Genomic DNA, 57,671 nt, shown 5'->3' on the forward strand with positions numbered 1-57,671 from the left:
GGCACCCGGTCAGGTGGACGTTGATGGGTTGGTCGAGCACGACTTCTCGATCCAAAGCCTCCATCAGCTCCAACGCATCCCGTTTGGTGTTCGAACTCGCAAATTTGCAGTGACTGTTCCCCGTGCAGGCGATGAACCCGGTCCGCAGGTTGGACTGCTGCCACCCCAGCCCCATCTTGACCAAGGCCTTCTTCACCGTTTCTAAATAGGCCGCCGGGACATTCGGCAAAATGATGTTTTGCCAGACCGTCAACCGTACCTCCCCGGAACCGTAATGATCGGCCAAGTCCGCCAGTCGAAGTAGTTGCTTGGGGCTGATTTGGCCTACCGGCACCGAAATTCCGACCCAGCTCAACCCGTCCTGCTTCTGCGGATAAACCCCCACGTGAGGATGCGAGCGCGCGGGCGCTGTGCTCGCGATGGCCGGCTTCAATGGCTCCTTCAGCAGCGGGAATCCAAGCAACTCTTCCGTCGCCGTCAGAAATTGATCCAAGCTCCACGTCTCCAGCAGATGCTTCAAACGGGCCCGCTTCCGGTCGGTCCGGTTTCCATGGGCGACATAAACCTTCAGCATGGCCGAGGTGACTCGGATCAGATCGGCCGCCTGGACCACGATGCCAAGATCCCGGGCGATGGCCTTGTGCCCGGTGGCGCCGCCGACCGCGCAGCGGAAGTAGATGCCCGCCGGACGGCCCTCACGCGCTTCGTCCAGCCGCACCGCACTCCAGCCGATGTCGTTGGTCTCTTCCACCGTGGGAATGGAACCTCCTCCGTAGAACGCGATGTTGAACTTGCGCGGCAGATCGTAGAACTCGCGAGTGTTGAGGATGACCTGGGCCATCTCGTGAACCAAGGGCAAGGTTTCGATCAGCTCTTGGGGATCGAGGCCGCTCGTGGCGTCACAGGTCAGGTTTCGAACATTGTCCGCTCCGGCTCCACGGGTATGTAGCCCGATCAATTGGATCCGACGGAGAAGCTCGGGAGCGTCCTTGGGCTGGATATGGCGAACTTGAAGATTCGCCCGGGTCGTAATCTGCACATATCCGGTGGTCAGATCCTGCGCGATACGGGCCAGCTCACGCAGCTGGAATGTCTTCAGCTCGCCCCCGGGAATCCGCAGACGAGCCATGAAGGCGTCCTTCGCCGGAGAAAGGTAGAACAGTCCGTGCCATTTGAATCGATAGGTGTTTTCCTTGTCCGGAGCCTGGTTGGCAGCGGCGTGTTGCAGCAGCAAAGGATACGCGTCCAGTGGGTGCAGCTCGCGCTTGATCCGTTCTTCGGCTGTCAGGTCTTCCAAGGAAGCCTGGCTGACTTTGCCCTGAGCAGCCGTTGCCTCTGTCGGGCCGTCCACCCCTGCAAAGGCAAAGCCCCGATTCTTGAGCCCGGCAAAAAAGCCATCCAAATACGCTGTCTGCTGCGCGTTCAGCTTCTCACCGGCCACCTGAGTCAGACCTAAGGATTCGGTTTTCATGCTCAATACACATCCCGTTGATAGCGTTTCGCGCTCTTCATTCCCGCGACGTATTCCCGGGCGCCGTCCTCGGTCTTGCCCCCCATCTGCTGAACGACCCGATGGAGGGCTTCATCGACATCCTTAGCCATGCGTTTGGCATCGCCGCAGACATAAAAATGCGCCCCCTCCTCCAGCCATCGCCAAAGCTCTGCGGCTCCCTCGATCATGCGATGCTGCACATAGACCTTCTCCGCCTGGTCGCGGCTAAAGGCTAGATCGAGCCGGGACAGCACGCCGCTGTTCTGCCAGTTCAGAATCTGGTCTTCATAGAGAAAGTCATGGGATCGACGTTGGTCGCCGAAAAACAGCCAATTCCGTCCGCTGGCACCCGTCGCGACACGCTCCTCCAAAAAGCTTCGAAAAGGTGCGATGCCAGTGCCGGGCCCCACCATGATCACCGGCGTTGCCCCTTGGGAGGGCAGCCTGAACCCATGGCTGGTCTGGATGAACACGGGAACTTCGGTCTGGCCGGGCACGACTCGGTCGGCCAGCCAACACGAAGCCACGCCTTTCTTGGTCCTTCCATGCGCGTCATAACGCACAGCTCCAACGGTCACATGCACTTCGCCAGGATGAGCCTTCGGCGAGGAGGAAATGGAATAGAGCCGAGCCTGCATGCGACGCAGCCATCCCACCAGTTCCTGGGCCTGCCAGCTAGCCTTCGGCCCTGAACGGAGCACATCCACGATGTCACGCCCATAAAGCCAGGAGTCCAACTCGCGCTTGCGCTCGGGTTGAAGAAGGCCCTCCAACACCGGGTGATTGGTCCGTTTCGCGACGTGCTCCAGCAGTTCCCGCGTAGGCTGGGTGATGTTCAACCAGCGCAGAAGGGCATCGTGCAGACTTACCGAGCCGATCCCCGAAATCTCGACCGTTTCGTCTCCGAGCAATCCGGCGGCAGCCAGGAACTCCTCCACGAGCACCGGACAGTTCGAAGGCGTGACTCCGAGCGCGTCGCCCGCTTCATAGGTGAGATCGGGATGGTTCAGCAGAATCTCTAAATGACGCGTGTCTTTGGTGGAATCAGGGTGGTTCAGTCGGCGGTTCGTCTTCAGTCGCGTGGGGAACGGATTCTGACGGTGGTATGACGCCGTCGGCTTTTCTAGGGACACCACCTCCGCCGGCTGTGGCGCCCCAGGACCTCGGACTGCGGCCTTAGCTGAGCCGGTCGACTCCAGGTTGGGAAGCGATTCCCAGAACCGAGCGATCCACTCTTGAGCGGTGTATTCGTAGTCCACATCGCATTCCCCGGTGGGGACAAGGCGTTTGGCGCCGCGAGCTGATAGCTGGACATCGAACTTCTTGGCCGCTCCGCAGAACTCGGAATAGTTTCGATCCCCTAGCCCTAAAACCGCGTATTGAAGGCGAGACAGGTCGGCAGCCTGTTCGGAGCTGAGCCAAGCGAGACCCGCCGCGGCGTTGTCCGGCGCGTCACCATCACCCCAAGTGCTGGTGATGACCACCAAGATCGACTGCTGCGCCAGCTCGGCCTTGGCGTAATCGTTCCACGGCATGACCCGAGGTGCATACCCCCGCCGCTCCGCTTCCTTGGCCAGCTTTTTGGCCAACCCTTCCGCAGTGCCCGTTTGTGATCCGAACAATACCAGGAGCGGAGCCTTAGGCCCCTCGCTAGCTCGGGCTGCCGCCGAGGCACCCGCCTCGGCCAAGCGATCGTTGAAGATGCCGGCGAGAAACCCGTTGAGCCAGGCTCGCTGCTCGGGGCTGAAGGGGGCGTTCTCGGGCAAGATGGGCAGCATAGGCGAACGACAAAGTCCGTGACGCTCAGAAGTTCACGTTGAGCTGAGTGTAGAGATAATTCGCGTCGGCGGATCCCCCGATGCCCTGGAACGTCTTGTCGATGTAAGAGCCCGCGAAGAAATGTCCGAAGCCAACCTCGAGTTGAGCGAACCGGGTCAGGGCGTATCCCGCGATCAAATCCACCTCCGAGCCCACGAAGGATCCGTAGTTGGAATTCACGCCATACCCCGTCCCGTTGGCTGCGCCTCCTCCCCGGGGAGCGCCCCCGACGTTGTAAAAATTGTCCGAAGTGTTGGCCAACCAGAAGAGATGTCCCTCCAGAGCTATGCTGAGCCGCGCGTGGGGTTTGAGTTGGTAGATGACTCGCACATCATGGATGTTCTGCAAGGATACAAAATCCATGTAGCCATAGAACTTGTGGTTCGTGGGGAACAAGTTCTCAAACGTGCCGTGCTTGTCGTCCCGGGGATTGGAGTCGCCTGAGCCGTGGGAATACTCCAGGCCGATGCGGGGAGTTCCGAAGGAATCCGGGAAGGTGTAACCGCCCTGGAGCACATAGGCATAGGCCAGATGCTCCTGGCTGCGCAAAGGCACTCCGGCCCGGGTATCGTTGAAATGGCCGAACTGCCCCATCAGATCCAGGGTATAGTCCCAGTTTCCAAACTGGCCGGCCGACGACTTGAGCCGTGCCCCCAAGGTATAGATGTCACGTGCGCTGGGCTGCGGAGCCTGCGGTGTCAACTCCGCGCGGGCTGCTTTGGTGCTGGCGTTCCGCGCCAGAAAATAGAAGTCCAGGGAGTGCTTTTGGATCAGCGGCGACGTGGCGTAAAATCCTGAAAAGTAGTCGTAGTCGTTGCTGACGTTGAATCGAGAGTCTTCCGGAATGACCACGCGGCTCGTGAAGAAATCAGCCCCAAACCACGCGTTCTGCCAGCGCATCTTGGCTGCGTCGAACACGCGCCCGATGTTGTTCCAGGCAAAGGCGCCAATGAGACGCTCCTCGCCGTAGGAGAGCTCCTGCCTCCCGACCTTGAGCGAGAGGGGAAACTCCTTGTGGTTGCCCAGAGTCATGTAGGCCTGATGCAGATCGATGCTGTCCGCCTCCGGCCCCCGGCCTTTGTAGACCACCGGCGCGGTGGACGCGAAGCGATCGTCCTCCTGCACGAGGCTGCTGCGGCCCTCCACCAAGGCGCTCCACCAGGGAGCCGTATAGCCCACCCGCAGCCGGATGCGCTCCATGAGGTAGGCGTTGTCGACATCCGCATTCGTGTTCCGAAAATCCAAGGACCTCGGGGCACCGGCGATGCCGAAGTTGTCCTTCAACTCATAGCGCATCCGAACCGAGCCTCCGATATCCCACGCGGCCATGTAAGGATCGTCCTTGCGCAGCCACTCGTTCAAAAAGCCTTGGAACGGTCTGGGCGGCGGAGGCGGCGCGTACTGCGCGTGGACCGCACTGGTTTGAGCGAGGGCAAAGGCTCCCAGAGCGAAGGGCGCTAGGTGGAGGCGTCGATGTTGGTTCATGAATCGGTGGTTGGTGGGGTTGACTGGTGATGGTTTAGACGGTTTGAAGGGTCTTGGACGGCACCGGGGATGCCGTCAATGGCAGCGTAGGTGAAGGTATCGGTTCGGGACTCGTCGCGATGGACGGCCCCTGGGATCGGTTTCCGTGGCTCGGCGGACGCTTGTGCGCGCGGTCGTTCAGAAAGCCCATGAGGTGCTCGCGCAGCTTATAGTAGTCGGGATGATCGAGCACCTCCTGGCGAACCCTTGGACGCGGGAACGAAACCTCGAGGATCTCTCCCACCTCCGCCTCGGGCCCATCGGTCATGCACACCACCCGGTCGGACAGAAAGAGCGCTTCATCGACATCGTGGGTAACCATGAGCGCCGTCTTTTGGTCGCGCTTCCACAGATCGACCAGCACCTGCTGAAGCTCGAAGCGAGTCAGGGAGTCAAGCATCCCAAATGGTTCATCGAGCAGCAGCATCTTGGGCGAGAGCGCGAAGGCGCGAGCAATGCCGGCGCGCTGCCTCATTCCCTGGCTGAGCTGGGCCGGACGCTTGTGCATCGAATCACTGAGCCCGACTACCGTGAGGAAGTATTCAATAATCTGCGTCCGCTCCTCCTGGCTGGCGGTATAAAACGCCTGATCCACGCCCAACTTCACGTTCTCGAAAGCGGTCATCCAAGGCAGCAAACACGGGGACTGAAACACCACACCGCGGTCGGGACCTGGACCCACCAGCTCCTTGCCCGCCAAAATGATTCCGCCTTCCGTCACCGAACTTAAACCGGCCACCATCGACAGCACCGTGGATTTGCCACAGCCGCTGTGACCGATGAGGCAGATGAACTCACCCTTCTTGACCCGAAGGTTAAAATTCTTCACCACGACCGCCGGGCCTCGGGGGGTGGGGAAGGCTTTGGACAAACTGTGAATTTCTAGGTAGTCACTCATTCTCGATCTCTCGTTCGATTCGCATCGTTCAACCGTCCTGCACTCAGTTTTGAAGGCAACGGTCGCCTCACTCGATCTCGACCACTTCGCGCTTGAGCTCGCGGCGCCGGATCGGTCGCTTTCGTGATCCGAGCAATGGGGGTGGCACCGACAGATCCTCCGGCTCCAGATCGGGCAGTATCAGCGTCTTGGCCACCGAGGTCTTCTGTTTAGTGCCGTGGCTCAGCAAGTAGTCCAGAACCTCGCGCCGAATCTCCTTAAACCGTGGCGAATGGTTGAGCTCTTTCCGATCACGCGGCCGAGGAAGATCCACGGTGATGGACGGTCCCAGGGTCGCCTTCGGTCCGGCGGTCAATGGGATGATGCGATCGGCCAAATAGATTCCTTCGTCAGGATCGTTCGTGACGAGCACGACCGTCTTCCGCCCCTCTTCCCAGATGCGGGCGATCTCATCCTGCAGCGTGGCTCGGGTAAGAGCGTCGAGTGCGCTGAGGGGTTCATCCATGAGGAGCATTTGGGGGTCCATGGCCAAAGCGCGGGCCACGCTGACGCGCTGGCGCATCCCCCCGCTCAACTCGCTGGGGAGTTTGTGGCGGGCTGGAGTCAGGTTGACCATGGCGATATAGCGGTCGACCTGCTTTCGCTTTTGATCGGCGGTCCAATCGGAGAACACCTGATCGACCGCGAGATAGATGTTCTCATAAACACTCAGCCAGGGCAGTAGCGAGTAGTTCTGAAAGACGATGCCCCGATCAGGCCCGGGTTGCGTGATCTCCTTGCCGTTGAGGGTCAAGCTCCCTACATCGGGACGGAGCAAGCCGGCGATGAGAGAAACCAAAGTGGTTTTTCCGGCGCCCGAGTAACCCACGATCGCCACAAACTCTCCGCTCCGGATTGACAGATTCAAGTCGTGCAGGACTTCGGTGCGGTGTCCCGGCACGCCGAATCCCTTGCTAACCCCCTTCATTTCCAAGAATGACATAGGTCAGAGTGCGAGGGTGCAGGTCAGATGGTTTTGAACCGAACCTCGACAACACTCATGAGGCGGTCCAAGGCAAAACCCACCAACCCGATGACGATGATGCAGAGAATCATTTGAGAGTAGTTCGGTGCGTTATAGGCCTGCCACAGGAACCCGCCGACTCCCGGCCTCCCGGTCAACATCTCCGCCGCAACGATCACCAGCCAAGCGATTCCGAGGCTGAGACGAAAACCGGTGAACATGTAGGGGAGCGTGGCAGGGATGAGCACCTTGGTGAGCATCTTGGTTCGCGAGAGCTTTAGCACCTTCCCCACATTGATGTAGTCCTGGGGAATCGAGCGGACCCCAACCGCGGTGTTGAGCACCGTCGGCCACATGGCGCAGATCGCAATGGTGAACAACGCACCCAGTTCCGATGCATTTTTGCCAGCGCTCAGGAACAAGACCATCCCCAGCGGCAGCCACGCGAGTGGCGACACCGGGCGAAGGATTTGGATCAGCGGATCGAAAGCTTTGGCGAAGCTCTTCGACAGACCCAACACGAAGCCAAGCGGGGTTCCGACCAGCAACGCGATCACGTAGCCCTTGGCGACCAGGATGAGTGAATACCAAGTGAACCGCAGGATTCCCTGGTCCATCTCCCCGCGTTTTTCGAATGGTTTCAGCACGTACTCCTTGCTGTCCAGCCAGGTTTGATAAGGCGAAGGAAGCTCCTTAGACACCGTCTTGCTCGTCGCATACCAGAGGATCAAAGTCAGCAAGAAACCCAGCAGCGGGAGCACCAGCCAATCACCGGTAAAGCTTTTCATAGTTAGCGAGGGATCGCGGAGCGAGTTAGCCTTTGAGCGAGTGAACCGGGAAAGATTTGGCGTAGGACTCAGGATCGGCAGGATCAAACTTCACTCCGTCAAAAAGCGTCTCAGGGGCGTTGTTCATTCCCCCGTGCGTGTAGCCGATCTCCTTCATCGCCTCTTCGTAGATGTCCGGTCGGACCACCTGTTTGGTAATGCCCTCGTAGTCGGGGCTGCCGCTCACCAAGCCCCAGCGGCGGAACTGGGAAAGCCACCACTTGGCGTACTTGGGCTGAGGAAAATTGGTATTGCGGTCGCTAAAAATCATGTAGTTCGGATCCTTGGTGACACGGCCGTCTCCATAGTCGTGGTCGCCCAACAGCCGCCCGAGGATCATGTCCTTCGGACAATTGATGTAAGTGGGTCGGCTGACGATTTCGGACTGCTCCGGCCGGTTCTCCAGTTTGTCCAACCAGACGCTGGCTTCGTGCAGGCCCTTGAGGACGGCCTTGACGGTCTTGGGATTCTTCTCTGCGAAGTCAGCCGTGAAGGCGCAGACTTTTTCGGGATGATCCTTCCACAACTCTTGGGTTGTGATCGACGTGAATCCAACCTTGTCTGCAACCGATCGGGCGTTCCAAGGCTCGCCTACGCAAAACCCGTCCATCTTGCCAACTTTCATGTTCGCCACCATTTGCGGAGGCGGAATCGTGATCAGCGCCACATCCTTATCGGGGTTGATCCCGCCGGCGCCCAGGTAGTAGCGCATCCACATCGCGTGGGTTCCCGGTGGGAACGTCATGGCGAAGGTCAGCGGCTCGCCCAGCTTCTTCGCCTTGTCGACGAAGGGCTTCAGCTCCTTGGGATCTGCTTTCACTTTACCCTTCCAGTCGAGCTTGAGAGTGATGGCCTGCCCATTGCGGTTGATGATCCAGGGTATAACCATGGGCCGCTTCGGAGATCCAGCCAACCCCATGGTCGAGGCAATCGGCATTCCGAAGAGCATATGGGTGGCTTGATTATCCCCGTTCGAGAGCGAGTCTCGAATCGCAGCCCAGTTCGCGCCTTTCGCGATCACCGAGTTAATGCCGTACTTCTTGAAGAGCCCCTTTTCGTGAGCAATCACGATCGAGGAGCAGTCCGTGAGCGCGATAATTCCGAAACGCACGTTCGGCGACTCGGGGCTGTCGTCGGCGAAGGCCCGTCCGGCCCAACCCAGCGGAACGCCGCTCAACAGGGCACCCGCCAGTGTGCCGCCGGCGGAAGTCCGGAGAAACTGGCGGCGTGAGGATTTCCGCGATGCAATAGGTCGAGATTGGATCATGATAGAATTGGCATTGAGGGATGTAGATTCATGAATCATTGGAAGCCCATGAACAGAAAGCATGCCAAGATATGGTTAGGCGACTGGCGGATGGCATGGAAGTTTCTACATGCCCGCAATGAAATCAGTTCATAGCCGACAGCAGCCCCTCGACAGCAGGCAGCTACGTGCCTTTGTTACCCTCGCAAAAACGGGCAGTTTTACCAAAACGGGCGAGGAATTGTTCCTCTCCCAATCCGCCATCAGTCATTCCATGAAGGCGTTAGAAAGCGACATTGGCTGTCGCCTGTTTGACAGAGTGGGTAAAAAGGCGCAGCTCACCCCCGCTGGCGAACATTTCCTTCATCACGCGGAAAGAATTCTTCGCGAGATGTCGGTGGCCCGAGAATCCATCCAGCTTCGCAGCACTTGGGGACAAGGACGATTCCGAGTGGGAGCCACCCTGACCGCCTGCCAGTTTATCCTGCCCAAAGTCATGCCTTCCTTGAAAAAGGACTTTCCGCAGACGCCCATCCGAATCGAATCGTGTGATGTGAATGAGGCGCTCGAGTTGTTAGATCGGGATCGTATTGACGTGGCGCTGGTCATTGAGCCGATGGCGCAGCACGAGCATCGATTCGATCCTGTTTTTCAGGATGAGCTCCATCTCGTTGTAAGCCCGAAGCACGCCTGGGCGAAGCCCAGCACCTCCAGTCGCGGCGATCTCTCCCAGGAGAACCTCCTGGTATTCCGACGCAGCTCACTGACGTTTCAGATGATCGAGGATTATCTGCGACGTGAGCAAGTGTCCTTTCAGACCGTGCTGGAGTTTGCCAGCATCGAAGTGATCAAAGAGTTCGTGAAGCTGCAGATTGGGGTCACGATTCTTCCGGAGTGGGTGGTTCGCAAGGAGGTCGAGGCCGGTGAGCTGGTCATTCGTCCGCTGGGAAAACGGCGCCTCCGCCGCACCTGGGGCATGTTACAACTCAAGACGCGCGCGAACACGCTGGTGGAAGAAACCTTTGCTCGGCTATGCACCCAGGCGGGCGAGTCGTTCGCAGCCCCCGCCTAGCCGCGGTGCAGGAGACGCAGGACCAGCCGCTGAGGTGAGTCGATCAGCACCTCCTTCAGCAAGGTCTCCATGCCGGAGGCCTGCGGTTCCTGAAGACGTCGACAGACGAGTATGGCGACGCCCATAACCCCTGCGGCCGCCGCAAAGAAGAGCGTAAAACGGTTCCATTCCAAACCCGCAGCCCGGACCTGAGTTTGACGGTTGAGATCGATCAAAAGCCCCCAGAACAGCGGCGCGATGCCGAGGCTCACATTGCTCACCACCGAGAAGAGAGCAAAAAAGTGACTCCTGCCCATCTTGGGCGCGATCGCCATGACCAGACGTGTGTTGGCCATCTGCACAACGGCACCGCTCAGGCCCGCCACCATGGTGAGAAGGGAGACGAATATCACGCCGGGTTTGATCACCGCACCCGCAACCAAGGTCCATCCCACCAGCATCAAAAGCCCAAGCAGCTGCGCCACCATCAACACGGGTTTGCTGCCCAGTCGGTCCAGTCGCTCACCCAGCATGCCCAGGCTGCTGAGTGCTCCAATGAACGTAGTGGCGGTGATGAGCATGATCTGCTGTTCCGTAAACGCTCCCAGGTGCTTGAGAAAAGCCACAATGAACACCGTCACTCCCCCGTAGGCAAAAGCCCACGCGACCGCAAACCAGAGAAGACGCTGAAAGGGGATGAACTCCACAATCGCGCCCCACGGCACCGGTTGACGGGAAGTTTTCTCCTCGGGCGGCGGCTCGACATCAGGAATTCGTTTTAGAAAGCTCAGGCTGATCGCGCCCATCAGGGCGCTAAAACCGAACAGCACCGCGAATCGCCATTCGGGTGGGTTGGAGCCGAGGGTAAAGGCGGCGAGGATGAATACGAGCAGGCTGGCGAGGTTCACGAACGCGGCATCGATCGCCAGATACCTTCCACGAATGCTGGAGGGCACCAGGGAGGTGATCCAAGGAAGCCACCCACAACTCGAGATTCCGCGGGAGAAGTTGAATCCGAACAGGGCCGCCAGGAGCAAGGCCAGCCGGGTGGCGCTGTCGAGAAAGCCACCGACCAGCGGCAGGAGCGCCATCAGGCCGATGAACATGACCCGGATGCTCCACCCCCCGTAGACGAAACGCTTGTAGCCGACTCGGGCGACATAGGGGGCCGCGAAGATCTGCAGGATCACTAGGAGCGGCATCATGCCCGCGATCAAGCCCAGCACCGTGGCGCCAGCGTCCAGGTGGCGCGCGTACAGGAACATGGGGCTGCTGAGCACGATCTGAAAAGAGAACGCATTGAAGGTCCCAAACCAGAAGGCATTCTGCAGCCCTGGCGGGAAGCGCTCAGGTTCTGTTGTCCCACTACTCGTCATGAGTAGGCGGAAGAATCAACGAACCCGGGCGATTTGCGATAGAAAACGGTGGGCCCTTTTAGCCGGTACGTCGTTGGAACACGGACGAGGTGTCGGCCATGTTCAACATGGAGAGATCCAATCCACCCAAGGGCGTTCGCTTGGTGGCTTCTACCAGCTGAGCAGCAATCTGTTTGGTGGTGCTCGCCGCGTAGTATTTCACCGCCCCGACGCTGAGGCCGGCGCGAAACACGACGGCGAGCAGGCAATACTCATCGATGTTCGAGACGAGCAAGCTGAATAACTCGCCCTGCTGGTACATGCTGCTAAAGTTGGGCTCGTTGACAATACTCGCAATCGTTTGAGTAGCGGCGAAAGAACCGGCGGCGAGCGCCGCCAGGCTGACGGTATCGACCGATGCGGTGTCACCCCGCTGAGAGATGAGGAACCCCCCTTTATCTATGACGAGGGCGGTCGAGGACTCGGTGCTTCGAATGAGCTGGTCGAGAGCGCGTTCGAGAACCGATATATCCTCTTCGTATAGTTGCGGCAGCGTGGGCATAGGAGGTTTATGCGGCTTTGCGTTGGCTCTCGTTGATGAACTTGTGGAGCAGCATGCGAGTGATCATGTTGAGCGTCTCAAAAACTCCCTCGCACTTGCTGGCCGAGGCCGGGAACGAGGGCACCTGCACCTCGCGGTTGTTGAGAAGATACTCCAGGTAGTCCATCGGGGCCGAATTGGGCAGATCCCTCTTGTTGTACTGCAACACGTAAGGGATGTCGGCGATGTTCAGGTTCAACGAGCGGAGGTTCTCCTCCAAATTCGCGAAGCTCTGCACATTGTCCTGCATCTTTTCATACTGGGAATCCGCCACAAAGACGATCCCATCCACCCCGCGCAAAACCAGCTGACGCGTGGTGTTGTAGATCACCTGCCCCGGCACGGTGTAGAGCTGAAACTTGGTTTTGTACCCTTTGATCGCCACCGCCTCGATGGGCAAAAAGTCGAAGAAGAGGGTGCGGTCTGAGCTGGTGGCCAGCGACACCAGCTTGCCTTTGCTGCCTTGCGCGGTTTGGACGTTACCGTGAACTTGCACAAGGTTGGTCGTCTTGCCGCCCAGAGCCGGACCGTAGTACACGATCTTTACCTGAAGCTCTTTGGTGGCTTGATTAATAATTGCCATAGAGGAAGGAGGGAGTGGGCGTTGCTTACTTGGTGTGGCGGCTGAGCTCGCTGACGATCAGTTTGATGGGCGCGAGAGGCACAGACTCATCGGGTTTGCTGATTACCGCAAAATAGATAATACCGGCGTTAAAGACGAACAGGGTTCCGTTAACCGTATTGAGCGTCACGCTGCTCATGTCGCCTACGCCCAACTCCTTCAGATACTGGCTGAGGCGGGAGTAGATTTGAGGGAGGAAGGCGGCGGTCGCTTCGGACTTCCAGGGAGAGGCTACCTGCCCCGACACTAGGAGCCCGTCTTGCATGGCGATCACGGCTCCAGAGACACCGCGGATCCGGCAGGTGTTTTGGACGATGTCGTTCGGGGTCCAGTTGCGTTTTCCCGGCTGGCCGAACAGCTCTCCCAGGTCGGCCGGGGGCTTCCGGAAGAATTGAGTGGTCGAGAAGGTCGTGGCACCGGCTACCTCCCCGGTTGCCGAATTGATCTCCACCGGCTTGATCGGGGTGGTCGACGGTGCCGCCGCGGTTGCATCGCTGCCTTTGGCCGCAGGGGCAGGCTGACCTCCCGGACCTCCGCTGAAGAGATCGGGGATGTCTGAGTTCGCCTCCACCTTGCGACGCGACTGGCCGCCCTTGACCTGACTCAGGAACAACGGGGCTACCACCTTGAGTGGCAGGGTCAGCAATCGATCGGCATGGTCGGCTCCCACCTCCCCCGGCAGCGGTGGTCGCACCCAACTGCGCAATTGACGCCAGGTGTACTCGATCTTCCCGAGCTTCAAGGATCGATCGAGTTCTTCGATCGGCATCTCCAGCTTGATGCCCGGGAGCTGGCATCGGGATATCTCCGTCTTGAGGGTATCAGGCCAGGACTCATCGATCATGGCCACCGGAACACCCATCACTTGGCCGCTGGGAGCGGCGGCAGGCGCGGTCGCCGCGGGAGCGGGAGTCGCTGCCGCCGCAGCGGTGGGAGCCGGAGTGGCGGCACTGGCGGAACGAGCCGGCGCAGCCTGGAGCAGAGACGTTCCGGGCAAAGCCGGAGTCTTGGGCACGGCGGGGGCTGCTTCGGTCGCGGCCGGGGCCGTTTCGGAGGCGGCCGTCTTGCCCGCATGAAATAGATCCGGAATGTCCTGGGCGTTAGCTCCGCGGGCAGTGGCCTGTGTGGTCGCCTTGTTGCGGGGACGTGACAGGAAGGCAGGTGCTACGATGGGCAATGGCAGCTCGACTTCGACGGAGGGCACCGTCGACTGTTTGCCGGCCGCGTCTCCGACCCGGGCGAGCAACTCAGCCCAGGTGTACTTAACCCGCCCTTGTTTCAGAGCCGAGGCAATCTCTTCGGCTGGAATGGCAACCGCAGCATTGTCCAGGCGCCATTGGGTGATCTCGCTGCGAACCGTCTCGGGCCAGCCTCCTGAGAGCTGACCTAGATTAAAGCTCACGAGCTCTGATCCGGCCGAGTTGGAAACTGGGGATGGGGCGGCGGCTGGTTGACTTTTCTGAGCCGCGGCGGACGCGCCGGCTTTGGCCCCGCTCATGGCGGCCATGAGGTTGGGCGCCGCGATAGGCTTCGAGACCGGAGGGGCAGCCTCCGCAGCGGCGGCGTCGGCACCAGCAGCATTCGCGGGCGCTGCCGGCGTCCCGGCCGAGGCCTGAGGGGGCATCCCGACAGCAGGATTTGCCGCAGCTGCAGGTTTTGCCGATGCTGTTTGGGTTGTGGGAGGCGGAGTGCCGTTGAAGCCAATGGGGGCTTTAGGCTTGGTCTGGGCCGCGGTCGATGAGGGCGAGGCCGGGGCGGCGACGGGGGCAGGTGCCTTCACCGCTGCAGCGGGCGCGCTGGGACGATTGATGTGGGATGTCCCACCAGTGGACGAAGACGGACTCTGCCCACTCTGAGGGGATTTCGGACCAGGAGCCACCACGTTGCCTCGGGCGGAGAAAAGGCTCGTGACCTCATCCGGTACATGCGTGGTCTTTTGAGAGGACCGGCGGCCGAAGGAACGGGAGTGCAGTTGCGGCAACAATTCCTGGAGCGGCAACTCCACCAGCTTCTGATCGTGCTCGCTGCCTGCGGAAAAGAAGCCTTCTGGCGCCAGTTTCCGTATTTCGCTGAAAGGGACACGCACGCAGCCCTGTGGCAGTTGCTCCAGAATGGGACGTTCCGGGAAAGAAAGTTGGACACCGGCAACATCGCCGACAGCGCGCACCGGCTTCAGCTCCGTCGGCAGCAACGAAACGATTCCGAGCAAGCTCACTTGCACAGTGCCGCTGCCCATCGACCCGGCGCCATTCGGCCTGGCTGTGGACGAGGGTTGAGCAGTACCAGCGGCTGTTCCGGTCGCCGGAGCGCCGGAACGGGCCGAAACGGGCACCGCCGGGGCTGATGGTTTAGGGGACGCGGAGGGCTTGGCCCCTCCTGCCTCGTTCCCGTCGTCTTTCCGTCCGAGTAGTTTTTTTACAAATCCGAACATGCCTCGCCCTGGGGCTAGCAAGGCGTAGGCCAAAGTGCAACGGCAGCTGAGCATTTCTAGAATACCTATTGCCGGGGAAATGGAAATGTCCAGGAACACCTAAAGTGTGAGGGAGGTGTGTCGATAGACCAATTGGTACAGAGGAATCACTGCCCATGGCAGGTCAAACCAAAGTTTTAATTCTCGACGACGACGAGGAGTTTGTCGGTCTTTACGAAAGACTGCTGGCTCAGCACGTGACCACATCAGCCGGAGTGCTCACCGCCACCTCGGGCCATCGGGCGCTCTCGCTGCTCGAATCGGAGCAGGTGGGCTTGATGATCGTGGATCTCAACCTGCCCCGGATGGACGGATTGCAGGTCATCTCCATCGTCCGACGCAAATTTCCCCAAACCAGGCTGGTCGTGCTGACCAGTCTCCATGACGAGCAGTTTCGGGCACGCGCCTACGCTCTCGGGGTGGATCAATACTGGCTCAAACCAGAAACGGACCACGAGACCGGCCTCTTTTTGGAGGCGATGGAAGCGCTGATGCGCCGGGATGCCCAAATCGGTTTTCGCGGTGTCCAGAACAAGAGTCTGGCGGACATCATCCAGCTGGAGTGTCTGGCGCAGAGCACGTCGGTTCTGCGCATCAACCACGGAATCGTCGAGGGACGAATCTGGCTGCTGCGTGGTGAGATCATTGATGCGGAGACGCAGGGCTTGCAGGGTGAGGCGGCAGTTCAGCGCATTCTTTCGTGGGCCGAGGGCACTTTTGAATCCCTGCCTGGGGACGCCGAACGAAACCGGACCATCTTTACCTCGATTCAAGGCCTCCTGCTCAACAGCGCGCAAGCATTCGACGAAGCCGCGTCGCAATCGGCGGCGGATCCCAACGGGGCAGCTCCGGGAGATCATCCTCCCCAGCTCTCCGATCTTTCCAACTATGTCGGAGTGGAATGCGCGCTCGTGCAGAAAGCAGCATCGGGAACTCCGGAAGATCATTGGGGAGTGCACGATCCCCGGCCCATGAGCGAGTGGATGCACCACACCATGCATGAGTTTCGGGCGCTCGGAGAAAATCTTAAAGCTGGCGAAGTTCGTAAAATCCTGACTGTCAGCCCCGATCAGAAGTTGGCCATTTCAGCCCTGGGCGAACGGGATGTCTGCATTGGGTTCCGCGGCACGAGCACTTTAACCGAAGTACGTGATGTCCTTCGCACCATAGTCAACAAATGGGCTTCTTAAGCTTTATTCCCTTTCTCGGTGGCGTCGGAGACGAGGAGAATCTGGGGCGACTGCCCTCCGGGACCTTTACCATGGACCCCAGCGGAGGCATTGTGAGTTCCACCCTGCCCCAGAGTTTTCCTCAAGCTCGCATCAAGGAGATCGGCCGTTGCGTCATGCACACCTTCGCCAATGCCAAGAAGGCGCGGATCCCGCTCACCGAGATCCATGTCCACTACTCAACCCTGAAGATTACCGCCCGCGAGATGCGCGGGAGCGCGGTCGTGTTTGTGACGCCGCAAACCCTGGAAGAATCGAGTTACTGAGAGCCCCACACTTAGCGATCCTATGAACCGAAAGACCTTGGACCAGACCCTGGCGCGCATGGAGCACCACCTAGAGTGCTGGAAACAATTCAACGATTACATGAGCCTGGCGCGCAGCAAGAAGTTCGGGCAGGAAGACGAGACTCAGTTTCTCGAGATCAAGTGCGTCTTGACCCAGGAGTTTGAGCTGATTCTCGCCCAGCTGGAAAACCTGCCCATCACGCGCGAGGAAGCGCACACGCTCATCGCCGCCGCGCCTTCGATTCGCTATCTGAGCGAGCTCAACGAAGCGAACCTGAAGACCCTGGAAAACCAGTGGCACAAAATGTTCATCAACTGGCAGGCCGTGCTGGGCCAGCTCAAGGTGCGTCGGGAAGATCTGGAATCCCAAGGCATGTTCCGGTCGCTGTTCGGTAAAAAGGAACGCCCCGTCGACAAATAGCCAAGCCGGGCCCGAAGCCAGGATCGCCGTCAATGGCGCACGTTTAACTCGCCTGGCGAATCAGGCTCTTCGCCCGCCGCACCCAAACCTTGTCGCGCTTGCGCTGAAAGGCCGGCGTATGCGCGTCCTCGGCCGTGACTTCCTCCAGGAGGGTTCGAGCCCGAGCCTTTTCCCCGCGCTCCAACAGAAGTTCAGCCAGCTGAACCCGGGCCCGAACGTAGGCGTGCTGCTCGTTCACGCGATTCCATACCGCAATGGCTCCCTCCCGATCCCCTAAGGCTGAGAGGGTCTCCGCGTAGGCCATTTGGGTGTAGCCATACTCGTGATTCGGATCCTGCCGGCAAACCCCCTCCAGCCATGGACGGGCCTCGGCCGGCTTGCCACTCAGGGCCAAACACTGCCCCAGGTGCGATCGGGTATCCAGGTCGTCAGGGTCCCGCTCGAGAGCACTGCGGTAGCTCGCTTCCGCCAACGCCAGCTTACCCATTTGGAAATAGACGTCCCCCAGCTGCGAATGATGGTGGGCCTTGTCCAGGTGATGGATTTGCGCCTGCAGCTCCTTAATCCGTCGTCGCTGATTCGCCCCCGGCAACTCAAACCCTCGAACGCTCGTGGGGCTGGCCGCACGGAAAACAAAGAAGTAATAGAACCACGCGCTCAGGAAAAAGAAGAAGATGAAGGCGGCCCAGAAATATTCCTCGCGTCGAATCGAGTCGACGAACATCCACAGCCAGAAACCGGCTCCCACCAGCAGCATCAGCCATCCGAAGAAACCGCTAGGTCCCCCGTGTTGCAGAATGAAGGTCGCTTTGTCGACGAGCCACATGCCGCACGGTTTATCGGGATGTTCCCGAGGAAGCAATCTCCATGTCGCGGGGATACAGGTGCGGAGGGGGGTGGGTAGCCAAAGGATTTATCTGGTCCCCCCCTTGGATCAGCAATCCCAGCCAAACATCCGCCAGCCGAATCAATTCGGCCACATCCAGGTGGTGGTAGATGGGCGGGAACCGCGATAGGTAACCTTTGGAAAGACGGAAGAGGGCGGCCGCCGGGCCTAAACGGTTCTTTTGGAGATGAACAAAAGCGCCGGTAAATTGGATGAGCGCCTTGTAAAAGTCAGACTCGGGAGCCCCGCGTGACTCCAACCACAGATCTTCCAGCACCTCGTGAGCGAGGTAGAACTCCCCGCGATTCAGGCAAACGAAGTACCCCAGGTATCGGGAGTCCAAAGCCCCCCCCTGCAGCCCGCTCACCAAGTCCTTAATTCTGGAGCTCTTGTGGGTCAAGGTTAGCTGCCGCTGGTGGGTTTTTCCAGGGCCTGCCTCACGATCCCCTCCAGAGGACCGGAGCGAGCACGGCCGTTTGGCGGCAACTCGTAGCCCGGTTCCTCTTCAGCCCTCTGTAGTTTCAGTCTTGGCATAGTGTTCTCGGGTCGTGGTGGCCATCGAGAACCAGTATTAACATGACTCAGCCCGTTCACCGCTGTCGAGCAGGTTTCTTGCCCCGTTGAGCTTGCTGAGCCCTGGTTGATAGCCCGCTGGTTCTTCGCCCATCATCAAGCCACTCACCCGAACAAAATCGTGCCTGAAAATCGTTAAAAACCCGCATCGAGTCCGTTTGACAGAAGCGGACATCATCCCCCAAGCTCTTTCCATGGCAAAGCCAGCCCTCGGCAGAGGTTTGAGTGCACTATTGGGCGGAGTTTCAGCTCCGCCACGAAACGATCCCCCTCCAGGGATCGCCAACCCCGCGTCTCTACCCTCCTCCTCCGACCAGGTTCTTCGGGTGGATATTCAACGGATCCGACCGTGCCCATTCCAGCCCCGGAAGGATTTTCCTGCCGAGGCGCTGCAGGAGTTGACGGAATCCATCCGCACGCAGGGAGTGATTCAGCCGCTCATTGTTCGAAAGCTGGGCGATGGATTTGAGATCATCGCCGGCGAACGTCGCTGGCGCGCCGCCCAGGCGGCCCAGCTGACGGCTCTGCCCGTGATCGTTCGCGAGGCCGATGATCGCCATGTTCTCGAACTCGCCCTGATTGAAAACCTCCAGCGCGAGGATCTCAACCCCGTGGAAGAGGCGCGCGGCTATGCCGAGCTCATCGAAAAGTTCGCCCTCCGACAGGAGGATGCCGCTGCCCGAGTGGGCAAAAGCCGCGCTGCGGTCGCCAATGCGTTGCGGCTGCTGAAACTCCCGCCATCCCTGCTGGAGCATCTCAGCGCCGGCCGGTTGTCCACCGGGCATGCCAAGGTCATCCTGGGCCTCCCCTCCGTGGAACTTCAGGAGAAGGCAGCCACGCAAATCCTCCATCGCAGCCTGAACGTCCGCCAAACTGAGGAGCTGGTGAGCGCGTTGCAAAAACCGGCCTCCGCGCCGCTGCCCCATCCCGGGGAGGTTCGCCCTCCGGTCGATGCCAATATCGCGGCCCTCGAAACCCGCCTCCGTGAGAAACTGGGAACCAAGGTCCACCTGCGCTACCAAAAGGGCAAAGGATCGCTCGATATCCGATTTTTTTCCGATAGCGACCTGCAGCGCGTTCTCGACTTACTGGGCGTGCAGATGGACTGACCCTCCTCCAACCTATGCTCCAACCTTCAGAAATCCGTGAACAGTGCGCCGCCCTGCTCCAGGGTTCGGTGAGCCGCGCCAGCCGAAGCTCCGCTTTCATCGGACTCGACGGCTTCGTTGATCAAATCATCAGGGTCGTGGACCAGCGTCAGGATGCTGAGCACTACCAGGCCATGACTCAAATCAGCGACCTGGGGCGCCGCATCTCCTCCGCCTCGGGGAAAAGCACCAACATCGAACTGGTGGTCGAGCGCACCAAGATCGGCGGCAATGGGCCCATCATGGCGAACGCGCTGGCTCAGCTGGGCATCAAGGTGACTTACCTCGGCGCCCTTGGCTACCCGAACCTCAACCCCGTGTTCAACGAGTTCGCCCACCGCGCCGAGGTCTACAGCATTGCCGAACCGGGACATAGTGACGCCCTGGAGTTCCACGACGGGAAGGTGATCCTAGGCAAGCTCGACCAGCTCAAGGAGATCAACTGGACGAATCTCCAGCTGCGATTCGGCCGAGACCGCTTCATCCAACGGTTCTCGAGCTGCGATCTGGTCGGCTTGGTCAACTGGACCATGATCCCCTACATGAGCGATGTCTGGTGCAGCCTCCTCGATGAGGTCTGCTCTCAGCTGGCTCCGCCCCGACGAAAAATCTTCTTCGACCTAGCCGACCCGCAGAAGCGAACTCCTGAGGACATCCAGCGAGCGCTGGAACTCATCGGCCGCTTCGAGCGCTACTTCGAGGTAATCCTGGGCCTCAACGAGAAGGAAGCCTACGAAATCGGAGAGGTGCTCGGGTTGGCCCCAGCCCACGAAAGCCGCGACGCCCTCTGCAGCATGGCCTGCGAAATCCAAAAGCGGCTCAACATCGGCACGCTCGTCGTTCATCCGGTCACCTATGCGGTGGCCGTCAGCCAGGGTGTCCTTTCCACCGCCGAAGGCCCGTTTATCCCGCAGCCGAAGATCACGACCGGGGCCGGCGACCATTTCAATGCCGGTTTCTGTCTCGGCAAGCTACTCGGTCTGGAAAACACCTACTGCCTGCTCGCCGGCGTCAGCACCAGCGGCTTTTACGTCAAAGAAGCTCGCAGCCCAGCCATTGACGATTTGGTCAGCCTCCTGAGATACTGGCCGGAAACGAAATGATACTGCCCATCGTGAAATACGGCCATCCGGTGCTCCGCCAGAAAGGAGCACGGATCGAGAAAATAACCCCTGACATCGAACAGCTCATCGATGACATGATGGCGACGATGTACGACGCCGAGGGCGTCGGCCTGGCCGCACAACAGGTCGGCCACGCCGTCCAGTTGACGGTCATCGATGTGCGCGGGGCGAGCAAGGACCGGCCGTCCACCATGGAGGTGGGCGGACAAACGGTAAACCCGGCGGACTACATGCCGTTGGTGCTCCTCAATCCTGAGATCACGCCAGTCGGTGAACCTGCCACCGGTGGGGAGGGCTGCTTAAGTTTCCCAGAGATTTTTGCCGACATCACCCGTCCGGGCGTAGTCGACGTGGTCGCCATGGACGAGGAGGGACAGACGATCCGTTTTCGCGCAGGCGGACTGCTGGGACGCGCGGTTCAGCACGAGACCGATCATTTGCACGGACTCCTGTTCATTGACCGGATGACTTCAGCCAAGAAAAAAGAGCTGCAGCCTGAGCTCGATGATCTTCAAGCCCAGACCAAGGCGGAACTCGCCCAGGGTCAGTCCAGGAAAACAGCCAGCCGCTAACCCCGCGTCACGACCCGGAATAATCCATCCATGCCTGCTTCCTCGCTTCAAAATAAATGGGTAGTCATCACCGGTGCCTCCAGTGGTTTCGGAGCCGCCGCCGCACGACTCTTCGGAGCCGCCGGCGCACGCCTGCTTCTGGGTGCCCGCCGCGTCGACAAGCTGAAGGAGGTAGCCGCCGAGGCTTCACGAGCTGGGGCGCCGCTGGCTGTTGTTCACCCGCTCGATGTCTCCCAAACCGACAGCGTTAACACGTTTGTCCAGTGGTGCCGTTCTCAAACCGCCCAACTTGATGTGCTCATCAACAACGCGGGCGGAGCGTTGGGCTTGGACACGGTTGCTCAGGCCAAGGATGAGGATTGGGAGGGGATGATGCAGACGAATGTGCTCGGGGTGTTGCGCATGGTGCGCGCCTCCCTGCCCTTGCTGACCGTCAATCCAGGGAGCATGATTCTGAATGTCGGATCCATCGCCGGGCATGTTGCCTACGAAGGTGGCGCTGCCTATTGCGCGGCCAAGGCGGGAGAGCTTCAGATCACACGAGCACTCCGCCTGGAGCTGTGTGGCACCGGTGTCCGGGTGGGCACCCTCGATCCGGGGATGGCCGAGACCGAATTCTCCCTTGTCCGCTTCAAGGGTGACCAGGAGCGTGCCCGGAAGGTTTATGAAGGGGTGACTCCCCTCAGCGCCGAGGATGTCGCCGAAGCGCTGCTCTGGATGGCGAACCGCCCCGCGCATGTGAACATCGACGAGATGGTGATCAAGTGCACGGACCAGGCAGCGATCCATAAGGTGAATCGTCGCCCCGTCGCTGCGCGATAGCCGTTCCAGAGCGCTAGTCTCTTTTGCGCACGATTATTCCCTCCTGATCGACGTTTCCGCACCCGAGCCGAGCAGCGGATATCCCTCCGACCGCGCGACAAACGTCGCCGCCGTGACATCGCCGAGCACATTGACCACCGTTCGACACATGTCCAGGACTCGATCGACCCCCAGGATGATCGCCACCAGCATGGGGTTGATGCCGAGGCTGGTCACGACCACCACGATGAACGGGATGGACGCCGAGGGCAGCCCGGCGGTGCCGACACTTCCCAAAATCGCCAACCCGGCCACGCCGAGTTGCTGGGTGATCGTTAGGTCCATTCCCGCCAACTGGGCCAGAAACAGCACCGTAACCCCCTCATAAAGTGCCGTCCCGTTCTGGTTTGCCGTCGCTCCCACCGTGAGGACAAAGCTGTTGATATCCTTGGGCACGCCCAGATTCTCCTCCGTCACCCGTAGCGTTGTGGGTAGGGTGGCCACCGAGGACGACGTGGAAAACGCCGTCAGCATGATGGTGCGCGTGCGACGAAAGAATTCGAACGGGGAGATCTTCGACAGAAAGCGGAGGGCGAGAGAGTAGACTCCAAAGAGGTGCAATCCCAATCCCAAGAGAACAGTCAAGATGTACCACATCAAGGCGGAGAGCAGGTCTAGGCCAAAACGTGCTAGGTTGCTAAACACGAGACAGGCCACCGCATACGGCGCCAGCAGCATGACCCAATCGATCAGCTTGGCGGACAGCGCGCCCAGTCCGGAAAGTGCCTCCAAAAACGGGGCAACCCGTTCAGCCGGCAGGACCGTGGTCGCCGCCCCCAACAACAGCGCGAAAAACATCAGATGCAGCAGGTTCGGCGTGTCCGTGGCAATGGCGGCCACGGGATTCGCTGGAACAATGGTCTTGATAATCTGCAGCAGGGCCGGCTCCGCCGCCTTCGCCTGTGCGGACTCCTGAACCCGTTTGGTTGCGTCCGCCGCATACCGCTCCTGGAGTTGGGCAGCGGTGGCTGCCGAGATGCGTCGGCCCGGCTGAATGACATTCACGAGAGTGATTCCAAGCGCCACTGAAATGCCAGAGATCAACAGGCAGTAGCCGAAGGACTTCAAGCCCACTCGACCCAGTTTCCGAAAATCCCCGATCCCGGCTACGCCAACCACCAGCGAGCAAAACACCAGCGGCACCACTGTCATCAAAAGGAGCCGCAAAAAGAGTTGTCCCAAGGGCTCGGCAATCTGGGTAACCACCTTTTGTAGGCCGGGATGTGCCCCCCCGAGGCTGAGGTTGAGTGCCACGCCTGAAATCGCTCCCAAAGCCAGGCCGAGCAGAATTTTCGAATGCAAAGGCCAGCGGCGGGAGGGAGCGGAAGATGAAGCAGTGTGCACGGACATCAGGCGACCATAGACAGCTCAACCCCGGCTTTCAACGGACAAGTGACGCTACCGCTCCCAACGGGAACGACTCAGCCCAAATCGAGCAGGATCATGCTGACCTCCAGGAACCCGCGTTCGCCAACCGCGTCGACATAAACGGTGGCGGGTTGATCGTCGCCCAACCAGACCGTTTGATCCAAATCGCCCTCCAAGGTCGTCGCGAAAGGAACTACAACTCCAGGGTCGCGAAGGTTCGATCGGAACCGGATCTCATAGCTCACGTTGGGCCAGGTCGGAAAACCCAGCGCCATCCGCGAGCCCGCCGGAGTTTTGAGCAATGTCGGTGTCACCTGATACTCCAAGCCCGGCACTGTGATGGTCAGCTGATCCTGACCATCATAGCTGATCGCATACTGTTTCAAGTTCCGAGTGGACGGACCCCGAATGACGCTGCCATCAATGGCGTATAGGGAGTCATGACAAGGGCAGAGCATCCCTTGCTCAAACGGATCATAGGCATCCACGACGCACTGGGCATGAGCGCAGGCCGTGCTCATCGCGTAATACCGTCCCCCGCCAACATGATTGATCGCCACCGGATAGTGGTGCCCATCCGGATAATGATCACTTCCAATCTGGTTCACGCTCAGCCGCATGGAACCTAGCTCGTTCCGAAGAACCGGGAAGTCGTTCAAGGAGATTCTCAGCTGTGCAGCCGGCAACGGTTCGTCCGCTGCGACCTCCAACAGGAAGGGGCTCTTCCAGGATTTTCCCAAGAGGGATGACGCCGCCATCCCCAGGGCAAAACGCCGTACAAATCTGCGTCGTGAGTGTAGGTCAGTGTGCACCATGACGAGACAATCTAACGCATCTTTGAAGAAGTGCAGCCTGAATTTCGCTCACTTCGAATCGCCCCTACCGACTCGTTCTCCCATTTCTGATTGCGCAGACCGCTCTCGGGAGAGATCTTACCGCCCGTCGGCTGACATGTCCGGATCCTCCATCAACTCAGTGAGATGTCCGCGCTGCGGGACCGCGAACCCGGGGCAGGACGCCGGAGTTATGTGTTCCCGATGCCTGCTCAACGCCTTCTTTGCCCCTCCTGGATCGCCATCCCTGGACCCATCGGATCTAGCGGCCGATGCTCCACAAACCTTTGGCGACTACGAGGAGCTTGAACTCGTGGCTCGGGGAGGCATGGGGATCGTCTATCGGGCGCGACATCGAACGCTGAATCGAATTACCGCCCTGAAGCTGGTGGGCCTGGGGCATCTTCACCATCCGCCGACCCGTCAACGGTTTCGTTTGGAAGCCGAGGCCGCGGCCAAGCTGGACCATCCCAATATCACTCCCGTCTACGAAGTGGGGGAAGAGAACGGGCAGCCCTTCCTCGCGATGAAGTTCTGTGAGGGCGGATCCTTGGCGGAGTTGATTCAGGGTGAACGCCAGCCAGGTCAGCTTAACGCCCAAAGGGCTGTGCGCATCGTCGCCCAGGTAGCGCGCGCCGTTCACCATGCCCACGAGCGTGGTGTGTTGCATCGAGATCTCAAGCCCGCCAACATCCTCATGGACTCCGCCGAGGTGCCCATGGTCACCGATTTCGGGTTGGCGCGGCTGCTCGACCAGGACGCTTCAATCACCGCCACCGGTTCGGTATTGGGGACTCCGGCGTATATGTCCCCCGAACAGACCGCCGGACGACCGGACCAGGTCACCATCGCCACGGACATCTGGGGGATAGGAACCATCCTTTACGAACTTCTGGCGGGAGCGCCTCCCTTTCGGGGTGCGACCACCGCCCAATTGATACGCAGCATTGCCGAGGACGCCCCCCCGCGCCTGCCCAGTGTCGATCGCGATCTTGAGACGATCTGCCTCAAGTGCTTGGCGAAAGAGGCGAACTGCCGCTATGGCTCGGCGTTGGCGGTCGCAGAAGACTTGGAGCGCTGGGAGCGAGGTGAGCCCATTCTCGCCCGGCCGGCAGCCTGGGTGGAGCGCGTCGGAAAATGGGTCCGACGGAATCCAGCTCAAGCCGCCCTCATGGCCTTCTCCTCGCTTTCCGTCGTGGCCTTTATCTCCACGCTGGTCGTGTCACAGGCGAGGCTTCGAACCGCCAATGAGCGCATCCAGGCCCAGTCTGAACAGCGGCGTCAACAGACGGTCCGATTGAATGTCGCCGCGGGCAATCGCCGGTCCGACGACTTGGACATGGGAAACGCGCTTCTCTGGCTGGCGGAGGGACTTCGCCATGATCAGGATGGAGGCACCCGCGAGACTGGCCATCGCATTCGCTTCCAAGCCCTGCTCGACCGGCTGCCCACTCTTCGACAATTCTGGTCGCTGCCCGAGGCCGCCAATGTGGCCGCGATCTCGCGCGACGGCTCTTTCGCTGCCTTAGGATGCGCGGATGGGAAAGTCTACTTCAAACTGTGTGGCACCGGAGAAGACCTGAGGAGCCCGATAACGACCCCCGCTTCGGTCTCCCGCCTGTTTCTCTCGGATGATCAACGGTTCATCCTCACTCAGCACAGTCAGTCCCGCTGGGCTTGTTACTCGGTAGCGTCCGGCGAACGGCTGGATCCCCCTGAGCTGCGAACGCTTCAGGTGCTGTCCTTGGGCCGCGCGAAAAGCATCGCCGCCCTGGGAAACGCCCGGGGGATCAAAATTGTCAAAATTGGGACTTGGGAGACGGTGGGCTCAGAACTCGCCCTCGGCGGACGTCCTCACCGAGCCTCCTTCTTCTCAGGCGATACCCGTTTGCTCACCACTGTGGATGGGCTCCGCTACCGAGTGTGGGACGCGGGCGCGGGTGTGCTGCTCAAGGAACTTCGATTGCCGGAGCGGCCGATCAGCATCAAGGCTGACCCGAGCGGGCGTTGGGTCGTGGCGTTCATGGCCGACAGTCGCCTCCACTGTTGGAACGTCGAAACTGGATCCAAAGCATGGACCTCGCAGGAACTGATACTCGCCAACCCTGACTTCATCTTCACGGCCTCCGGTGATCGCGTCATGGGTTGGGGCTCAGCCGGAAATGCCCGACTTCTGGATGTGGCTACGGGTCGCCCCGAGACGCTCCCCTTCCCGCCTCATAACGGAGTGGTCTCGATATCCTTCTCCCCCGATGAAGGCTTCCTGGCTACCTCCGGTTTCGACGGTAATACCATTCTCTGGGACGCTCGGACGGCGCGTCATGCCAGTCCGCCCATTCCTCACGGCCTGTTCGTACTGGGCACCGTCTTCGCGCCAGATGGACGCAGCCTGCTAACGATTTGCGCTGATGGAACGGTCCGTCTGTGGAATTGGCGCCCTCCTGCTGAAGTGGGCCTCCGACTGAAGCATCCCGGCGCCGTCACTTCGGCCGAATGGAGCTTGGAGGGTCGACACTTGCTCACCGTCGGCGGAACGGTGGTGCAGGTATGGGACGCCGAGGACGGACGGTCTATTAGCGGCCCGCTTCAGCATTCTCATGAAGTTCAAGCGGCTACCTTCAGTCCGAACGGGCGGGAACTCGTCAGCGGCTCTCTGGATGGAATGCTGCGCCGGTGGGACTGGACCTCAGGGACCGAACTGGCTCCTGCTCTGCCTCACGCACATCCCATCAAGCAAGTCCGTTTTGATGCCTCAGGAGATCGCCTGCTGAGCGTGACTCGGAGTGCCAGTGCTCAACTCTGGCATCGGCCTACGCTCACCAACCTCCTTAACGCCGGGGAGCGGTCCACTGGATGGGTGGCCGGGCCCTCGTTGGCCCACGATCGGATGGTGGTTTATGGAGAGTTCGATCCGTCAGGTAAACGAGTTTTGACTGCGGGGGACGATGGGGTCGTCCGGCTTTGGAGCAGCGAATCTGGAGCCTCGATCGGCGGCCCGCTGAAACACATAGGCCGAGTCTCCGAGGCGCATTTCAGTCAGGATGGGACTCGCATTATTTCGGGAAGCTGGGATGCGACCATCCATGCTCGGGGAGCCTTGGTCTGGGAGGTATCCACCGGCAAACTGCTGGCAGGACCGTTCCTCCTGCGCGACGGCGTCTGGAGTGTGGCCCTTTCTCCAAACGGCGAGCAACTCGCCGCGGTGGGCGAGGACACCTTCGGCTACCTGTGGCATCTTGGAACCGGGGAACGTCAGGGATTACCCCTTCAGCATCTCAGCGATATCCGAAAGGTCTGTTACAGCCCCGACTCCATTTTGGTGGGAACCGCCAGCGGCGATGCGAGCGCTCGCATCTGGGAAGCGACAACGGGAGAACCCATCACGCCGCCTCTGTGGCATCAGCAACGAGTCAACTGGGTCGGCTTCGACCCGACCTCTACCCGCGTCGCAACGGCCAGCAGCGACGGCACCGCCGCGATTTTCCAGCTACAGCCCATCCAGATGCCCATCGAGGATGTGATCCACATGGCCGAGCTCATGTCCGCACATGAGCTGGCGCCCAACGGGTCCCGGCGGCCGCTCTCGCCCAAGGCGCTCCAGGAGCGTTGGTCATCACTGTCGGCGAAGTACCCTGAGCGGTTCGGCAAACTCGCTCATTCCACCAAGATTCGATAAAACCGATAGCTCGCGGCCTCGCCCGGCACATCGTAGAGCGTGATCACACCGTCGGTTCCTTTTCTGAGCAGCGAGCCCGAACTAATTCGCCAAGGGACGCCCACCAGCTGGTCATTGTTTTCCAGAGTGTAGCGCAGATTCTTGTGGGAGTAAAAGGAGATGGCCGCCAGGTTTCCATCGTAGGAGAAGGAGAGAATCTGCGCCGGGACCAGGACGCGCAACGCAGCGGATGTGGACGCCGCAACCCCCACCAGGTTGGAAACGACCACCGAGTAGTTCGCCGCGTCGGCGAGGCTGGATCGGGCGATCACCAGGACGCGGTTCGTAGCTCCCAGAATCGGGATGGCACCGTCCTTGAACCATTGATACCGCAGATCACTCCCTCGGGCTCCCACCTCAAAGACAGCCTCCTTGCCCTGCTCCACTGCCAGAGACTTGGGAACGACATCGATGAGTGGAGGATCCAAGACAGTCAACGTGACGGGTCGGCTGACAGTCCCTCCAACTTCATTGGTCACTGTCAGATGATAAATTCCCGAATCCGCCACCGAGACCGCCGGGAACACGAGAGGATTCGTCACGGCGCCCGGGACGGGGTTGGTAGCCGATAGATACCACTGAAGCTGCCGATCGGGTGCACCTCCAATTTCAGCTCTCAACTCCACCGTCGTTCCGGAGGCAACGGTTTGATCAATGGGTTCGCTCAGCAGATATGGAGGTTCGAGCACCACCAGGGTTGCTGCCGCACTGCTGACTACCCCAACCTCATTGGCCACTTCGACAAAAAACCTGCCTGAGTCGCTCAGCTGCGCCGAGGGCAGAATCAGGACCTGCTCAGTCGCCCCAGGGATCGGGATACCCCCCTCGGCATACCACTGGAACGAAAACGGTGCTGATCCGGCAACTTCCACGTCCAATCGTACCACCGCTCCGGTCGCCACGGTCGCGCTCACCGGAGAGCGAAGTATCACCGGCCGCTCCAAAACGCGGAGCGTGACGGGATCGCTAACGAACACGCCTGCCACATTGGATAGAACCACGCTATACCTGCCCGCCATCTCGAGGCTCGTTGTTTCGAAGCGCAGGATATGGTTCGTTTCGTTCGCCAGCGGCCCGGCACCCTCGCGCAGCCATTGATAGGAAATGGGCAGTGTGCCCCCTGCGAAGACCTGAAACTCGGCGGGTGAGCCCACGGCCACGACTTGCGGCAGCGGACGGATCGTCTCAAAGGGAGGCACCCAGACTTCTAAGAGCACCGCCGCAGAATCCACCGTTCCCACCCCATTGGACGCCCGCAGAAAATAGGAACCCGCATCCGAAGCGGACACGGCGGCGAACTCCAGTCTGCTCGTCTGGGCACCCGGGACAGGCTGACCGCCCTCGCGATACCACTGCAGAGCCAACGGTTCCCCACCCTCGACTTCGGCTTCGAAAGCGGCGCTCTGACCCACCACCACCGAAAGGCTGGGGCTAATCCCAAGAATGGAGGGAGCTTCCAGGACTTGAAGCTCCGCCTCCTGGCTGGTTACGACTCCAAACTCGTTGGAAACGATGACAGAATACAAACCCGAGTTGGTGAAATCGACGTGCTCCCAGGAGAGGATCGCATTGGTAGCGTTCGCAACCAGATTGGTGGCCTGGATCAGCCATTGGTAAAAGAGGGGTTCGGATCCCGCCGCCTGAACCTGCATGGCCGCCGCGCCCCCTTTCGCCGCCAGCAATGGCTGCGGCTGGGACTTGATAACGGGAGCGGACACGACGTCCAGAATAGCCTCGTCGCTGACGATCGATCCTACCGCGTTGCGAATTTCCACACGATAGGGGCCGGCATCGGTCGCAGACACGGCGGCCAGTTCCAACACCGCCCCGCTCCCACCCGCCACCGGTGACAGATCAGGACCGATCCACTGGTAGGTTAAGGGCGGCTCGCCTAGAGCGATCACCTCGAAGCGGGCAGCATTGCCTTGAAGGACCCGGAAGGAAAACGGCTGACGAGTGATCGAGGGGGGTTCCAGGACCGTCAACACCGCCTCCGAACTCGGCACCACACCCGCAGCGTTGGATACCACCACCGAGTAGCCGCCACTCTGATCGAGTCGGAGATTCTCCAAGCGCAAGCTCGCGTTCGTGGCGTCGGAAATCAGATTGGTCAGCTGGTAAAACCAGGCATAGGAGAGCGGCTCAGTTCCGACAGCAACCACCGTGAGCAGGGCCTCGCCGCCGCGCGCCGCCAGGACGTCGCTCGGGGACGTCAGCACCACCGGAGCGACCACCACCGTCAACAGAACCCCGCTGCTGAGAACTTCACCCACGATGTTCTGGACGCGCACCGTATACAGCCCTCCCTGTGAAGGCTGCACGGAAGCTAGATTCAACACCGGGAGCACCTCCCCGGGCAAAAGGACGCCATCCGGCCCAAACCACTGGTATGTCAAGGGCTCCGCTCCGGCTGCAACGACTTCGAAGCGCGCGGAATCACCTTGGTTGACGGTCGCGGGTTGAGGCGGAGTCGTGATGGCGGGAGGCAACAGCACCGTCAGAAGGGCGACCTCGCTGCGCACCACTCCCGCCCGATTCGAAGCTTCCACGAAGTAGGTTCCGCTCAGCTCCAGGCCCACCCCTTCCAAAACGAGGACATTGCTGTTGGGCTGCACCGGCAGGCTGCTCTCGCCATAGAACCATTCGAAACGAATCGGCTCGGTGCCCTCGATCTCCGCCTGGAACCGAACTGTGGATCCCACCGCAACGATCTGATTGGTCAGCGCGCTGAGGAATCGGGGAGGCACCGCGACGCTTAGCAGGGCCGCATCGCTGGTCACAACGCCCACGGCATTGCTCACCCACACCGAATAGCTTCCGGCCTGGGCGGGAGTCACGGCAGGCAGGGCGAGCACGCGGTCCGTGGCGCCAGGGATGGGCTGTGAATCCGGCCCCAGCCACTGATAGCTGAAGGGATCATGGCCAGTCGCCGTGACCTGGAACTCGGCCGATTCTCCCTGGGCAACCAGCAAGGGTTGCGGCTGAACGACAATCTGAGGGGCAGGAACCACCCGCAACGACATCTCTGCACTGATAGCGCTGCCGGCTAAATTGGTGACGATCACCTGGTAAATGCCGGTGTTGGTCTCGGCCAGGTCCGACAGCACCAAGGTTGAGTTGGTGGCATCCGCCAGCAGATTGGTTTGGAAGTACACCCATTGATAGAACATGGGTTCTGAACCGGCAGCCACGGCCGTGATGACCGCTTCACCGCCCACGGGAGCCAAGATCTCTTGGGATACCAGTTCGACACTGGGCGGAATCACGACCTCCAGGCTCACTCGAGCACTGCTCACGACTCCGACTCGATTGCTCACCTGCACCGAGTAAAGACCGGTGGAGGCCGCGGTGACAGCGGGCAACTGCAGCTCCGGCCCATCCGCCCCCGGGATAGCTTGAGCGTCGGGGCCGAACCATTGAAAGCCCAATGGCGCATGCCCTTCCGCGGAGACGGAAAAGCTGGCGGTAGCCCCCAGGACCACCCGAGTGGGCTGAGGTTGAACGACGATGGTTGGAGGTGCGAAGACGCTGACGGAAGCCACGCGACTCGTCACCGTCCCCGCGAGATTCGAGGCCACCAAATAATAAAGCCCTCCGGAATCTGAAAGGCTCAGGGGGCCAAGCCGCAGCAGCGCATTGGTGCCGTTTGGAACCGGCGCTGAATCGGAGAAGAACCATTGGATGTCCATCGGGATCGATCCGGCCAGCTCCGCGAACAGCTCCGCGATCCCACCCACGGCCGCTTCTACATCCGCCGGCTCAGCCACCAGCGAAGGGGCTACGATCACCCGAAGCCGAGCGCGCGAACTGACTACGGCCCCCTCATCATTGGAGACTTCGACCGAGTAATCTCCTTCGCTGGCCACAACGACGTCCGGCAGCTCCAGGGTCGCATTCGTCTGATCCGGCAAGGAGAAGATGCCATTGAACAACCACTGATAGCGCATTGGACTGGGGCTGAGCGCGTCCACAGCGAAGCTGGCGTCCCCGCCAACGACAACAACCTGATCCGCCGGCTGGCTGAGAAGCAGGGGAACTTCTTTCACGTCGATCAACGCGACTCGGCTAGTGACGCTGCCGACATCGTTCGTCACCACTACTCGATATCCGCCCTCGTCGGCGCTCGACACATTGGGGATGGTGAGGGTCGCGTTGGTCGCATCGACCACGGGACTCCCAGCTTCGAAATACCATTGGTAGCGGAGAGGAGCGCTCCCGCTGGCCTCCACCGCCAGACGCGCAAGCCGTCCCCGCGGCAGGCTGATATCCTCGGGTTGAGTCAGCAACGCAGGTGGTTCGGCGACTCGGACCCTCACATGCCCCGAGGAGGCCGTCCCGACTGCGTTGGAGACCTGCAACTGGTAGGTGCCAGCCTGGCTCAACTCCACGGCGGGGATTTCCAGAACACTGCTGTTCTCCCCCTCCAGAACGTGATTAGTGTTGTAGATCCAGTGAAAGCTCAGAGGATCGGCCCCGGTCACCACGGCCGTGAGCACGAGAGGCTGTCCGACCGCCAGCAGCTGCGGCCGGGGTGGAACGGTGATCACCGGTGCCGCCAACACGCTAACGGACACGACATCACTCAACTTGGATCCGGCAGGGTTAGTAACCTGGACCTGATAGCCCTGGGCATCTGAGAATTGAACATCATCCAAAACCAAGGTCTCGTTGGTTTGCCCTGCCAGCCCCGCTCCCTCACGCAGCCACTGGAACTGGAAGGGGGGCGTGCCCGTCACAACGGCGCGAAGCTCCAAGTGCCCCCCGAAAGCCACGACCTTGGCGCCCGCGACCTCGTCGATCCGAGGCGGCCGAATCACCTGAACCACGGCAGCCGCAGACCGTACGGCGCCCACCCGGTTGGAGACCTCAAGTGCATAGAATCCCTCCGCTTCAGCTCCTATCTCCAAGATCCGAAGCGTAGCCTCTTCCGCGCCGATAACGATCTGGTTGTCGTTAAAGATCCATCGATACACCAGAGGACCCGACCCTTCGGCAGCCCCGGAAAGTTCGAGAGTAGCGCCCAGAATGACCGACTGCGATGTGGGGTCGGTGACGATGAGCGGAGCTTGCAAGACATCCAGCCTGGCCACTTGGCTCGTAACACTTCCGGCAAAATTCTCTATGACAACGCCGTAGTCCCCTGCACTGTCGAACGTCAATCCGCTCAGCTCCAAACTTTCGTTAGTCTGGCCCGCCAGCACGTTGGTGGCGTTAAAATACCACTGATAGGCGAGCGGGCTGTCACCCGTCGCAGCGACCTGAAACACCGCCGCCCCTCCGACGCCAACCTCTTGGGAAATAGGCTGGCCGGTGATAACCACGGGGCTGCCCAATTCAAGCCGAGCGGGCTGACTGGCGACGGACCCGACCAGATTGCTGATCACGACATGATAACTCCCGACGTCCGGATCGCTGACTTCGCTCAGGATCAAGCGAGCCTCGGTCTTCCCGAGCAAGGGAGAGTCCCCGTTGACGAACCATTGGTAAGTAAAGGGGCCCTCTCCGCTGACGGCCACCTCAAAGAACACGCTGGTCCCGGCTACCACCTTCAGCGAACTGGGTTGCGACGTAATGAGAGGGACGGCCAGGACCTGAATCTGGGCGACGAGACTGGTTGCCATGGAAAGCAGGTTGGAGGCCGTCACCCGGTAACCTCGCGTATCTGAAAAGTCGACCGCTGGAAGTTGCAGGTTGGAGTTGGTCGCACCATCGATGATCTCAAAGCCCTCAGGCGTTGAACGATACCACTGATACGCTGGGGCTGGAACGCCAAGAGCCAGACTCACCAGCTCAACGTTACCATGGAGCGCAATCACCTGGTTGGTAGGCGACACCAAGAACTCGACGGGAAGCAGCACGTCGAGCCGGGCCCATCGGCTGCGGACGACACCCGCATGGTTGCTCACGACTAAGGAATAAAAACCGGCATCGGCCAGGGTAACGCCACTGATGAGCAGGCTGGAGTCGACCGCATCGGGAATCCATTGGGTTTCGTCCTTCACCCAATAAAATGTCAACGGTGGCGTTCCGGCCACTTCGGCACTCATGACTGCGGCCCCCCCGTTGGTCACTACTAGATCGGAAGGCATTCTGGAAATGCTGGGGGGAAGGATGACGGTCAACCAGGCGTTGCTGCTCGTAGCCTCACCGTAAGGGCTGGATACTTGAACCAAGTAGCTTCCGGCGTCCGCTCCCGAAACGCTGGCCAGGACCAGAGTGGCATTGGTCTCTCCCGCAAGCGGACTCACGCCAAAAAACCATTGATAGGTCAGCGGACCGGTGCCGGTAGCCGCCACCGAAAAGGAAGCGGAGTCGCCGGCGGACACGGTTCGGTCGGTCGGATGGCTGGTGATTCCCGGCAGGGTAGCCACCTGCAGAGAGGCAGCGAGACTTTCCACAAATCCATAAGGATTGCTCACACGCACCGAGTAGTTGCCAGCGTCGTCCGGACTCACTGGATCCAAGAGGAGTTCCGCCCCCACCCTCCCGGGAATGGCCTGCCCGTCCCTGAACCATTCATAGCTCAACGGAGGCGTCCCGGTCACGAGGACGGAGAACGCCGCTGGCTGACCTTCAACCCGTAGTTGGTCCGCCGGTTGTTGCGTGATCTCCGGCGGCACCAGGCATCGGCCATTGCCTAATTCACAATTCACCAGCCGGAAGTCCAAGGACCAGCAGACCAGCACGCCGACGTCGTTTTCCGCAATGTCATGAACCTTCAAGCGCCAGTTGCCGTTGGCTTGATCGCCGGATTTTCCACGGAAAGCTCCCAGAGATTCCTCGGATCGAAAGGTTCCCACATAGGGAGGCGTCGAGCTTCCCAGCCGGGAGTTCGCGGCGTCGGATAGCCGAGTGGGCTGGGCGCAAGACGTCCCGTAGTCGCTCCCATTGCCGCCTTGGTTCGCGGCGAGCAGAACCGTTGTCCCATCCGGCCCCGTCAGTTCGAGAACCAGGTCAGAGAGATAGGTATGAAGGAGGTGCAGCTCCACCTCCACGGTGGCGATCGGTGAAGGAAGCCCATCCACCGCGAGCACCGACACCGTTTCCCCCAAATCCACAATCGGCTTGGGAACATCGGTGGCCGAGCGGATAACGGCCGGAGAATCCCCCGGGGATTGGGTTTCCAGCTGAAACGGGAAGGTCTGCAGCGGGATGTTGTCGGCACTCACGTGCAGCTCGAAATGGAGGGGGCGATCACAGCTGGGAAAATCCTTGGTGCTGATCCGGAAAGGAATCGCGTTGCTGCCTAGGGACTGAGGCGCGAGGTCTGGAAACACCTGGGGGGCTGGATCTATCACGACTTCCACATCCTGGCTTGTCAGGCTGGCCCTCAGCCCGGTTGCCATGCTCCCGGTAGGCGCCAGTAGATGGCGCAGTTCGAACATCAGCTCACCACACTCGTTCGCGTCCATATGGCCATTGCCATTCTCATCCCGGAGGAAAACGGACTGGAGGGTGATCCGTGGAGCAGGCTGGCGCACCGAAGCGACCGCGCTCTCCGGCATCACGACTCCGTAACCGGAGCTGGGATCCACCCCTGGTGCCTCGATGTCCAGTGCCGTGGTCAACATCGCTTCGCGGACCTCCGCGGGCGTCAATGTGGGATTGTAGGACCAGATCAGTGCCGCGATCGCCCCCGCATGCGGGGCGGCTGCGGAGGTGCCGAAAAAGGGTCGAAAGTCAGGGGTGGCCGTAGCGACGCCGTCGGCGGCGGTGATATCCGGCTTCTGCAGGACCCGACCACCCGTCGAAGACAGATTCCCGGGGGTAAACGGGTTGCCTGTCGCGTCGTAAAACATCCGGCGGGGACCATCCGATGAAAAAACCTCCACCTGGCTGACCGTCGATGCCGTATAAAGCTTCGGAACGGCTCCTACCCAGCTGGCCGCCACTGAGAAGGCATTCGTAGCGCTGGCCGCGTTGTGTCCTCGCACATTCCCGCCTGTCGAGACCGCCAGACGCGCCCGCCCTGTGGAAAGGTGGAGGTATCGCGCCTCTCCACGCTGCTTCACAATGACAATGCGATCGCCGATGTTTAACGAGCTGATGTTCTCATAAGGATCATCGTTACCGTCCTGAATGTTGGTAGAACTCGCCACGACCCGTCCCGCACTGTCCAGGACGTAGACGTCGTAATCGTTGGTGGACCGGCCGAGCGGATCGCTCCAAAACAGGTCGATGCGGCGGAATCCACCGCCGGCCAGCACCGTGTTGAAGGTGTTCGCTCCGAATGAATGCAGACGCCCACCGCGTCCCAGTGTCGCCGCCCCGCCGTCCACAAAATCACCTTCCCAGGTTCCAGCCGAGCCGTCCCCCTTGTTTCCCGAGTTTCCAGCGGACGAAAAGTACAGCGCCCCAGCATCACAGACATCCCGAACAGCCTGGGAAATAATGCCATCCTGGAAAGGCGACTCGTTGAAGTAGGTGATGTCGTCAATGATGATCCGACAACCTGCGGCATGAAGCGCTCGGATGTTCTGAGCGAAACTAGCTTCTCCACTGAACGCGGTGGCAAAGTACAGCTCCGCTCCAGGTGCCAGGTCGTGAACGATCTCCAACATCGCCGTGCCTTCGCCACTTCCCAGGCCTTCTTGACCGGGAATGATGTTTACCTCAGGCAGGTCTCCCGATTGCCTTACGTTCGACAAGAAATCCACGCTATCGGAGAGCACCCCAACCTTAACTCCCGATCCGCTGACGCGATACTTCTCACGAAACGAGGTCGCCCCGTGTGTCACTCCACCTTCCGATTCGACGCTTCCAGCGTTGGTGGTGGCCTCGTCAGCAGGTCGCACCCGCCTCACCTCTGGGCGGGCGGCGAGCCGCTCCAGGGCGCTGAGTGACAGGCGAACCCGGAGAGCGCGGAGAGAGGCGGCTGAATGGATGACCATTCCGCCCTGTGCCTGAACGAATGCAAGCAGCTCCGGGGTGACGTCCGCCCGAATATCCAAAAGCACCTGACCACGTTCCAAGGGCCGCATCCGTGAGCGGTGGTGTGGGTGAATCGAGTTGACCCTTCCAGCGCCTGTCTCGCGGAGGGCATAGACTAGTTGAGAATCTAACTTGCGGTGCAGCGGTGACCGGGTGGCCTTTTCCTGCTGCAGCGCCTCAATGGACGCGATGGCTTCGCTACTCAGCTCGCCTTTACCCTTCCCCAAATCCGCAGCCCAACTGCCTCCCTGCCCCGTTAGGGACAGAGCGAGCAGAATCGCAGCCTGGATAATTCGCAGCCGGGCCAGCCTCCCTGCTAGCCATACCGACTGCCGATGCCCGGGCCTCCGACCGCGAAGCCCGAGTTTCCCGAGGGACAGAACATTCGACTGCATCTTATGCTTCTCCTAATGCACCTAAATAATGACTTCAGAGTCCGTAGTGAACCCTTTTCAAATATCAGATGAGGGCCAAAAAAGCTAGGCGAAAAGCATCACATGACCAGCGACAGCGGCTGGGGAAGTTCAGGAAATGGTTGCCGCATTCTTCTGCGTAACGAAGAGTGCGTTGCACGGTCGAATCAGATTGGGTGCTCTCCGACTTCGATGCGCTTCGGCCCCACTCGCAGCGGAATAGGGCCACCCACCACCTCAATGACACCGCCTTGGTGGCGTTGACGGATTAGCTGACGGTAATGCAAGTGTAGTTCCGCTTACCCTTGCGCAGTAGAAGATGTTTGCCGAAGAGCAAATCTTCGGTTTTGACCTGTTTTGCCGTCTCTGGAGTTCTGACATTATTAAGATAAATCCCTCCACCCTCGATGTCTTTGCGCGCCTGACCTTTGGAACTCGCCAGTCCCGAGTGAACCAACACGTCAGGTAGCGACATCCCCTCACCAGCCAACTTCGACGCCTCGAGGGCTTTGGTGGGGACTTCCCCCACAATGTCGTTGAACGTGGACTCGGAAATCCCTTCTAAGCCGCCACCGAACAGGATGTCGCTGGCCCGAATCGCCTCCTGGGTCGCGGCTTCGCCGTGGATCAAATCCGTAATGGTCTTCGCGAGGGCCTTATGCGCTATGCGTGCTTCCGGACGTTCCACATGCTGCTTCTCGAGGGTGGAGATCTCGTCGGCCGTCAGGAACGTAAAATACTTGAGGTAACGGATCACGTCCCGGTCGTCGGTCCGAATCCAGAACTGGTAGAAACGATACACGCTCGTGCGGGCCGGATCGAGCCAGATGGCTCCTGCCACACTCTTGCCGAACTTGCTGCCATCGGCGTTGGTGATCAGCGGAAGAGTGAGCCCGAAGCAGGTGGCCCCGAGTTTCTTGCGGCAGAGGTCAGTACCCGCGGTGATGTTCCCCCACTGGTCGCTGCCTCCAATCTGCAACTCGCAGTCCGTCTCTTTGCGGAGATGATAGAAGTCGAAGGCCTGAAGCAGCATGTAGCTGAACTCGGTGTAGCTGATGCCCGTCTCGCGATCCTCCATGCGCGCCCGCACACTTTCTTTGGCGACCATCATGTTCACCGAAAAATGCTTTCCGATGTCGCGTAGGAAATCGATGAAGCTGACCGGCGCGGTCCACGACGCATTGTCGAGCAGACGGGCGGGGTTCGCCGCCGTCTCGAAATCGAGGAGCTTGGCGAGCTGAACTTTGACGCAAGCAATGTTGCGGTTGAGGATCTCGGGGGTCAGCAACTGACGTTCCTGGGTCTTGCCGCTGGGATCGCCAATCGACCCCGTGGCACCGCCGGCCACCGCGATCGGGCGATGACCCAGGTTTTGAAACCGTCGCAGCGCCAGCAGGGGAACCAGATTGCCCACGTGCAGGCTTTCCGCCGTCGGGTCGAATCCGCAATACAGCGTGATGGGGCCGGAAGCCAACCGTTTGGTCAACCCCTCCACGTCGGTGCAATCCGCCACCAAGCCGCGCCACTGCAAGTCCTCAAAGATGCTCATCGGATCCGCAGCATAACCGGTCCCCTTCCCTCCTCCTCAAGGTCAAAGTTGAGGCGATCAGCCGTGGATCCCATCCGGCAAGACCCTAACGTGGTAGCAGTCAGGCCGAGCCTTTGCGAAGGGGAAGGAGTTATTGAACCGCCAAGGACGCAAAGGACGCGATGTGAAACCCGAAGGAAAATGAACGTTGAAACAAGCGATGCATCCGCTCCTTCAGTGTCCCGAACCCGAGGGTTCAGAGAGATTAGCCGTGGATCGCAGCGCCGCAAGATCCACGGGGCCGAGGAAAGAAAGCATCTCACGACGACGACCCCTGACCCAAGGAAATGTGTCGCTGCGATCCTCACCCGAAAGGTGTCGTCGGGGACTGAAAGCCCCATATTCTTTCACATCCGTGTCATCCGTGTCATCCGTGTCATCCGAGGTTAAAACCGCCGTTTGCAGCTCATCCACGCCGGGCTGCTTCGATCGTGGCTATATCGATCTTCTTCATGCCCATCATCGCCTCGAACGCGCGCTTGGCTTCAGCGCCTCCGGCGGCCATCGCTCGCGTGAGCACTCGCGGGGTGATCTGCCAGGACACCCCCCACCGGTCCTTGCACCATCCACAGGCGCTCTCCTGACCACCGTTGCGGACAATGGCATTCCAGTAGCGGTCGGTCTCCTCTTGAGAGTCGGTGGCCACCTGAAACGAGAAGGCCTCGCTGTGGGCAAAGGCCGGACCGCCATTGAGTCCCAAACAGGGAATGCCGAGCACGGTGAACTCCACCGTAAGCACTTGGCCTGCCTTCCCGGCGGGGTAGTCGGAGGGTGCGTGGCACACTCTGCTGACATGGCTGTCTGGGAAGGTGGCTGCGTAGAAACTCGCGGCCTCCTCAGCGTCGTGATTAAACCAGAGGCAGATGACGTTCTTGGGAACCTGGTCTTTCATCATGTGATTCGGTGTTGCAGTTGAGATGAGGCATCGTGCGCTGACTTCCCTACTTGGACGAATGAGAAAATCAAATGAGGACACGCCACGAGTCATGATCTCATCGGCGGCCTTATGTCGGGCTGTCAGCCCTGAATGGGATGAGACGCAGCGTTGGTGCTGGAGCCCGATGCGATACGGACTTTATACTACCGTGCTCCGATTACGAACTCGCACGTTACATCCGCGGCGTTAAGTTTTCACGGCGGAAAAGCGTGCGGTCACGCACCCTCTTCCCCGATTTTGGCGAAGCCTTCTTCGATAAAGGTCGTGTTCTGGATCCGCGCCAGCTTGGCATACAGGCCACCTTCGGCCACCAGTTGGTCGTGCGTGCCGCGCTCGACGATCTCCCCTTGCTTCAGAACCAGAATCTGATCGGCCTCCCGAATGGTGCTGAGCCGATGGGCGATCACAAAGCTCGTCCGGCCTCGCAGCAATCGAGCGAGCGCCTCCTGAATCAGCCGTTCGGTGGCGGTGTCGACGCTCGCCGTCGCTTCGTCGAGAATCAGAATGGGAGAGTTCTTCAGCAGAGCCCGGGCAATGCTGACTCGCTGCTTCTCACCGACGCTCAGTTTGACTCCCCGCTCCCCGACCCGAGAATCGTAGCCATCCGGAAGACGGGTGATAAAGTCGTGGCAGTTGGCCGCCTTGGCCGCCGCCTCCACCTCCTCCGGCGAAGCTTCGAGCCGACCATATAGAATGTTCTCACGAACGGTGCCGTTGAACAAGAACGGCTCCTGACTAACTACGCTGATGTGTCTGCGCAGCGAGGACAGCGACACCGAGGCGATATCCTGACCATCGATACGAATCCGCCCACCCGTGGCTTCATAGAAACCTGGAAGCAGATTGACCAAGGTCGACTTACCCGCCCCTGTCGGCCCCACGAGGGCAATCATTTGTCCCGGTCGAACTTCCAAGGAAACTCCTTTAAGAACGGTCCGATCCGGACCGTAAGAGAACTGGACGTTCTCATACACGATCTCGCCGCGGATCGGCTCGACCAATTTTGCGGTGCGATCCGCGCGTTCGGTCGGCGCGTCGAAGATGTCGAAAACGCGTTCTCCCGCGGCTCGGGCCGCCTGAAGCATCTGGTTCAACCCGTGCAGCTTCCCGATGGGGTCATAGAACAGAGCCAGGTAGAAAACGAATTCCAGCAACTTGCCCATGGTCAAGGTCCCCGCCATCACTTGCCGACCACCCACCCAAAGAACCAACCCAGTGCCTAAGGAAGCCGCCAATGCCATGGCGGGAGAGTAGTAGGACCAGGCGCGCATCACTCCAAGGGTCCCCTGGCGCAGATCGTCCGCCCGGGCGGCAAAACGTGCATCCTCGTGATCTTGCCGGCCGAAGGCCTTGATCTGACGAATGCCCGAGAGGCTGTCCATCAGTAACGCGTTCATCGCGCTCGAAGCTTGCCGCTGGGCCCGATACCGTTTGTGGGCCGTTAGGGTGTACCACAAGGCACCGGACGCCAATATCGGCAGCGGCACCAGGGCCATCCAGGCCAGAGATGCGTTGGAGCCGAAAAGCAACGCCAGAACGACCCCGATGCTCAGGAGGGCGACGGTCCCCTGCTCCGTCCCATCGATCAGAACACGCTCGACCGAATTCACATCTTCAATCACCCGTGTCATCAGATCCCCCGACGACCGCTGATCGTAGTAACTGACCGGCAGCCGTTGGAGCCGATGATAAAGATCCCGGCGCATGTCGAAGATCACGTTCTGCTCAAACACATTGTTCACACGAATGCGCAGGCTGTTGAAGACCTCCCGCAGGACGAATGCGCCGAAAAGCGCCAGAATCACCGGAACGAACAGGTCCTGCCGCGCGTTCGCGATGACATCATCCACGATGATCCGCATCAACCGCGGGTAGGACAGGGCGAAGCCCAGCGAAAGGATGGCGCACCCGATATTGGCCATCGCCAACCCCCTATAGGGGCGAAGGTAGGGCAGGACCCGCCGGATGACCTCCCATGTGCCGCGGGGCTTGGCCCCGAGCGTTGGGTCGTTGGTGTTGGACGAGACATGATGACGCGACACAGCATGGTTAAATCAAAAGCGGGGAGTCTTGAACATACATTTGTGTTCAATTTCCTTCGCACGCGACCCAATCTTCACTAGGCTAAGCGCTGTGCAAAACTTGATTGAAGGCGTTCACCGGTTTCGGGAGACCGAATTCGGCAAGCACAGAGAACTGTTTCAGCGGCTGGCTCGAGAAGGCCAGAATCCGCACACGCTCTTCATCACCTGCAGCGATTCCCGCGTGCTGGCGGAATTGATCACCCAGAGCCAGCCGGGAGACCTGTTCGTCGTGAAGAATGTCGGAAATATTGTCCCGCCCTCGAACACGACCGGCAGCACCAACTCCACGGCTGCGGCCATCGAGTTCGCCATCGAGTCGCTCGGCGTCAGCGACGTTGTGGTTTGCGGTCATTCCCAATGTGGCGCCGTCCGGGCGCTCATGGATGGCCTACCGCCGGGAGCCAGCCACACGCTGCCGCATCTCGAAGGGTGGCTCTCGGTCGCCAGTTCGGTGCGCGACACGGTCATGAAGAACTATTCCCATCTCAAGCTCCCCGAGGATCGCCTGCGCGCCGCCGAGGAGGAGAATGTGCTTTTCGCCCTGGAGAACCTGCACACGTACCCCTGCGTCGCCCGCCGGCTGGAGGAGGGAAGACTGCACCTGCACGGATGGTTCTTTAAAATCGACAATGCGGAGCTGTTTGCCTACGACCCCAAGCTAGGACAGTTTGACCCGCTCACCCGCGCAGTGCCCATGGCGCAACCCAGTAGCATACTAGGCTGATGAGGGCAGCGCCCCCCAAATCGACCAACAATCCGTTCCGGGCCATCTGGGGCACGGTCAGGTAGCCGCTGGCAAATACGACGGCGTTCGGGGGAGTGCCGGCGGGGAGCATGAATCCAAAAGACGCCGCGAGCGTCGCCGCAAACATCAGGCTGCCGGGATGAATGCCCAGTCCCGACGCCATGGCGGTGACCAGCGGAAGCATGATGCTCACGGTGGCCACGTTGGACGCCACCTCGCTTAACGCGGTGGTCAGGAGACAGACTAAAAAGAGGACCAGCAAGGGATGGATGGTCGGCAGCTGTTTCAGTCCGCCCGCGATGAGATCCGATAGGCCGCTGCCCTGGATTCCTTCCGCCATGGCAAATCCACCGCCGAGAACCAAAAGCATGGACCAGGCGATCCCTCGTGCCGACCGGCGGCTCAAGGCAAACTCGACCGGCCGCAGCCGAATCGGCACCAGCATCAGACCAACCCCTATCAGCAGGGCAATCTGGGATTCAGCCCCGGAGGGAGAAAGGAGTTTCACGACCGGGGCCGGCAGGGTCGCATGGAGATCCCCCAGCACCCCCTTCCAAGTCCATGGAATCTGCGCGGACCAACCGGGAATGCGCAAAAACCCGAGATCCATTTCCTGACGGAAGGTCCAGAGAAAGGCCGCCAACAGGAAACCACACAGCGACACCCATTCGCCCCGCGACATCGCCCCTTGCTGAGAACGAGCTTGGTTGATCGCTTCGCGTCCCCCAGGAAAATCGCGGGCCGAGATGGGTTCCGCGACGCGCACCAGATACAACCACACCAAGGGCAGATAGAGGATGACAATCGGCAATCCGATCTTGAGCCAGGTGAGGAACGAGATCTCCCCGAGGTTGGCGGCAGCATACTGTTTGACCAGGATCAGGTTCGGGCCGGTGCCGATCTTGGTCCCGACGCCCCCGATGCTGGCAGCGTAGGCAATCCCGAGCATCAGGGCGGCACCAAAGCGGCGGATATCTGGATCGTCAGCCCCCCGCTGTTCGGCAAACTTCTGCAAGACTGCAAGCCCGATCGGGTACATGAGCAAGGCCGTGGCGGTGTTGGAGATCCAAAGCGTGATGAATCCCGTGGCGAGCATGAAGCCTAGGACAATCCGGCGGGGGCTCACCCCTAGAAAAGAGACGATGCCCAAGGCTAGGCGGCGGTGCAGGAACCACTGTTCCATGCAGGCGGCAATCAACATGCCTCCTAGAAATAGAAAGTTAACCGGATCGAAATAGGCACCTAGAATCGCTCGAAAGTTCAGCCCGGCCATGGGAAACAGCAACAGTGGCAGCAGTGCCGTGGCCCACAATGGTATGGGCTGCACGATCCACCAAAATGCCATGAGCAGCACCGTGGCGGCGGACCAGGCAGCTTTCGTAGTCAGGCCAAGCGCGCCGGCCGCGAAACCCGCCACCACGAACAAGAGCACCCCGCCCACCAGAACCAAAAGGGTCTGCCGACTCAGAGTGTTCTCAGTGCTTAGCGAGGACATGCGTCACGTGTGATCCCGTCAACATTGGAAGCCAGCCCAGGCAATGAAAAGAAGATTTGGCGTGTGGACCGGCATGGTGGACCGGAAGGATGAGGTTTTGAACCGCAGAGGACGCAAAGGACGCGATGTGGGTCCCGAGGGAAAGTGAACCTTAAATCTGGCTCCGGGTTTTAACGTGCGACTCCATCTTTTTATCGAGTCCCATTTTTCCGTGTCTGACGTCGCGTCCTTTGGGGTTCATCCGTTCCCCGCTGGGCCTATCTCATCCTTGGTAAGGATCTGCGTGGGTTGAACGGCCGCCGTTGGAGGAATTCTCGAGATCTGTCCTTCACCCCACGGCGACAGCCACCACAAAAAATGTTTGTCCCCCGCGCTGTTTCCAGCCAAGCTGCCCATTCATATGCGGCGGGTAAATATAGGCCTTATCGGAGCCGGGACAGTGGGCGGAGGGGTGTTCCAAGCACTCCAGAGAAACCGTTCCCTGCTCGCCAGTCGCCTGGGGGTATCCCTGGAAGTGCGTCGGATCGCCGTGCGCGATGTTAAACGGGCGCGGCGAGTGAAGCTTCCGGCGCGGCTGCTGACCCAGGACTGGAAAACGGTGGTGAACGATCCAGAGATCGATCTCGTGGTCGAATTGATGGGCGGAACCACCACCGCACGAACCGTGGTGCTCGAGGCGCTCCGCCGTGGCAAACCGGTCATCACTGCCAACAAGGCCTTACTTTCCGCTCACGGTGAGGAACTGTTCCGGGTCGCCCAAGAGCACGGTGGCAACCTGTATTACGAGGCGAGTGTTGCTGGCGGGATCCCCATCATCAAAGTTCTCCGGGAGTCCATGATCGGCAATCGCATCGCCCGGCTCTACGGCATCGTCAACGGGACCTGCAATTACATCCTCACGCGCATGAAGCGTGAAGGCGCGGACTTTTCAGCCGTTTTGGCGGATGCTCAGCGCTTGGGCTATGCCGAGGCGGAGCCTTCCCTGGACGTTGATGGACATGACGCGGCGCACAAGGTCGGAATCCTGGCTTCCTTGGCCCATGGGTTTTGGGTCAAGCCGGGCGAGATCTACACCGAGGGAATTCGAGGAATCACGAAGCTCGATATCGAGTTCGCGGCGAGGCTGGGATACACCATCAAGCTCCTCGGCATCGTCAAAACCGTCGGCAAACGCACTCCGAGCCGCAATTTGGTTCAAGTCTCGGTCTACCCGGCCCTGGTTCCCGACGGTCATGTCATGGCCAGCGTGAACGACGTGTTTAACGCGGTGTTCCTGCGTGGAGACATCGTGGGAGATACGCTGTACTACGGACGTGGTGCCGGGCAGGATGCCACGGCTAGCTCGGTGCTCAGCGACATCGGCGACGCCGCACTGGACCTGAAGCACGGCTCCCCTCGCCGCATCCCGGCCTTCACTCCCTGCGAGGGAGGCGGTCAGGTGCAGCCGATTGATGACGCTGTTTCTCGTTACTATCTCCGCCTCGATGTCACTGACCGACCTGGGGTGCTGGCACGCATCGCGGCCATTCTCGGCCAGGCGCGGATCGGCATCTCTTCCGTGATGCAGCCGGAGGGACACGGGGGACGGAGCGTGCCGCTGATTCTCATGATCCACGACGCCACCAACGCCTCCATGCGACAGGCGCTGCAGGCCATCGGCCGCTTGCCCGTCATCAAATCCAAGCCCACGATGATCCGAGTCGAAACCTTTGAGTGAATATGTCAGTCTCCTCCTTTACTTCCTGGCCCGGCGTGATTCAACGTTACGCGCAATATCTCCCCGTCACCTCGGCAACTCCAGTGGTCACGCTTCTGGAAGGCAACACCCCGTTGATCCGTGTCCCAAACTTTGTGGAGGCGATCGGAGGGAGCTTTGAGCTTTATCTGAAATACGAAGGCTTGAATCCTACCTGCTCGTTTAAGGACCGGGGCATGACCCTCGCTGTGTCCAAGGCCAAGGAGCGGGGAGCCGAGGTCGTGGTCTGCGCCAGCACCGGCAACACCAGCGCCAGCGCGGCAGCCTACGCAGCGCGCGCCAAGATGAAATGCGTGGTGCTTCTTCCCAACGGCAAGATCGCGCTGGGCAAGCTGGCGCAGGCGCTGATGTACGGAGCCACCACCATCGCTATCGAGGGCAATTTCGACCAGGCCCTGCAGATCGTCCGGGAGTTGGGCGAAACTGGCAAGGTCGAGGTGGTGAACAGCATCAATCCGGTTCGCATCGAGGGACAGAAAACCGCGGCGTTTGAAATCTGCGATGCGTTGGGCGACGCCCCCGACTTTCATTTCCTGCCCGTCGGCAATGCCGGCAATATCACGGCGTACTGGCGCGGCTATCAGGAATACCAAACCGCCGGTAAGAGCGACACACTACCGCGCATGTTCGGCTGGCAGGCGGCCGGCGCCGCTCCGATTGTGGATGGTCATCCGATCGAAAATCCGCACACCGTGGCCACCGCGATCCGCATCGGGAATCCCGCCAGTTGGCAGGGGGCCCTGAATGCCGTCCAGCAGAGCGAAGGGCAGATCGACAAGGTGACGGACGAGGAAATTCTGCACGCTTACAAGCTGCTGGCGCGCACCGAGGGCGTTTTTGTGGAACCCGCCTGTGCTGCGCCGCTCGCCGGCTTGATCAAGGCTGTGCAGCGCAACCAGATTCCTGAGGGAAGTCTGATCGCCGCCACCATGACCGGGCATGGACTCAAAGATCCCGACACGGCGATCGATACCGCCGGCTTCCAGCCGACCGTGGTCCCGCCCACCCGCGAAGCCGTGATGAAAGTGATGGGGCTATAGCAGCCGGGCGGTAGGGGCCTGAACCCGCGGGGTTCATAGACATTAGCCGGGGGTGCTGTCACCCCCGGACTGTTAAAATTGCGGAGCATCGCGCAGCGATGCCACGGGCCCTGAGCTTGGCCTCACCCTTTCTCCAGGATCTTGATCCGTTCTTCGGTCCTATCGCCGACTGGTGGCACCCATGCGAGGGTGCTGTAAATCAGGGGACCGACAGACCGGGGGTGTCGCTGTGCTCCACGCCCCGGCTACTCTCTTTGAACCCTGCGGGTTCAGGCCCCTACCGCCCGGCTGCTAGAGCCCGACCTGCTTAAAGCGGGTTTTTACCTGCTTGAAGTGGAAGTCCACCGAGCACAATTTTTGGAGCTCGCCTTTCGCAAAATGGCGACCCACCTCAGGGTCGGAGAGCAGCTGGGTGAGAAAATCGGCCTTGGCATCCCCCGCATGCTTGGACTGCCAGGTCTGCATGGCGTTCCGCTGGACCAACTCGTAGGCCTGTTCGCGGGTGAGACCTTTCCGAATCAATGCCAGCAACACCGTCTGTGAGTTCCACATGCCCAGCGAAAGCCCGAGATTTCGCTTCATGTTCTCAGGATACACAATGAGCCCGTCGATCATGCGGGTCATCAGGGAGAACATGTAATCCAGCAGGGTGCAAGAGTCCGGGAAGATGATTCTCTCGACCGAGCTATGGCTGATGTCACGCTCGTGCCACAACGCAACGTTCTCCAAGGCAGCTATGGCATTTCCGCGGAGCACTCGGGCCAGGCCGGTGAGCCGCTCGAAGGTAATCGGGTTTCGCTTATGAGGCATCGCGCTCGAGCCTTTTTGCCCCTTGGCAAAGTACTCCTCAGCCTCGAGCACCTCCGTCCGCTGCAGGTGACGAAACTCGGTGGCCCATCGCTCCATGCTAGCCCCGATCAGCGCCAGGGCGTTCATAAACTCGGCATGGATGTCACGCTGGACGACCTGGGTGGCGATCGGGGCTGGTCGCAGTCCGAGGTTCTGACAGATAAACTTTTCCACCCGCGGCGAAAGATGCGCGCTGGTTCCGACCGCACCGCTGATCTTGCCCACCGCTACCACTTTCCGGACGCGCTCCAGCCGTTCCAGGGCTCGGCCAAATTCGTCATACATCAGAGCCAGCTTCAGACCAAAGGTGGTGGGTTCCGCATGAATGCCATGGCTCCGACCAATGCACGGCGTGAACTGGTGTTCCTTGGCGCGTCGCGCAATCACCTGCCGAAGCTGTTTGGCATCCTCGATCAGCAGGTCCGCGCTTTGCGTCAGCTGGACCGCGAAAGCCGTGTCAACGATGTCGCTGCTGGTAAGCCCGAAATGAAGCCAGCGGCTGGCGGGATCATTGATGTGCTCTGCCACGCAGGTGGTGAAGGCAATGACATCATGGTTCAGCGTCTTCTCCAGCTCCTTGCATCGCTCCAGCTCGAAGGCGGCGCGACTCTGCATGATCTTGAAATCCTTGGCGGGTACAACCCCTTCCTTCACCAGAATCTGACTGGCAAGCAACTCGATCTGCAGCCAGATCTCAAGCTTCCGCTGTTCGGTCCAAATTTCCCGCATCGCGGGACGAGAGTAGCGATGAATCATCGCCCGCTAGGAAACAGGAAAACCGCCGCCTCAGCAAAGCAGAAAATGCGGATGGGGAGAAAGCGGGTGTGATGAGTGAAGAGCGAGATTCAGGTTGAATTCCGCGGTTAGCTTCCCTGCGATGGTGCGGGCCTTCAGCCCTCAGCGGGTGGCTGGTGGAGAAACCTGGGGTTGTCACCCCAGGCTGAGATGGTGTTGGGCCTGTGGCCCGCGAACTCCAACACTACTGTCCATTCGATTCCAACCTGCGCTCAAAATGGTCTGGGCTCGGTTTGGTATTGGGTTTAAGGCTCGCTGGGCTTGAGCACCAACGGTGCGTCCCATCCCAGCCTGGGGTCACAACCCCAGGTAACCATCCTCCTTAGGTCAAGGGCTGAAAGCCCGGCATATATCCGCTGAGCCCGTCGATACTTAACGACGTCGTTTACCGCAGGTAATCCAGCAGGCTCTGGCTCAGAATCTGGCCGCCGCTTTGCAAGGCCGCCTGGTAGGCGGTCTGGGTCTGAGTCAGCTGGACGATGGTCTGAGCCAAGTCGGCATCGGCCTCCTGGGAGATGCCCGCTTCCAGCGCCGCATGATCCCGATTGCTCAGCGTCTTGGCCGCATCCAATTGCGATTGGACCGCTCCATTGATGCCCACGTGGATCAAAATATTCTCCTCATCCGCCGCCAAGGCAGGATTCACGGTGTTGGCGATCGCGGTTCGGTCGCCGGCCAGCAGGGCGTCCCGGAGCGCAATGAGATGGTTGAAGAGATCGGCCCCGGTGCGTGAGTCGGTGATCAAACCACGCGGTCCGCTACCAGAGCTGTTGGCTCCTGGCACCGTGGAGGAGGCCGTTATTCCCTGCCCGATTTCGTTCACGGGAACCTCGGCGTTGCCCTGATACGTCACGGCGGTAACCAAACCAGAGCTGCTCTCCGTCACCGCGAACGGAGGCTGATCGCTCTTCGTGCCTCCGAGCAGATAATCCCCTCGAAACTTGGTGTTCGCCGCCTGGGCTCCCGTCTTGATCAACTGGTTGATCTCCTCGGCGTAAATGTTCAGCTCGGCCTGGGAACGCAATCCCCCAGCTCGGGTGGATAGCTCTTGCGCGCGATCCAGCAAGCTTTTCAACGACTTCATCGATGCGTAGGAGGCCGACGCCTGATCCTTCATCTGGCCAATGTTTCGCTGATACTGCCCGAGCGATTTCACATCCTTTTGCATGTCGAGGATGCGATGGACCGCCGACGGATCGTCTTCGGGATTCGTGACGCGTTGCCCGGTGGCCGCCTGTTGATTCAAGCGGGTCTGACGCAGGGTAAGCTTCGAAAGCTGCTCGGTCAGCGAGTTTGGAAAGGTATTGGCGGTTACGCGCATAGGTGCAGCTCCTGGTCAGAGATGAAGGTTAGCGTTTCAGGTTGATGATCGTCTCCATCATCTCGTCGACGGTGGTAATGATCTTGGCGGAGGCCTGGTAAGCCTTCTGATACTTGATCAGATCGGTCATCTCCTCGTCGACGGATACTCCCATCAACGAATCGCGCTGGCGCAGGAGCATGCTTTCCACCACTTCCTGAGTCTCTTTTTGCCCGTTCACGTTGGCCAGGGCCTGGCCCAGGTCGGCCACGATTCCATTAAAGTTCTGGCTGAAAGTCTGTCCCGAGAGCGATGCATGCTTCTTGTCGGCAATTTGCGCCAGTTGCAGCGCCACCTGATTGTTACCCTGCGCTGAAGCGCTGGAGCTGGCCTGAACGAGCTGAGGATTGCCCATCAACGAGGTGTTGACCGCGATGTCCCCGGCATCCGTTCCAGTGAAAAAATTGGCGCCCGTGGTGCCGGTCAGGCTGAACCCGGCAGCGTGAACGGTGTTGATCTCGCTGATCATCAGCGTCGCCAGGGAGTTGATGTCCTGCTTTAAGGTGGCGAGAGCTCCATCGCGGGCTTCAATGGTTCCCCCCATCGTGCCCCCGGTGACGTTGAGCGCGGTGTGCGATCCTGCGGTGCGAACCAGCATCTGACCGCCGCCCGCATCGTAGGTCTCCAAGGTGTCCTGCAGGGTCTTGCCGGAAACCAATGTGGTGGACCCGACCGCGATGCTGAGCACGCCAGCCGAATCACGGCTGACATTGATATTTACGAACTTGGCCAGCTCCTCAAGTTTTCCCTGACGCTTGTCACGCAGGTCGTTCGCCGCCCCGGCCGTTCGGTTCTCGGCGTTCTCAATCTCGTCGGTCAGTTGCGCAATTTCGCTCAGCAACAGGTTGGCCTCATCCGCATCCGATGCCAACGACTGGTTCAGGCTGGTCGTCAGGTTTGCGAGTCGCGTGTCGGTCTGATTGAACTTGCTCGCCAGTGATTTGGCGTTCTCCAGCAGAACAGTCCGTTCGGTGGCATCGCGCGGGCTGCTCGCGACGCTCTGAAAGCTGTTGAAAAGAGTGCTGATGCCTTCGGCGAGTCCGAACTGGCCGGCCAGGGAGGTGGCCGTGTCAGCCGCGTTCGCTCCCGAGGCTTGACGATCGATTTGCTGGCCCAGGTTGGCCTGGGCGTACTGCAACGCGCGCTGCTGGCCGGTGAGAGAGCCGCTCAGACTCGTCTCGGCCGTGATCTGATCGTCGAGCAGCTGATCCCGGAGCTGGCGAATTGCCACCACCGAGGCCCCAGTTCCCTGCGGGCCAATCGGAGTGTCCACATAGACGGATGTCTCAATCTCAACACGCTGCCGGCTGTAGTTGGGGTTGTTGATATTGGAGAGGTTGTGCCCCGCCACCTCCACGCCCATCTGCTGCGTCTGCAGCGAGCGGGTCCCCATGTTCAGCGTCGCGATGAGTCCAAGTCCGTTCATAGTTGTCTCCCTTATCCGACCGCTTCATAGAGCGAAAGTCCCGAAGCTGACGGGCAGGCCACTCCGCCTCCGCCGTCGTAGACCATGGTCTGGTGCTGGGCTCCCATCAACGTGTGAATGAACTGCGTGAGATGATCCAGGGAGTGCTTGAGCACCAGATGATTCTGTCGAGAGACCTGTTGGAGACGCTTCAGCAATCGGTTATTCTCGTCCATCAGGGCCTGAACCTGTCCGCGGCGTTGCGCGGGGAGTGCGTCGAGCAGGACTGCAAATCGTCCATCCGGAGGCAAGGACAAGGACTCCGCCAACTCGACGTATCGATGCACGCGCTGCTCCCTGGCCATCCGGATCGTGGCTCCTTGGGTCTGCAATTCCGCCGCCGTCGCAAGAATCTGGTCGGTGTCACGCCGAACCAACTCGTCCTGTTGACGCTCGAAGAGCGAGAGCATCGCCCCATACTGCTGCAGCTCTTCGCGCAGCGCTTCAATCAGATGGTTCAACTTCTCGTTCATGCCTTCGTCTCCGTCTTCGCAATTCCCGTGCCAGAAGGAGGGGTGATCTCGTTGAGATTCTGCCGGGTGAGCTGCTCGCGCAGAACATCTGCCAGCCCAACCTTCTGGGTCCTACTGATACTATCGGCAAGTTGCTGGTTGATCATATCCGAATGAATGCTGTGCATCTTCGCATCAAGATTGAACTTGGAGTCCACCAACGGCTTGCGGGCCTCCGCAATGAACTGTCGAAGCAGGTAGGCTTCAAATTGCCGGGACACCTCGGCGATCTTGTCCCGATCTGAGACATCGGGATTTCGAGCCAGGGTCTCCAAATCGACAGGACCAGCACCGACCGCAGTACGGGCAGTTAGGGTATTGGTGATCATGGGGATTAGTTCACTCTGAGTTCCGCCTGAAGAGCTCCGACCTTTTTCATGTGCATCAAAATCGAAATCATATCCCGGGGGGAAACCCCCAGAGCGTTGAGGGAGGACGCCACCTTCTCGATGGTTGGCATTTCCGGCAAGGTGATCAGGGAACTCTTGGTCTCGGTCACCGTGGTGTCCGTGCGAGGAGTCACCACTGTCTCCCCGCCCTGACTGAGGGGGCCTGGCTGGGAGACATCCAAGCTGGATGCGATGTTGATGCTCAGGTTGCCGTGCGAAACCGCGCAGGGTCCAATGCGTATGAGTGAGTTGGCCACAATGGTGCCGGTTCGCTCGTTCACCACCACGCGGGCCACTGTGTCCGGTGTGACTTCGAGGGCCTCCAGGCGCGACAGAAAATCAATGGGATGCGAGAGGTATTCCTTGGGAATCTTCACCCTCACGGTGGTTGAATCAATGGATTCGCAGCTGTTTGTAAACGCGGCGTTGATCGCCTCGGTCAGTCGGGCGATGGACGTAAAGTCAGGCTCTTTCAACAAGAGCTCCAGGGACTCATCCTCCACGATATTTCCACCCACCTCGCTCACCACTTTGCCCCCGTCAGGAACTATGGCCACTGTCGGATGGTTTTTTTGAACCGACGCTCCCCCACCACCTCCGGTGCCCGCCGAAAAGCCTCCCAAAACCAGAGGTCCCTGCGCCACCCCATACATTTTGCCATTGCCTGCGAGCAAGGGCGTCTGGAGCAAGATTCCTCCACTCAGAGACTTCGCGTCCCCCATTGAGGAGACATGAACATCGAGCCGACTGCCAGCCTTGGCGAATCCTGAAATCTCGGCGGTCACCATCACGGCCGCGACATTCTTCGACTGCACGGCGGTGGCCGGAATAGACATTCCGAACCTCTGCAGCATGTTCGCGAAGGCTTGAACTGTGTAAACGGGATTCTTGTCGCCGTCCCCAGCCAAGCCAGTGACGAGACCGAATCCGACCAGTTGGCTCTCGTCGGCACCCGCCACCCTGACCAGATCTTTCACTCGCAGCGGACTTCCCGCCCGGGCGCAGACAGATGCCGCGAGAAGCAGTCCGATCACTTGAATCCAGCGCGCTCCAGGTGCTTTACATCGTGAGATCTCTCTCAGTGGAATAAGGCCAGAGACCGGGTTCCCCTCAGGTTTAAACATAGGTCGATTCAAAACGGTGCAACCTTATCCCAGATCCGGGTGAACCAGCCCTTCTTGGTGGAGTTGGAGGCGACACCCTTCGAGACGATGTTGATGGTGGCTTCAGCCACCTGGTAGCTGAACACGGTGTTGTTAGGGGTGACGTCTGCCGGACGAACGATCCCTCGGAGCACCATATCCTGCGTCTCTCCCGAGTAGGCGGTCTGGCGTTTTCCTTCCACGACGAGGTTGCCGTTGGGGAGCACATCTTTGACCACGACCTGCACCCGCGCCACTAGCTTCTCGGAGTTATTGATCTTGCCGCTGCCGTCGAAATCGCTCTGAGACGCCAGCTTCAACGCCGGCAAGGCACCGCCCTTGGTCAGAAACTTACTCTGGGTCGGCGAGAAGAAAAAGCTGTCGATACCTGCATCCACGCTGCTGCTCTTCGCTGTCTTGGTGCTGACATCCTTGGTGGCGGTGCTGGTCTCCTGCACGATGACTGAAAGCAGGTCACCCACATGCACCGCCTTGCGGTCGGAGAACATGCCCTTGGCTTGGGTTGCCTCGGTGAAGATGGCGTCGGCAGCGCTCGTCGGAGTCACCTGGCTCCACAGACTGCAGGCCACCCAGGCAAGTTGAACGACGGGAACCGAAGCGGAGGACCACCCGGCCAAACGCCCGCCACGGCTACATTTGGATTTGAACCATTTGATCATTGATCACTTTCCCCCGGAGTTCTTTCCGGGATAGGGGGTTTCTAAGCCGGATAAGCTGCCCCGGCACTCCGGGATCCAGCACTTCGGCCTTCAGAGAAATCGAGATCTGCCCCTCCTTGAGCATCGCATCCACCATCTGCCCGCGCTGGACGACCGCGCGAAGCTGCAAGGAGCGATGAAGCACCGGCGACCCGGGGTTGAGGTTCTCCGCCATCTGCCAGCCCCGATTCATGTCCACCTCCTGAGTAAGGGCATCCCGCGTCCGCAGCACATCACGTCGTTCCAGAACAAAATCGCCCTCCGTGACTGCGTCCCCCCGACGCAACAATTTCTGAGCCACCCAAATGTTGCGATAAAGTCGTGCTTCCAGCCCAATCTGCCAAGCACCCAGGGTTTCGCGTCCCGCGACCAGCTCGAAACGCAGCTGGAACACCGAGACCAACCCGCTCTGCGGCAGTTCGGAGACGCGGAGAACATAGTTCTCGTCGGCGATGGTGACGGGATTCCAGAGTCGCAGGAAGCGGATCTCCAATTCGCCATCATCCCTCACTGCGTTCTTGAGCAGGTGGCCATGGAGTGCCTGCAGGATCTCGGCTTCGGGCAGCTGCCGGGTTCTTCGACTGATTTGAACGGAGGCCGCTCCACTCCATGCCTGGGAGGCCAGATCCGGCAAGACTGCGGCCACCAAAGCTTGAACCTGCGATCGCGGCAGCGTCATCAGCCGTCCTACGGGTGGGGAATCGCAAAGCCGCACATGCATGACCCCGTTGGTCGAGTTGTTCGACAGAATCTGATCCAAGAAGACCCCCGTGGAGTCCACCTGGGTCTGCGTGGTCAAGGTCCAGATCTCGGCCTCTGCCGCTTCCGTCGGAAAAAGGGGACCCCAGCCCATGAATGCGAGGACCAGAGCCCAAATGGAAACTCCGGGACGACACTTCCGCGAGCAACGCTCGAAGCGGGAAAATATCGACCGGAGTAAGGTTTGCTTCATAGCATTAAGCTGCCGCCACCGAAATTAGCGTTTCAAGTTGTTGCTGATTTGCAGCATCTCATCGGCGGTTTGAACCGCTTTGGAGTTCACTTCGTAAGCCCGCTGTGCCACGATCATGTTCACCATTTCCTCCACCACCTTGACGTTGGACATTTCGAGATAGTTCTGTGCCAGAACGCCGAAACCGTCCGACCCGGGCTGCCCTTGCTGGGCGGCTCCGGAAGCGGGCGTCTCTCGGTAGAGGTTCCGCCCCACGCTCTCGAGGCCAGCGGGGTTCGCGAAACGAACCAGAGTCATGTTGAAGGTCGACAGTCCATTCGCCGTTCGAGCCGTGACCTCGCCAGTCGGAGCGATGCCAATCTCTGTCGTCCCCGGCGGAATCGTAATCCCCCCCTGGATGAGCAGGCCGTCACTGGTCACCAGCCGGCCCGTGCTATCCAACTTAAAAGCGCCATCACGCGTGTAGGCGCTCGATCCGTCCGGCATAACCACCTCGTAGAACCCATCACCATCAATGGCCACATCCAGCTGCGCACCGGTATGGCTCACGTCGCCATTCGTGAACACCTTGCTGGTCGCCATGACGCGCGATCCATGGCCGATCTGAATGCCCGTAGGAATCTGATTCCCGCCTCCCACGTCCGATCCCGGAATCTTCGTGGTCTGATAGATCAGGTCCTGAAACTCAATCTTGGACTTCTTGAATCCGGTGGTGTTGACGTTCGCCAAGTTGTTCGAAATGACGTCCAAGTTGGTCTGCTGGGACACCATTCCGGTGGCGGAGGAATAAAGCGCGCGGATCATGAGTGTGAGCGGAGGTCAACTTAGAGGTTCCCAGCCAACTCGGTGATGGTCTTGCCGAGACGTTCGTCCTGGCTCTGCGCCACCTTCTGATTCATTTCGAACATGCGCAACGAGCTGATCAACTGGGTCATTTCGGACACTGGATTGGCATTGCCCAACTCCAGGTAACCCTGACGAACCGACGGCTTGTCAGCATCCCGAGCCTGTAGACCTGGATTCTGTGAAACATATTGCCCACCGCCGATCGGAGTGAGCAGCGAGGGATCATTAAATTCCACAATGCGGATTTTGCCGCGCTGGTCCGTCCCCTGGCTAATCTCGCCGGTTGGCGAAATGAAGAGTTTGGCATTGTTGGGATCCAGCTGGATCGGGCCATTGTCGCCCATAACGGGGAAGCCCTGCTTGGTTAGCAGCCGGCCGTCCGGGGTCCGACGAAACTCGCCATCGCGGGTGTAGCCCACCTCTCCGGACGGGAGTTGCACCGCAAAGAAACCCGCCCCGTCGATGGCAACATCCGTCTCCACCTGGGTGCCGCGAAGGCCGGCCTGGCTGAAGTCGGTCTGACTGGATGCCTTGGGCATCACGTATCGGGTGTCACCCGTGGTCGGCACCGGAACTAATCCCGCCGCGAAAGGCGCGAACGAGACATCCTGGCGTTTGTATCCGGGGACTTGGCCCGCCGCGAGGTTCTCGGCGGTGACCTCCTGCCAGCGCATACTCGCGTTCATTCCGGAGGCGGCCTGAAACAGACTCAAATTCATTCGCCAACCATCTAGCAGCGGATGTGCCAGTGCAAAATTGGCTGCATTTCAACGAAAGACCCCCTGGCTCGGCAAGCGATGCAGGGCGCAATCCGCACCATCCACGTACGTAGGAGTGCAGATTGTGCCTAATCCCCAAACCGGAACTCACTCTCACCAGGTCACATGCACCCGGACGAAAACGCGGCGGGCAACGGACAGGGGCTTGGACGCTCTCCACAAATAGCGCGCTGTCCCGTCACCCACTGGTTGCCTCGATACCCAGCTGCCGTCCTCCTTCCACTGGGAAAGATCGGCGGATTCCTGGACGTGATACCCGAGGTCGGAGGCATCCGTGCGTCCTCGGAAGCTGAGGGTGAAGTAGAGTGACTTTTGACCGTCGACTTCCAGTTCCTGGACCTGCGCCTTGGGCTGTTCCGCCGAGGAGGCCGACAGAGGTTCTCCCAGGAAGGCATACTCCAAAACATTGTTAAGCCCATCGCCGTCCGGATCTCCCAGCGGATCGGTGACACCACCGTGGGCTGCACCCCATGCCGCGAAGGTTAGTCCGTCGTCGCCGCCAGGCGTCCCCAGCGCCGCGCTGCTGGGACGCCAGTTTTCGGGGATGGAGTGGTCGGGCCGCGAATGAGGCATGATCAGTTCTAAGCTGCGACCGGTGCCATCCGCTTCCGAAGGCCAGGGGGCGGCATCCCTATAGAATACAGACCGGATCGGGGTGTTGCTGCCATAGGATAGCGTCACCAGCTCTCCAGCGTTCTTGAGATTTCCATCACCATAGTTACCCAGGATGTTCTTTCCCTTGCCGTAGCGCTTCTCGAATGCGGCCTGATGTTTCACGACCAGGCCATACGATCCCGCCGCGAGGCGAGTGCCTGGAGAAAACTCGAAGTTAACTCCGGAAGTGAATCCCACACTGGTCAGATCGAGATCCTCAAGCGCCGTATTCTTGATCTCAATGAACTCAAAATCTTCATCGGTGAAGCCGAGAGACAACTCGTCCGGAGAAGCCG

Annotated in this window: 43 protein-coding genes (2 of these 43 running past the window's edge); 12 read left to right on the plus strand and 31 right to left on the minus strand. The window is 60.1% G+C overall.

The features are described from left to right. The 7 genes from JNN07_20940 to JNN07_20970 all read right to left on the minus strand — a co-directional run. Nucleotides 1–1,471, minus strand: partial view of a NirA family protein gene (locus tag JNN07_20940; GenBank protein MBL9170214.1) — the 5' portion only. 290 nt of this gene lie to the left of the window's left edge; 1,471 of the gene's 1,761 nt are visible here — the first part of the coding sequence; the start codon lies at nucleotides 1,469–1,471; its stop codon lies off the left edge, out of view. 2 nt (nucleotides 1,472–1,473) lie between these two features. Beyond that, nucleotides 1,474–3,270 (minus strand): sulfite reductase subunit alpha, encoded by a 1,797-nt coding sequence (locus JNN07_20945; GenBank protein MBL9170215.1) that lies wholly within the window; start codon nucleotides 3,268–3,270, stop codon nucleotides 1,474–1,476. A gap of 25 nt (nucleotides 3,271–3,295) precedes the next feature. After that, complete coding sequence (locus tag JNN07_20950) at nucleotides 3,296–4,795, minus strand: alginate export family protein (GenBank protein MBL9170216.1); 1,500 nt, start codon at nucleotides 4,793–4,795, stop codon at nucleotides 3,296–3,298. Nucleotides 4,796–4,829: 34 nt separating this feature from the next. Then, nucleotides 4,830–5,732 carry an ABC transporter ATP-binding protein gene (locus JNN07_20955; protein MBL9170217.1) on the minus strand — a complete coding sequence of 301 codons (903 nt, stop codon included), beginning with the start codon at nucleotides 5,730–5,732 and terminating at the stop codon, nucleotides 4,830–4,832. Nucleotides 5,733–5,799: 67 nt separating this feature from the next. Beyond that, on the minus strand, nucleotides 5,800–6,714 hold the full coding sequence (locus JNN07_20960) for an ABC transporter ATP-binding protein (protein MBL9170218.1): 915 nt from the start codon (nucleotides 6,712–6,714) through the stop codon (nucleotides 5,800–5,802). A gap of 23 nt (nucleotides 6,715–6,737) precedes the next feature. Next, nucleotides 6,738–7,523, minus strand: coding sequence for a nitrate ABC transporter permease (gene ntrB / locus JNN07_20965; protein MBL9170219.1), 786 nt, complete (start codon nucleotides 7,521–7,523; stop codon nucleotides 6,738–6,740). A gap of 25 nt (nucleotides 7,524–7,548) precedes the next feature. Continuing rightward, nucleotides 7,549–8,829 carry an ABC transporter substrate-binding protein gene (locus JNN07_20970; protein MBL9170220.1) on the minus strand — a complete coding sequence of 427 codons (1,281 nt, stop codon included), beginning with the start codon at nucleotides 8,827–8,829 and terminating at the stop codon, nucleotides 7,549–7,551. A gap of 118 nt (nucleotides 8,830–8,947) precedes the next feature. Between JNN07_20970 and JNN07_20975 the strand changes: the two genes are divergently transcribed. Then, entirely contained in the window at nucleotides 8,948–9,880 is a 933-nt protein-coding gene (locus tag JNN07_20975) for a LysR family transcriptional regulator (GenBank protein MBL9170221.1), read from the plus strand. Here JNN07_20975 and JNN07_20980 read toward each other — a convergent pair. The 4 genes from JNN07_20980 to JNN07_20995 are packed head-to-tail and all read right to left on the minus strand — an operon-like array spanning nucleotide 9,877 to nucleotide 14,922. Then, nucleotides 9,877–11,235 (minus strand): MFS transporter, encoded by a 1,359-nt coding sequence (locus JNN07_20980; GenBank protein ID MBL9170222.1) that lies wholly within the window; start codon nucleotides 11,233–11,235, stop codon nucleotides 9,877–9,879. The genes JNN07_20975 and JNN07_20980 overlap by 4 nt on opposite strands. Before the next feature lie 58 nt (nucleotides 11,236–11,293). After that, entirely contained in the window at nucleotides 11,294–11,776 is a 483-nt protein-coding gene (locus tag JNN07_20985) for a roadblock/LC7 domain-containing protein (GenBank protein ID MBL9170223.1), read from the minus strand. 7 nt (nucleotides 11,777–11,783) lie between these two features. Beyond that, on the minus strand, nucleotides 11,784–12,398 hold the full coding sequence (locus JNN07_20990; protein ID MBL9170224.1) for a gliding-motility protein MglA: 615 nt from the start codon (nucleotides 12,396–12,398) through the stop codon (nucleotides 11,784–11,786). Between the two features lie 25 nt (nucleotides 12,399–12,423). Then, nucleotides 12,424–14,922 (minus strand): roadblock/LC7 domain-containing protein, encoded by a 2,499-nt coding sequence (locus JNN07_20995; protein MBL9170225.1) that lies wholly within the window; start codon nucleotides 14,920–14,922, stop codon nucleotides 12,424–12,426. A 101-nt stretch (nucleotides 14,923–15,023) separates the two neighbouring features. Between JNN07_20995 and JNN07_21000 the strand changes: the two genes are divergently transcribed. The 3 genes from JNN07_21000 to JNN07_21010 are packed head-to-tail and all read left to right on the plus strand — an operon-like array spanning nucleotide 15,024 to nucleotide 16,844. Further along, nucleotides 15,024–16,097 (plus strand): response regulator, encoded by a 1,074-nt coding sequence (locus JNN07_21000; GenBank protein MBL9170226.1) that lies wholly within the window; start codon nucleotides 15,024–15,026, stop codon nucleotides 16,095–16,097. Beyond that, the gene (locus JNN07_21005) at nucleotides 16,085–16,402 is read left to right on the plus strand and encodes a hypothetical protein (GenBank protein ID MBL9170227.1); all 318 of its coding nucleotides are present in this window, start codon (nucleotides 16,085–16,087) and stop codon (nucleotides 16,400–16,402) included. The genes JNN07_21000 and JNN07_21005 overlap by 13 nt, the downstream gene beginning before the upstream one ends. Nucleotides 16,403–16,424: 22 nt before the next feature. Further along, nucleotides 16,425–16,844 (plus strand): hypothetical protein, encoded by a 420-nt coding sequence (locus JNN07_21010; protein MBL9170228.1) that lies wholly within the window; start codon nucleotides 16,425–16,427, stop codon nucleotides 16,842–16,844. Nucleotides 16,845–16,887: 43 nt separating this feature from the next. On the opposite strand, the gene JNN07_21015 is transcribed toward JNN07_21010, so the two are convergent. Next, nucleotides 16,888–17,670 carry a tetratricopeptide repeat protein gene (locus tag JNN07_21015; protein MBL9170229.1) on the minus strand — a complete coding sequence of 261 codons (783 nt, stop codon included), beginning with the start codon at nucleotides 17,668–17,670 and terminating at the stop codon, nucleotides 16,888–16,890. 10 nt (nucleotides 17,671–17,680) lie between these two features. Further along, complete coding sequence (locus JNN07_21020; protein MBL9170230.1) at nucleotides 17,681–18,130, minus strand: DUF309 domain-containing protein; 450 nt, start codon at nucleotides 18,128–18,130, stop codon at nucleotides 17,681–17,683. A gap of 367 nt (nucleotides 18,131–18,497) precedes the next feature. Here JNN07_21020 and JNN07_21025 point away from each other — a divergent pair, with 367 nt between their 5' ends. The 4 genes from JNN07_21025 to JNN07_21040 are packed head-to-tail and all read left to right on the plus strand — an operon-like array spanning nucleotide 18,498 to nucleotide 21,969. Beyond that, a complete protein-coding gene (locus tag JNN07_21025) occupies nucleotides 18,498–19,412 on the plus strand; it encodes a ParB/RepB/Spo0J family partition protein (protein MBL9170231.1) in 915 nt (304 codons plus the stop codon). A gap of 14 nt (nucleotides 19,413–19,426) precedes the next feature. Continuing rightward, nucleotides 19,427–20,554: a hypothetical protein gene (locus JNN07_21030; protein ID MBL9170232.1), complete on the plus strand. Its 1,128-nt coding sequence runs from the start codon at nucleotides 19,427–19,429 to the stop codon at nucleotides 20,552–20,554. Beyond that, nucleotides 20,551–21,147 (plus strand): peptide deformylase, encoded by a 597-nt coding sequence (gene def / locus JNN07_21035; GenBank protein MBL9170233.1) that lies wholly within the window; start codon nucleotides 20,551–20,553, stop codon nucleotides 21,145–21,147. Before JNN07_21030 ends, def begins: the two co-directional genes overlap by 4 nt. A gap of 30 nt (nucleotides 21,148–21,177) precedes the next feature. After that, nucleotides 21,178–21,969: an SDR family NAD(P)-dependent oxidoreductase gene (locus JNN07_21040; protein MBL9170234.1), complete on the plus strand. Its 792-nt coding sequence runs from the start codon at nucleotides 21,178–21,180 to the stop codon at nucleotides 21,967–21,969. Between the two features lie 33 nt (nucleotides 21,970–22,002). On the opposite strand, the gene JNN07_21045 is transcribed toward JNN07_21040, so the two are convergent. Together JNN07_21045 and JNN07_21050 are read right to left on the minus strand one after the other, a co-directional pair. Further along, nucleotides 22,003–23,358: a dicarboxylate/amino acid:cation symporter gene (locus JNN07_21045; GenBank protein ID MBL9170235.1), complete on the minus strand. Its 1,356-nt coding sequence runs from the start codon at nucleotides 23,356–23,358 to the stop codon at nucleotides 22,003–22,005. 71 nt (nucleotides 23,359–23,429) lie between these two features. Further along, nucleotides 23,430–24,134, minus strand: coding sequence for a Rieske (2Fe-2S) protein (locus JNN07_21050; GenBank protein ID MBL9170236.1), 705 nt, complete (start codon nucleotides 24,132–24,134; stop codon nucleotides 23,430–23,432). 268 nt (nucleotides 24,135–24,402) lie between these two features. Here JNN07_21050 and JNN07_21055 point away from each other — a divergent pair, with 268 nt between their 5' ends. Beyond that, nucleotides 24,403–27,885, plus strand: coding sequence for a protein kinase (locus tag JNN07_21055; protein MBL9170237.1), 3,483 nt, complete (start codon nucleotides 24,403–24,405; stop codon nucleotides 27,883–27,885). Here JNN07_21055 and JNN07_21060 read toward each other — a convergent pair. From JNN07_21060 to JNN07_21075, 4 genes are all read right to left on the minus strand, one after another. Beyond that, nucleotides 27,864–37,250, minus strand: coding sequence for an immunoglobulin domain-containing protein (locus JNN07_21060; protein ID MBL9170238.1), 9,387 nt, complete (start codon nucleotides 37,248–37,250; stop codon nucleotides 27,864–27,866). The two genes, JNN07_21055 and JNN07_21060, sit on opposite strands and share 22 nt — an antisense overlap. 286 nt (nucleotides 37,251–37,536) lie before the next feature. Next, nucleotides 37,537–38,817 carry a tyrosine--tRNA ligase gene (locus JNN07_21065; protein MBL9170239.1) on the minus strand — a complete coding sequence of 427 codons (1,281 nt, stop codon included), beginning with the start codon at nucleotides 38,815–38,817 and terminating at the stop codon, nucleotides 37,537–37,539. Between the two features lie 445 nt (nucleotides 38,818–39,262). Beyond that, nucleotides 39,263–39,748 (minus strand): VOC family protein, encoded by a 486-nt coding sequence (locus JNN07_21070; protein ID MBL9170240.1) that lies wholly within the window; start codon nucleotides 39,746–39,748, stop codon nucleotides 39,263–39,265. A gap of 260 nt (nucleotides 39,749–40,008) precedes the next feature. Further along, nucleotides 40,009–41,715 (minus strand): ABC transporter ATP-binding protein, encoded by a 1,707-nt coding sequence (locus tag JNN07_21075; GenBank protein ID MBL9170241.1) that lies wholly within the window; start codon nucleotides 41,713–41,715, stop codon nucleotides 40,009–40,011. 211 nt (nucleotides 41,716–41,926) lie between these two features. On the opposite strand from JNN07_21075, the gene JNN07_21080 reads away from it, so the two are divergent. Further along, a complete protein-coding gene (locus JNN07_21080) occupies nucleotides 41,927–42,601 on the plus strand; it encodes a carbonic anhydrase (GenBank protein MBL9170242.1) in 675 nt (224 codons plus the stop codon). On the opposite strand, the gene JNN07_21085 is transcribed toward JNN07_21080, so the two are convergent. Next, the gene (locus JNN07_21085; protein ID MBL9170243.1) at nucleotides 42,555–44,117 is read right to left on the minus strand and encodes an SLC13 family permease; all 1,563 of its coding nucleotides are present in this window, start codon (nucleotides 44,115–44,117) and stop codon (nucleotides 42,555–42,557) included. The genes JNN07_21080 and JNN07_21085 overlap by 47 nt on opposite strands. A gap of 400 nt (nucleotides 44,118–44,517) precedes the next feature. Here JNN07_21085 and JNN07_21090 point away from each other — a divergent pair, with 400 nt between their 5' ends. Both JNN07_21090 and JNN07_21095 read left to right on the plus strand, forming a co-directional pair. Then, nucleotides 44,518–45,834 (plus strand): homoserine dehydrogenase, encoded by a 1,317-nt coding sequence (locus JNN07_21090; protein MBL9170244.1) that lies wholly within the window; start codon nucleotides 44,518–44,520, stop codon nucleotides 45,832–45,834. 2 nt (nucleotides 45,835–45,836) lie between these two features. Continuing rightward, nucleotides 45,837–46,913 carry a threonine synthase gene (locus JNN07_21095; protein ID MBL9170245.1) on the plus strand — a complete coding sequence of 359 codons (1,077 nt, stop codon included), beginning with the start codon at nucleotides 45,837–45,839 and terminating at the stop codon, nucleotides 46,911–46,913. Between the two features lie 291 nt (nucleotides 46,914–47,204). Here the strand turns inward: JNN07_21095 and JNN07_21100 are convergent, their stop codons facing one another. From JNN07_21100 to JNN07_21150, 11 genes are all read right to left on the minus strand, one after another. After that, nucleotides 47,205–48,518 carry an adenylosuccinate lyase gene (locus tag JNN07_21100; GenBank protein ID MBL9170246.1) on the minus strand — a complete coding sequence of 438 codons (1,314 nt, stop codon included), beginning with the start codon at nucleotides 48,516–48,518 and terminating at the stop codon, nucleotides 47,205–47,207. A 424-nt stretch (nucleotides 48,519–48,942) separates the two neighbouring features. Continuing rightward, nucleotides 48,943–49,878, minus strand: coding sequence for a hypothetical protein (locus JNN07_21105; protein ID MBL9170247.1), 936 nt, complete (start codon nucleotides 49,876–49,878; stop codon nucleotides 48,943–48,945). A gap of 28 nt (nucleotides 49,879–49,906) precedes the next feature. Beyond that, nucleotides 49,907–51,343, minus strand: coding sequence for a flagellar hook-associated protein FlgK (flgK, locus tag JNN07_21110; GenBank protein ID MBL9170248.1), 1,437 nt, complete (start codon nucleotides 51,341–51,343; stop codon nucleotides 49,907–49,909). Between the two features lie 11 nt (nucleotides 51,344–51,354). Beyond that, nucleotides 51,355–51,855, minus strand: a complete 501-nt coding sequence (locus tag JNN07_21115; GenBank protein MBL9170249.1) for a flagellar protein FlgN — start codon at nucleotides 51,853–51,855, stop codon at nucleotides 51,355–51,357. Beyond that, nucleotides 51,852–52,223 (minus strand): hypothetical protein, encoded by a 372-nt coding sequence (locus JNN07_21120; GenBank protein MBL9170250.1) that lies wholly within the window; start codon nucleotides 52,221–52,223, stop codon nucleotides 51,852–51,854. Before JNN07_21120 ends, JNN07_21115 begins: the two co-directional genes overlap by 4 nt. A 5-nt stretch (nucleotides 52,224–52,228) precedes the next feature. Next, on the minus strand, nucleotides 52,229–53,407 hold the full coding sequence (locus JNN07_21125; GenBank protein MBL9170251.1) for a flagellar basal body P-ring protein FlgI: 1,179 nt from the start codon (nucleotides 53,405–53,407) through the stop codon (nucleotides 52,229–52,231). A gap of 8 nt (nucleotides 53,408–53,415) precedes the next feature. Beyond that, nucleotides 53,416–54,105 carry a flagellar basal body L-ring protein FlgH gene (locus JNN07_21130; GenBank protein ID MBL9170252.1) on the minus strand — a complete coding sequence of 230 codons (690 nt, stop codon included), beginning with the start codon at nucleotides 54,103–54,105 and terminating at the stop codon, nucleotides 53,416–53,418. Beyond that, nucleotides 54,077–55,096: a flagellar basal body P-ring formation protein FlgA gene (gene flgA, locus JNN07_21135; GenBank protein ID MBL9170253.1), complete on the minus strand. Its 1,020-nt coding sequence runs from the start codon at nucleotides 55,094–55,096 to the stop codon at nucleotides 54,077–54,079. The genes JNN07_21130 and flgA overlap by 29 nt, the downstream gene beginning before the upstream one ends. Before the next feature lie 24 nt (nucleotides 55,097–55,120). Then, nucleotides 55,121–55,900, minus strand: coding sequence for a flagellar basal-body rod protein FlgG (flgG, locus tag JNN07_21140; protein ID MBL9170254.1), 780 nt, complete (start codon nucleotides 55,898–55,900; stop codon nucleotides 55,121–55,123). Between the two features lie 20 nt (nucleotides 55,901–55,920). Beyond that, nucleotides 55,921–56,661, minus strand: a complete 741-nt coding sequence (locus JNN07_21145; GenBank protein ID MBL9170255.1) for a flagellar hook-basal body protein — start codon at nucleotides 56,659–56,661, stop codon at nucleotides 55,921–55,923. 153 nt (nucleotides 56,662–56,814) lie between these two features. Continuing rightward, a protein-coding gene (locus JNN07_21150) for a lamin tail domain-containing protein (protein MBL9170256.1) crosses the window boundary here: on the minus strand, nucleotides 56,815–57,671 show its 3' portion. The gene runs 3,418 nt beyond the window's last position; only the last 857 of its 4,275 coding nucleotides appear in the window; the start codon falls outside the window, past its right edge — the gene reads right to left on this strand; it ends in the stop codon at nucleotides 56,815–56,817.

The organism is Verrucomicrobiales bacterium (genome assembly GCA_016793885.1).
Lineage (GTDB): Bacteria > Verrucomicrobiota > Verrucomicrobiia > Limisphaerales > UBA11320 > UBA11320.

Coding starts and splice junctions, on each gene's coding strand:
- JNN07_20945 (MBL9170215.1), bottom strand. CDS start 3,270: ATGCTGCCCATCTTGCCCGAGAACGCCCCCTTCAGCCCCGAGCAGCGA.
- JNN07_20950 (MBL9170216.1), bottom strand. CDS start 4,795: ATGAACCAACATCGACGCCTCCACCTAGCGCCCTTCGCTCTGGGAGCC.
- JNN07_20955 (MBL9170217.1), bottom strand. CDS start 5,732: ATGAGTGACTACCTAGAAATTCACAGTTTGTCCAAAGCCTTCCCCACC.
- JNN07_20960 (MBL9170218.1), bottom strand. CDS start 6,714: ATGTCATTCTTGGAAATGAAGGGGGTTAGCAAGGGATTCGGCGTGCCG.
- ntrB (MBL9170219.1), bottom strand. CDS start 7,523: ATGAAAAGCTTTACCGGTGATTGGCTGGTGCTCCCGCTGCTGGGTTTC.
- JNN07_20970 (MBL9170220.1), bottom strand. CDS start 8,829: ATGATCCAATCTCGACCTATTGCATCGCGGAAATCCTCACGCCGCCAG.
- JNN07_20975 (MBL9170221.1), top strand. CDS start 8,948: ATGAAATCAGTTCATAGCCGACAGCAGCCCCTCGACAGCAGGCAGCTA.
- JNN07_20980 (MBL9170222.1), bottom strand. CDS start 11,235: ATGACGAGTAGTGGGACAACAGAACCTGAGCGCTTCCCGCCAGGGCTG.
- JNN07_20985 (MBL9170223.1), bottom strand. CDS start 11,776: ATGCCCACGCTGCCGCAACTATACGAAGAGGATATATCGGTTCTCGAA.
- JNN07_20990 (MBL9170224.1), bottom strand. CDS start 12,398: ATGGCAATTATTAATCAAGCCACCAAAGAGCTTCAGGTAAAGATCGTG.
- JNN07_20995 (MBL9170225.1), bottom strand. CDS start 14,922: ATGCTCAGCTGCCGTTGCACTTTGGCCTACGCCTTGCTAGCCCCAGGG.
- JNN07_21000 (MBL9170226.1), top strand. CDS start 15,024: ATGGCAGGTCAAACCAAAGTTTTAATTCTCGACGACGACGAGGAGTTT.
- JNN07_21005 (MBL9170227.1), top strand. CDS start 16,085: ATGGGCTTCTTAAGCTTTATTCCCTTTCTCGGTGGCGTCGGAGACGAG.
- JNN07_21010 (MBL9170228.1), top strand. CDS start 16,425: ATGAACCGAAAGACCTTGGACCAGACCCTGGCGCGCATGGAGCACCAC.
- JNN07_21015 (MBL9170229.1), bottom strand. CDS start 17,670: ATGTGGCTCGTCGACAAAGCGACCTTCATTCTGCAACACGGGGGACCT.
- JNN07_21025 (MBL9170231.1), top strand. CDS start 18,498: ATGGCAAAGCCAGCCCTCGGCAGAGGTTTGAGTGCACTATTGGGCGGA.
- JNN07_21030 (MBL9170232.1), top strand. CDS start 19,427: ATGCTCCAACCTTCAGAAATCCGTGAACAGTGCGCCGCCCTGCTCCAG.
- def (MBL9170233.1), top strand. CDS start 20,551: ATGATACTGCCCATCGTGAAATACGGCCATCCGGTGCTCCGCCAGAAA.
- JNN07_21040 (MBL9170234.1), top strand. CDS start 21,178: ATGCCTGCTTCCTCGCTTCAAAATAAATGGGTAGTCATCACCGGTGCC.
- JNN07_21045 (MBL9170235.1), bottom strand. CDS start 23,358: ATGTCCGTGCACACTGCTTCATCTTCCGCTCCCTCCCGCCGCTGGCCT.
- JNN07_21050 (MBL9170236.1), bottom strand. CDS start 24,134: ATGGCGGCGTCATCCCTCTTGGGAAAATCCTGGAAGAGCCCCTTCCTG.
- JNN07_21055 (MBL9170237.1), top strand. CDS start 24,403: ATGTGTTCCCGATGCCTGCTCAACGCCTTCTTTGCCCCTCCTGGATCG.
- JNN07_21060 (MBL9170238.1), bottom strand. CDS start 37,250: ATGCAGTCGAATGTTCTGTCCCTCGGGAAACTCGGGCTTCGCGGTCGG.
- JNN07_21065 (MBL9170239.1), bottom strand. CDS start 38,817: ATGAGCATCTTTGAGGACTTGCAGTGGCGCGGCTTGGTGGCGGATTGC.
- JNN07_21070 (MBL9170240.1), bottom strand. CDS start 39,748: ATGAAAGACCAGGTTCCCAAGAACGTCATCTGCCTCTGGTTTAATCAC.
- JNN07_21075 (MBL9170241.1), bottom strand. CDS start 41,715: ATGGCCAATATCGGGTGCGCCATCCTTTCGCTGGGCTTCGCCCTGTCC.
- JNN07_21085 (MBL9170243.1), bottom strand. CDS start 44,117: ATGTCCTCGCTAAGCACTGAGAACACTCTGAGTCGGCAGACCCTTTTG.
- JNN07_21090 (MBL9170244.1), top strand. CDS start 44,518: ATGCGGCGGGTAAATATAGGCCTTATCGGAGCCGGGACAGTGGGCGGA.
- JNN07_21095 (MBL9170245.1), top strand. CDS start 45,837: ATGTCAGTCTCCTCCTTTACTTCCTGGCCCGGCGTGATTCAACGTTAC.
- JNN07_21100 (MBL9170246.1), bottom strand. CDS start 48,518: ATGATTCATCGCTACTCTCGTCCCGCGATGCGGGAAATTTGGACCGAA.
- JNN07_21105 (MBL9170247.1), bottom strand. CDS start 49,878: ATGCGCGTAACCGCCAATACCTTTCCAAACTCGCTGACCGAGCAGCTT.
- flgK (MBL9170248.1), bottom strand. CDS start 51,343: ATGAACGGACTTGGACTCATCGCGACGCTGAACATGGGGACCCGCTCG.
- JNN07_21115 (MBL9170249.1), bottom strand. CDS start 51,855: ATGAACGAGAAGTTGAACCATCTGATTGAAGCGCTGCGCGAAGAGCTG.
- JNN07_21120 (MBL9170250.1), bottom strand. CDS start 52,223: ATGATCACCAATACCCTAACTGCCCGTACTGCGGTCGGTGCTGGTCCT.
- JNN07_21125 (MBL9170251.1), bottom strand. CDS start 53,407: ATGTTTAAACCTGAGGGGAACCCGGTCTCTGGCCTTATTCCACTGAGA.
- JNN07_21130 (MBL9170252.1), bottom strand. CDS start 54,105: ATGATCAAATGGTTCAAATCCAAATGTAGCCGTGGCGGGCGTTTGGCC.
- flgA (MBL9170253.1), bottom strand. CDS start 55,096: ATGAAGCAAACCTTACTCCGGTCGATATTTTCCCGCTTCGAGCGTTGC.
- flgG (MBL9170254.1), bottom strand. CDS start 55,900: ATGATCCGCGCGCTTTATTCCTCCGCCACCGGAATGGTGTCCCAGCAG.
- JNN07_21145 (MBL9170255.1), bottom strand. CDS start 56,661: ATGAATTTGAGTCTGTTTCAGGCCGCCTCCGGAATGAACGCGAGTATG.